Annotated in this window: 51 protein-coding genes and 1 pseudogene (1 of these 52 running past the window's edge); 16 read left to right on the top strand and 36 right to left on the bottom strand. The window is 65.8% G+C overall.

The window, feature by feature from the left end:
* On the top strand, positions 1-362 hold the 3' portion of the coding sequence (locus tag ACTJKF_RS18175) for a PadR family transcriptional regulator (protein ID WP_440624875.1). Its footprint begins 211 nt before the window's first position; only the last 362 of its 573 coding nucleotides appear in the window; its start codon lies off the left edge, out of view; the stop codon is at positions 360-362.
* A gap of 24 nt (positions 363-386) precedes the next feature.
* Here the strand turns inward: ACTJKF_RS18175 and ACTJKF_RS18170 are convergent, their stop codons facing one another.
* The 4 genes from ACTJKF_RS18170 to ACTJKF_RS18155 all read right to left on the bottom strand — a co-directional run bounded on the left by ACTJKF_RS18170 (position 387) and on the right by ACTJKF_RS18155 (position 4,780).
* Positions 387-1,817: an FAD-binding oxidoreductase gene (locus ACTJKF_RS18170; RefSeq protein WP_440624873.1), complete on the bottom strand. Its 1,431-nt coding sequence runs from the start codon at positions 1,815-1,817 to the stop codon at positions 387-389.
* 13 nt (positions 1,818-1,830) lie between these two features.
* Positions 1,831-2,619, bottom strand: coding sequence for an ABC transporter substrate-binding protein (locus tag ACTJKF_RS18165; protein ID WP_440624872.1), 789 nt, complete (start codon positions 2,617-2,619; stop codon positions 1,831-1,833).
* Positions 2,620-2,732: 113 nt separating this feature from the next.
* Entirely contained in the window at positions 2,733-3,887 is a 1,155-nt protein-coding gene (locus ACTJKF_RS18160) for a pyridoxal phosphate-dependent aminotransferase (protein WP_440624870.1), read from the bottom strand.
* Between the two features lie 224 nt (positions 3,888-4,111).
* Complete coding sequence (locus ACTJKF_RS18155; protein WP_440624869.1) at positions 4,112-4,780, bottom strand: TetR/AcrR family transcriptional regulator; 669 nt, start codon at positions 4,778-4,780, stop codon at positions 4,112-4,114.
* A gap of 125 nt (positions 4,781-4,905) precedes the next feature.
* Here ACTJKF_RS18155 and ACTJKF_RS18150 point away from each other — a divergent pair, with 125 nt between their 5' ends.
* The 6 genes and pseudogenes from ACTJKF_RS18150 to ACTJKF_RS18125 all read left to right on the top strand — a co-directional run bounded on the left by ACTJKF_RS18150 (position 4,906) and on the right by ACTJKF_RS18125 (position 9,248).
* Positions 4,906-6,558, top strand: coding sequence for an acyl-CoA dehydrogenase family protein (locus tag ACTJKF_RS18150; protein ID WP_440624903.1), 1,653 nt, complete (start codon positions 4,906-4,908; stop codon positions 6,556-6,558).
* Between the two features lie 42 nt (positions 6,559-6,600).
* Positions 6,601-6,819: pseudogene (locus tag ACTJKF_RS18145) on the top strand (AMP-binding protein); the annotation flags it as partial.
* A 137-nt stretch (positions 6,820-6,956) separates the two neighbouring features.
* A complete protein-coding gene (locus tag ACTJKF_RS18140) occupies positions 6,957-7,616 on the top strand; it encodes a PAAR domain-containing protein (protein ID WP_440624867.1) in 660 nt (219 codons plus the stop codon).
* Positions 7,617-7,626: 10 nt separating this feature from the next.
* Complete coding sequence (locus tag ACTJKF_RS18135; protein WP_440624866.1) at positions 7,627-8,172, top strand: hypothetical protein; 546 nt, start codon at positions 7,627-7,629, stop codon at positions 8,170-8,172.
* A gap of 4 nt (positions 8,173-8,176) precedes the next feature.
* Positions 8,177-8,845, top strand: a complete 669-nt coding sequence (locus ACTJKF_RS18130) for a M35 family metallo-endopeptidase (RefSeq protein ID WP_440624865.1) — start codon at positions 8,177-8,179, stop codon at positions 8,843-8,845.
* Positions 8,838-9,248 (top strand): hypothetical protein, encoded by a 411-nt coding sequence (locus ACTJKF_RS18125; protein ID WP_440624863.1) that lies wholly within the window; start codon positions 8,838-8,840, stop codon positions 9,246-9,248. Before ACTJKF_RS18130 ends, ACTJKF_RS18125 begins: the two co-directional genes overlap by 8 nt.
* Positions 9,249-9,434: 186 nt before the next feature.
* On the opposite strand, the gene ACTJKF_RS18120 is transcribed toward ACTJKF_RS18125, so the two are convergent.
* The 4 genes from ACTJKF_RS18120 to hemE form a co-directional block, all read right to left on the bottom strand.
* Positions 9,435-10,574, bottom strand: coding sequence for a branched-chain amino acid ABC transporter substrate-binding protein (locus ACTJKF_RS18120; RefSeq protein WP_440624861.1), 1,140 nt, complete (start codon positions 10,572-10,574; stop codon positions 9,435-9,437).
* An 84-nt stretch (positions 10,575-10,658) separates the two neighbouring features.
* Positions 10,659-14,591 carry a trifunctional transcriptional regulator/proline dehydrogenase/L-glutamate gamma-semialdehyde dehydrogenase gene (gene putA / locus ACTJKF_RS18115; protein WP_440624859.1) on the bottom strand — a complete coding sequence of 1,311 codons (3,933 nt, stop codon included), beginning with the start codon at positions 14,589-14,591 and terminating at the stop codon, positions 10,659-10,661.
* 398 nt (positions 14,592-14,989) lie between these two features.
* Positions 14,990-17,251, bottom strand: coding sequence for a primosomal protein N' (locus tag ACTJKF_RS18110; RefSeq protein WP_440624857.1), 2,262 nt, complete (start codon positions 17,249-17,251; stop codon positions 14,990-14,992).
* A gap of 448 nt (positions 17,252-17,699) precedes the next feature.
* Positions 17,700-18,794, bottom strand: a complete 1,095-nt coding sequence (gene hemE / locus ACTJKF_RS18105) for a uroporphyrinogen decarboxylase (protein ID WP_440624856.1) — start codon at positions 18,792-18,794, stop codon at positions 17,700-17,702.
* A gap of 150 nt (positions 18,795-18,944) precedes the next feature.
* Between hemE and ACTJKF_RS18100 the strand changes: the two genes are divergently transcribed.
* The gene (locus ACTJKF_RS18100; RefSeq protein WP_440624854.1) at positions 18,945-19,751 is read left to right on the top strand and encodes a transporter substrate-binding domain-containing protein; all 807 of its coding nucleotides are present in this window, start codon (positions 18,945-18,947) and stop codon (positions 19,749-19,751) included.
* 284 nt (positions 19,752-20,035) lie between these two features.
* Complete coding sequence (locus ACTJKF_RS18095; protein ID WP_440624852.1) at positions 20,036-20,191, top strand: hypothetical protein; 156 nt, start codon at positions 20,036-20,038, stop codon at positions 20,189-20,191.
* A gap of 284 nt (positions 20,192-20,475) precedes the next feature.
* Here ACTJKF_RS18095 and ACTJKF_RS18090 read toward each other — a convergent pair whose 3' ends face one another.
* From ACTJKF_RS18090 to ACTJKF_RS18000, 19 genes are all read right to left on the bottom strand, one after another.
* Complete coding sequence (locus tag ACTJKF_RS18090; protein WP_440624850.1) at positions 20,476-22,203, bottom strand: AMP-binding protein; 1,728 nt, start codon at positions 22,201-22,203, stop codon at positions 20,476-20,478.
* A 265-nt stretch (positions 22,204-22,468) separates the two neighbouring features.
* Positions 22,469-22,894, bottom strand: coding sequence for a F0F1 ATP synthase subunit epsilon (locus ACTJKF_RS18085; RefSeq protein WP_006477288.1), 426 nt, complete (start codon positions 22,892-22,894; stop codon positions 22,469-22,471).
* Between the two features lie 152 nt (positions 22,895-23,046).
* Positions 23,047-24,441: a F0F1 ATP synthase subunit beta gene (atpD, locus tag ACTJKF_RS18080; RefSeq protein WP_039322510.1), complete on the bottom strand. Its 1,395-nt coding sequence runs from the start codon at positions 24,439-24,441 to the stop codon at positions 23,047-23,049.
* 66 nt (positions 24,442-24,507) lie between these two features.
* Positions 24,508-25,383 (bottom strand): F0F1 ATP synthase subunit gamma, encoded by an 876-nt coding sequence (atpG, locus tag ACTJKF_RS18075; protein WP_057927954.1) that lies wholly within the window; start codon positions 25,381-25,383, stop codon positions 24,508-24,510.
* 69 nt (positions 25,384-25,452) lie between these two features.
* Entirely contained in the window at positions 25,453-26,994 is a 1,542-nt protein-coding gene (atpA, locus tag ACTJKF_RS18070) for a F0F1 ATP synthase subunit alpha (protein WP_014895499.1), read from the bottom strand.
* Between the two features lie 44 nt (positions 26,995-27,038).
* Positions 27,039-27,578 (bottom strand): F0F1 ATP synthase subunit delta, encoded by a 540-nt coding sequence (locus ACTJKF_RS18065; RefSeq protein ID WP_014895498.1) that lies wholly within the window; start codon positions 27,576-27,578, stop codon positions 27,039-27,041.
* 2 nt (positions 27,579-27,580) lie between these two features.
* Complete coding sequence (locus tag ACTJKF_RS18060) at positions 27,581-28,051, bottom strand: F0F1 ATP synthase subunit B (protein WP_006751767.1); 471 nt, start codon at positions 28,049-28,051, stop codon at positions 27,581-27,583.
* Between the two features lie 129 nt (positions 28,052-28,180).
* Entirely contained in the window at positions 28,181-28,450 is a 270-nt protein-coding gene (gene atpE, locus ACTJKF_RS18055; RefSeq protein ID WP_006482730.1) for a F0F1 ATP synthase subunit C, read from the bottom strand.
* Positions 28,451-28,535: 85 nt separating this feature from the next.
* On the bottom strand, positions 28,536-29,387 hold the full coding sequence (atpB, locus tag ACTJKF_RS18050; RefSeq protein WP_440624849.1) for a F0F1 ATP synthase subunit A: 852 nt from the start codon (positions 29,385-29,387) through the stop codon (positions 28,536-28,538).
* A gap of 109 nt (positions 29,388-29,496) precedes the next feature.
* The gene (locus ACTJKF_RS18045) at positions 29,497-30,021 is read right to left on the bottom strand and encodes an ATP synthase subunit I (RefSeq protein WP_440624848.1); all 525 of its coding nucleotides are present in this window, start codon (positions 30,019-30,021) and stop codon (positions 29,497-29,499) included.
* A 577-nt stretch (positions 30,022-30,598) separates the two neighbouring features.
* Positions 30,599-31,729: an SLC13 family permease gene (locus ACTJKF_RS18040; RefSeq protein WP_440624847.1), complete on the bottom strand. Its 1,131-nt coding sequence runs from the start codon at positions 31,727-31,729 to the stop codon at positions 30,599-30,601.
* Positions 31,730-31,742: 13 nt separating this feature from the next.
* Positions 31,743-32,636, bottom strand: a complete 894-nt coding sequence (locus ACTJKF_RS18035) for a ParB/RepB/Spo0J family partition protein (RefSeq protein ID WP_069747658.1) — start codon at positions 32,634-32,636, stop codon at positions 31,743-31,745.
* Between the two features lie 31 nt (positions 32,637-32,667).
* Positions 32,668-33,447 (bottom strand): ParA family protein, encoded by a 780-nt coding sequence (locus tag ACTJKF_RS18030; RefSeq protein WP_440624846.1) that lies wholly within the window; start codon positions 33,445-33,447, stop codon positions 32,668-32,670.
* Positions 33,448-33,498: 51 nt separating this feature from the next.
* A complete protein-coding gene (gene rsmG, locus ACTJKF_RS18025) occupies positions 33,499-34,185 on the bottom strand; it encodes a 16S rRNA (guanine(527)-N(7))-methyltransferase RsmG (protein WP_440624845.1) in 687 nt (228 codons plus the stop codon).
* Positions 34,182-36,152 carry a tRNA uridine-5-carboxymethylaminomethyl(34) synthesis enzyme MnmG gene (gene mnmG / locus ACTJKF_RS18020; protein ID WP_440624844.1) on the bottom strand — a complete coding sequence of 657 codons (1,971 nt, stop codon included), beginning with the start codon at positions 36,150-36,152 and terminating at the stop codon, positions 34,182-34,184. The genes rsmG and mnmG overlap by 4 nt, the downstream gene beginning before the upstream one ends.
* Positions 36,153-36,669: 517 nt before the next feature.
* A complete protein-coding gene (locus ACTJKF_RS18015) occupies positions 36,670-37,425 on the bottom strand; it encodes an ABC transporter ATP-binding protein (RefSeq protein ID WP_440624843.1) in 756 nt (251 codons plus the stop codon).
* Positions 37,425-39,209: a branched-chain amino acid ABC transporter ATP-binding protein/permease gene (locus ACTJKF_RS18010; RefSeq protein ID WP_440624842.1), complete on the bottom strand. Its 1,785-nt coding sequence runs from the start codon at positions 39,207-39,209 to the stop codon at positions 37,425-37,427. Before ACTJKF_RS18010 ends, ACTJKF_RS18015 begins: the two co-directional genes overlap by 1 nt.
* Positions 39,210-39,213: 4 nt before the next feature.
* Positions 39,214-40,269: a branched-chain amino acid ABC transporter permease gene (locus ACTJKF_RS18005; protein WP_440624841.1), complete on the bottom strand. Its 1,056-nt coding sequence runs from the start codon at positions 40,267-40,269 to the stop codon at positions 39,214-39,216.
* A gap of 201 nt (positions 40,270-40,470) precedes the next feature.
* Positions 40,471-41,628: an ABC transporter substrate-binding protein gene (locus tag ACTJKF_RS18000; protein ID WP_440624840.1), complete on the bottom strand. Its 1,158-nt coding sequence runs from the start codon at positions 41,626-41,628 to the stop codon at positions 40,471-40,473.
* 225 nt (positions 41,629-41,853) lie between these two features.
* Between ACTJKF_RS18000 and ACTJKF_RS17995 the strand changes: the two genes are divergently transcribed.
* Positions 41,854-42,285 carry a hypothetical protein gene (locus tag ACTJKF_RS17995; RefSeq protein WP_440624839.1) on the top strand — a complete coding sequence of 144 codons (432 nt, stop codon included), beginning with the start codon at positions 41,854-41,856 and terminating at the stop codon, positions 42,283-42,285.
* A 480-nt stretch (positions 42,286-42,765) separates the two neighbouring features.
* Here ACTJKF_RS17995 and ACTJKF_RS17990 read toward each other — a convergent pair whose 3' ends face one another.
* The 6 genes from ACTJKF_RS17990 to ACTJKF_RS17965 form a co-directional block, all read right to left on the bottom strand.
* Entirely contained in the window at positions 42,766-43,740 is a 975-nt protein-coding gene (locus ACTJKF_RS17990; RefSeq protein WP_440624838.1) for a branched-chain amino acid ABC transporter permease, read from the bottom strand.
* Positions 43,740-44,624, bottom strand: coding sequence for a branched-chain amino acid ABC transporter permease (locus tag ACTJKF_RS17985; protein ID WP_440624837.1), 885 nt, complete (start codon positions 44,622-44,624; stop codon positions 43,740-43,742). The genes ACTJKF_RS17990 and ACTJKF_RS17985 overlap by 1 nt, the downstream gene beginning before the upstream one ends.
* 114 nt (positions 44,625-44,738) lie before the next feature.
* Entirely contained in the window at positions 44,739-45,938 is a 1,200-nt protein-coding gene (locus ACTJKF_RS17980) for an ABC transporter substrate-binding protein (RefSeq protein ID WP_440624836.1), read from the bottom strand.
* A 77-nt stretch (positions 45,939-46,015) separates the two neighbouring features.
* Positions 46,016-46,771 carry an ABC transporter ATP-binding protein gene (locus tag ACTJKF_RS17975; protein ID WP_440624835.1) on the bottom strand — a complete coding sequence of 252 codons (756 nt, stop codon included), beginning with the start codon at positions 46,769-46,771 and terminating at the stop codon, positions 46,016-46,018.
* A complete protein-coding gene (locus ACTJKF_RS17970; RefSeq protein ID WP_440624834.1) occupies positions 46,768-47,547 on the bottom strand; it encodes an ABC transporter ATP-binding protein in 780 nt (259 codons plus the stop codon). The genes ACTJKF_RS17975 and ACTJKF_RS17970 overlap by 4 nt, the downstream gene beginning before the upstream one ends.
* A gap of 491 nt (positions 47,548-48,038) precedes the next feature.
* The gene (locus ACTJKF_RS17965) at positions 48,039-49,724 is read right to left on the bottom strand and encodes a GMC family oxidoreductase (RefSeq protein ID WP_440624833.1); all 1,686 of its coding nucleotides are present in this window, start codon (positions 49,722-49,724) and stop codon (positions 48,039-48,041) included.
* A gap of 160 nt (positions 49,725-49,884) precedes the next feature.
* Here ACTJKF_RS17965 and ACTJKF_RS17960 point away from each other — a divergent pair, with 160 nt between their 5' ends.
* A complete protein-coding gene (locus ACTJKF_RS17960) occupies positions 49,885-50,784 on the top strand; it encodes a LysR family transcriptional regulator (RefSeq protein ID WP_440624832.1) in 900 nt (299 codons plus the stop codon).
* 241 nt (positions 50,785-51,025) lie between these two features.
* Positions 51,026-51,559 (top strand): class IV adenylate cyclase, encoded by a 534-nt coding sequence (locus ACTJKF_RS17955; RefSeq protein WP_440624831.1) that lies wholly within the window; start codon positions 51,026-51,028, stop codon positions 51,557-51,559.
* 63 nt (positions 51,560-51,622) lie between these two features.
* Here ACTJKF_RS17955 and ACTJKF_RS17950 read toward each other — a convergent pair whose 3' ends face one another.
* Complete coding sequence (locus tag ACTJKF_RS17950; RefSeq protein ID WP_006408082.1) at positions 51,623-52,108, bottom strand: Lrp/AsnC family transcriptional regulator; 486 nt, start codon at positions 52,106-52,108, stop codon at positions 51,623-51,625.
* A 106-nt stretch (positions 52,109-52,214) separates the two neighbouring features.
* Between ACTJKF_RS17950 and phhA the strand changes: the two genes are divergently transcribed.
* Together phhA and ACTJKF_RS17940 are read left to right on the top strand one after the other, a co-directional pair.
* Positions 52,215-53,141 (top strand): phenylalanine 4-monooxygenase, encoded by a 927-nt coding sequence (phhA, locus tag ACTJKF_RS17945; RefSeq protein WP_440624830.1) that lies wholly within the window; start codon positions 52,215-52,217, stop codon positions 53,139-53,141.
* Between the two features lie 131 nt (positions 53,142-53,272).
* Positions 53,273-53,581, top strand: a complete 309-nt coding sequence (locus ACTJKF_RS17940; RefSeq protein WP_440624829.1) for a 4a-hydroxytetrahydrobiopterin dehydratase — start codon at positions 53,273-53,275, stop codon at positions 53,579-53,581.
* A gap of 92 nt (positions 53,582-53,673) precedes the next feature.
* On the opposite strand, the gene ACTJKF_RS17935 is transcribed toward ACTJKF_RS17940, so the two are convergent.
* Positions 53,674-53,904 (bottom strand): DUF3717 domain-containing protein, encoded by a 231-nt coding sequence (locus tag ACTJKF_RS17935; RefSeq protein ID WP_014895474.1) that lies wholly within the window; start codon positions 53,902-53,904, stop codon positions 53,674-53,676.
* Between the two features lie 122 nt (positions 53,905-54,026).
* Between ACTJKF_RS17935 and ACTJKF_RS17930 the strand changes: the two genes are divergently transcribed.
* Together ACTJKF_RS17930 and ACTJKF_RS17925 are read left to right on the top strand one after the other, a co-directional pair.
* A complete protein-coding gene (locus ACTJKF_RS17930; protein ID WP_006401494.1) occupies positions 54,027-54,719 on the top strand; it encodes a response regulator in 693 nt (230 codons plus the stop codon).
* Positions 54,720-54,835: 116 nt separating this feature from the next.
* Positions 54,836-56,320 (top strand): sensor histidine kinase, encoded by a 1,485-nt coding sequence (locus ACTJKF_RS17925; protein ID WP_440624828.1) that lies wholly within the window; start codon positions 54,836-54,838, stop codon positions 56,318-56,320.
* A gap of 93 nt (positions 56,321-56,413) precedes the next feature.
* Here ACTJKF_RS17925 and ACTJKF_RS17920 read toward each other — a convergent pair whose 3' ends face one another.
* On the bottom strand, positions 56,414-56,944 hold the full coding sequence (locus ACTJKF_RS17920) for an SET domain-containing protein (RefSeq protein ID WP_440624827.1): 531 nt from the start codon (positions 56,942-56,944) through the stop codon (positions 56,414-56,416).
* Between the last annotated feature and the right edge of the window lie 12 nt (positions 56,945-56,956).

Below are 56,956 nucleotides of genomic sequence, written 5' to 3'. Positions count from 1 at the left end.
CGTTTCCCGAGCGCACGCTGTACACGCTGACCGAGGCCGGACATACGGCCGGCCAGGCGTGGCTGCATGCGCTGCTCGCCGAGCCCACGCGCGAATTTCCGGCGTTCGGCGCCGGCCTCGCATTTCTGCCGCTGCTCGACGCCGACGATGCGCGCCAACAGCTCGAGCGCCGCATCGCCGCGCTCGAAGCCGAACGCGAACGTCTCGAGTCACTGCGCCACGCCGCGCAGAACGATCAGGTGCCGCGCCTGTTCCTGCTGCAGAACGAGCATGCGCTCGTGCTGCTCAACGCGGAGCTCGACTGGGCGCGCAGCGTAGTCGAACACCTGAAGATCGGCGCGCTGCGCTGGGTCGACGGCTGACACACGTCACCATCGGGGCGCCGCTCAAAGCACCTTGCCGGGATTGAGCAGGCCGGCAGGATCGAGCGCAGCCTTCAGGCGCCGCATCACGCTGATTTCGGCTTCGCTGCGCGTGTGGGCGAGATAGGGGCGTTTGAGCATGCCGATGCCGTGCTCCGCCGACACCGAGCCGCCCATCTCCCGGACCACCGCGTAGACGCAGCGATCGATCGCGTCGGCGTCCGCGTCGCGCATGCCGTCGAGCGATACGCCGATATGCACGTTGCCGTCGCCGACGTGGCCGAAGAACAGGCACACGATGTCGGGCCAGAGCGCGCGCAATGCGGCTTCGCAGCGCTCGGCGAACCGGCCGAGTTCGCCCGTCGGCAGGCTCACGTCGAAGTTCACCAGATGCGGCAGCGCATCGATTGCGAGGCCTTCGCGCAATGTCCACAAGTCGCGCGCCTGGCGCTCGGACGTCGCAAGCGCAGCATCGCCGACGAGCCCCGCGTCGATCGCATCCGCGAGGCCGTTTTCCAGCGCCTCGCGCGCATCGCCACCCGGCGCACTCGTCGCGCACTCGATCAGCACCGCGAAGCCGCCGTCGCCCGCGAACGGCGCGACGACGCCGGACGTATGGCGCGCCACGTAGTCGTAAAAGGCCGGCCACATCGCTTCGAAGCTGACGATCTCGGGCAGTGCGCGCAGGCGGTTCCACACCCCGACGACGGCGTCGTAGCCGTTCACGCGACAGAGCGCAGTGGCCGGTGCGGCCAGCTTCGGATGCAGCCGCAGTACGGCGCGCGTGACGACGCCGAGCGTGCCTTCGCTGCCGATGAACAGCTGCTTCAGGTCATAGCCCGCGTTGTTCTTCAGCATCCGGTTCATCGACGACACGACGGTGCCGTCGGCGAGCACGGCCTCGAGTCCGAGCACCTGCTCGCGCATCATGCCGTAGCGGATCGCGCGCGTGCCGCCCGCGTTGGTCGCGAGCATGCCGCCGATCTGGCACGAACCGCGTGCGCCAAGATCGACACCGAACGTGAAGCCCGCCGCGTCCGCGGCCTCCTGCACCGTCTGCAGCGGCGTCCCGGCGCGCACCGTCATCGTGCCCGCCGCCGCGTCGATCGACTCGACGCCGGCGAAACGCTCCATCGACAGCACGATCTCGCCGCCCAGCGCGACCGCGCCGCGCGCGAGCCCGGTGAGGCCGCCCTGCGGCACGACCGGCTGCCCGAGCCGCGTGCACAGCGCAAGCGTGCGCGACACGTCGTCGACGCTGCGCGGCCGCACCAGCGCGCGTGGCCGTACGCCGGCCGGCTCGTTGTACGCGGTGAAATAGCGCGGATCGATCTCGGCCGCCCGCATGACCAGCGTGTCGCCCAGGGCGGCGACGAGCGCCGCCTCGAGCGCGTCGTCCGCCGGCGCCGCCGCACCGTGGCCGCCGCTCGCGGCGGCCGTATCCAGGCTCTGCATCGTGCGCGCCCGCTTACTTGGTGGAGATGTCGACGTCGCCGAAGTACTTCTGGCCGAGCGACTTCACCGTGCCGTCCGCCTTCAGCTTGTCGATCGCCGCATCGAGCTTCGTCTTCAGTGCGTCGTCACCCTTGCGCAGGCCGAACGCGATCCCGCTGCCGAGAATCCTGTCATCGCGCACCGGCTGACCGACGAACGCGAAACCCTTGCCGTCCGGACGCGACAGGAAGCCGCGCTGGCCGGCCGGCGCGAGCACCAGCGTCGCGTCGAGGCGGCCCGCCACGAGATCCGCATACGCCTGGTTCTGATCCTGATACGCGACGATCGACACGCCCGCCGGCTCCCAGTGCGCCTTGGCGTAGGTTTCCTGGATCGATGCCTGCAGCACGCCGACGCGCTTGCCCTTCAGCGATTCCGGCGTCGGCAGCAGGCCGCTGCCGGTGCGCGCGATCAGTTGCGTCGGCACGCGATAGATGATCGTCGTGAAGTCGATTGCCTGGCGCCGCTGTTCGGTCGCGTTCATCGCCGAATTGATCGCATCGAACTTGCGGCCCTTCAGCGCGGGAATCAGCCCGTCGAACGACGTCTCGACCCACTTGCACGACAGCTTCGCGGTCTGGCAAACGGCATTGCCGACGTCGATATCGAAGCCCTGCAGGTCGCCGTTCGGTGCCTTCGACTCGAACGGCGGGTATTGCGCCTCGAGGCCGAAACGCAGCGTCTGGCCGTCGGCCAATGCCGCGCCCGAGCCGAACGCACACGCGAATGCGAGCGCGAGTTTCAGGGGGTGTGCATGCTTCATTGTGATCTCCTGGCGTGTCGACCGGCGCCGTGCGTCAGCACGTGCGACGGCCCCATTCGTGGCTTTCGACGCGACCAGCGCGTCGTGTGCTTGTGTGCGGGCCGCGCCCGCGCTTACAGCGAACGCAACCGCCGCGCGCCCTCGATCAGCGTCGCGTCGTCCTTCGAAAAACTGAGCCGGATCACGCCGGCATCGGCGCCGTCGGTGTAGAACGCCGACAGCGGAATCGTCGCGACGCGCGCATCGCGGATCAGGCGCAGCACAAAGTCGCTGTCGCGCTCGTCCGAGAAGTGCCGGAAGCGCGCGAGCATGAAGAACGAGCCTTCGCTCGGCAGCAGCTCGAAGCGCGAATCGGCCAGCTCGCGCGCGAGCAGGTCGCGCTTGGCCTGGTAGAACGCCGACAGGCCGAGATAGCTTTCCGGCCGCGCGAGGATCTCCGCGAACGCGACCTGCATCGGCGTATCCGCCGAGAACACCATGAACTGGTGCACCTTGCGGATCTCGGCCATCAGTTCGGCCGGCGCGAGGCAATGGCCGACTCGCCAGCCCGTCACGTGGAACGACTTGCCGAACGACGACACGATCACGCTGCGCTCGGCCAGCGCGCGGTGACGCGCGACGCTCTGGTGCTGCGCGCCGTCGAACACCACGTGCTCGTAGACCTCGTCGGACAACACCACGATGTCGGTGTCGCGCGTGAGTTGCGCGAGCCGGTCGAGATCGTCGGCGGAGAACACGGTCGCGGTCGGGTTGTGCGGCGTGTTGACGATGATCATTCGCGTGCGCGGCGTGAGCGCCGCGGCCACTTCGTCCCAGTTCACGCGGAAATGCTCGGGCGACAGCTTGATCGCGACTGGCGTCGCGCCCTGCATCCGCACGATCGGCGCATAGCTGTCGAACGACGGCTCGAAATAGATCACTTCGTCGCCCGGATGCACGAGCGCGCTGATCGCCGCGTAGAGCCCTTCGCTCGCGCTCGCGATGACCGTGATCTCGGTGCCCGGGTCGTAGCGCGTGCCGTACAGCGTCTCCGTCTTCTCGGCGAGCCGCTCGCGCAGCGACGCGAGGCCGGCCATCGGCGCGTACTGGTTGTGGCCGCCGCGCATCGCGCGCGCGACGCCCTCGACGAGTGCCGGATCGGGCGCGAAATTCGGCGCACCCTGCGACAGGTTTAGTGCATCGTGCTGCGCGGCGAGCTGGCCGATCACCGTGAAGATCGTCGTCCCGACGTCCGGCAGTTTCGAACGGGGCGTGGTGGCACTTCGCATGACTCCTCCTCCTGATGTCCTTCGGGCCGGCCCGCGCGACGCGCGCGGCCCGTCTCATGCCGGATGATTTAGCCTGAACCAATATCGGCGGACAATCGAAAGTTCGTCATGGTGGACATGCATTTTTCTCATGGCTCGCAGCATGCAAGGCTCGGCGGAACGCTGGTATCGCCGGTCATGCATGCGAATCAGGCATTACCCGTAGACGCGCTGTGCGGCCCGCCTCACTCGCCCGCCGTCGCCAGATACGCACCTAGCGCGGCCTGCAATTCACCGCGCAATTCGGCGAAATCGAGCGCGGGCCCGAGCGTCAGCAGCGCCTGCGACACGCCGCCGTAGCAGACCGTGTGCGCCATCCGGGCGATCGCGTCGAGCCGCGCGGCCGGCGGCGGATCGGCGGCCTGCGCGAGCGCGTCGCGCCACAGCGCGACATACGCGTCGTAATGCCGGCGGTACGCGGCGAGCGGCGACACCTGCCGCTCCAGCGCGAAGAACGCGCCCCACACGGCGGCGTCGGCACCGATCGCATCGACCTGCAGATCGACGAGCGCGGCGGCGAGTTCGGCGCGCGGCATGCCGCTCAACGCGTGCGCCGCGTCGCGCAGCCGGTCGGCGAGCGCCAGCACGCGCCGGTGGATGCACAGCGCGGCGAGACTCTGCTTGTCGCCGAAGTATTCGTAGAAGGTGCCGATGCTCACGCCGGCGACGGCCGCGATCTCGCGGATCGTCGCCTTCGCGTAGCCGCGCTCGAGCAAAAGCTGAACGAACGCCTGCTGGAGCGCCTCCGACGTGGCCTGCGCACGCGACTGGCGCGGCCGGCGGCGCAACGCGGGCGCGGGTTGCGCCGCCGGCTGGCCGGGCGGCGCCGGAACCTGAACATGGCGCGGCGGCATATTTGCTACTCTGAAATTCAGCGGAAACACGTTTGACCGGGAGCCGGCACGCGCACGCCGGCAGCGCGGCACCCGACAGGCCGATGGATCGACCGACCGCGACGCACGAGACCGGAGACAACCCGATGACCGAAGCGACCCATGCCGTCACGAACCAGTTCGACGAACTGGTCGACTATAACCTCTTCGCCACCGACGCCGCGCTGCGCGAAGCGCTCGCGCGCGCGGGCGCCGGCTGGGCCGTGCCGCAGCTCGACGCATACGGCGCGCGGCTCGGCAGCGCCGACACCGCACGGCTTGCCGACGAAGCGAACCGCTACACGCCGGAGCTGAACGCATTCGACCGGCGCGGCCGGCGCATCGACCGCGTCGCGTTCCATCCGGCCTGGCACGCGCTGCTCGGGATGTATCGCCACGAAGGCTTCGTGTCGCTCGCGTTCCGCGAGTCGCGCCCCGGCCGCTGGGCGGCGGCCGCGGCCGGCTTCTACCTGCACGGCCAGATCGAGGCCGGCACGCTGTGCCCGGCGACGATGACGCAGGCCGCGATTCCGGTGCTGCAGAAGGAACCGGCGCTGTGGGGCCTGCTGCGCGACAAGCTGTACAGCGACGACTACGATCCGCGCGATGTGCCCGTCGCCGACAAGCGCTCGATCTGGTTCGGCATGGGCATGACCGAGAAACAGGGCGGCTCCGACGTGCGCGCGAACACGACGCTCGCGACCGCGGTCGGCGCGGGCGGGCGCGGCGGCGAATACCGGCTGCGCGGCCACAAGTGGTTCTTCTCCGCGCCGATGTGCGACGCGCACCTGGTCGTCGCGCGCACCGACGCCGGCAGCCCGTCGTGCTTCTACGTGCCGCGCTGGCGGCCGGACGGCACGAAGAATGCGGTCGAAATCCAGCGGCTGAAGAACAAGGTCGGCAACCGCAGCAATTCGAGCAGCGAAATCGAGCTGAACGATGCGTGGGGGATCATGCTCGGCGACGAAGGCCGCGGGATTCCGACCATCATCGAGATGGCCACCCATACGCGGCTGAGCTGCGTGCTCGGCAGTGCGGCGATGCTGCGCCAGGGCGTCGTGCAGGCGATCGCGTACACGCGCCAGCGTCACGCGTTCGGCCGCGCGCTCGCCGAGCAGCCGCTGATGCGCACCGTGCTCGCCGATCTCGCGCTCGAGAGCGAAGCCGCGCTCGTGCTCGCGATGCGCGTGGCCGACGCGTTCGAACGCGACGACTCGCCGCGCGAGCGCGCGTGGAAGCGGATCGTCACGCCCGCCGCGAAATTCTGGGTCTGCAAGCGCGCGGTCGAATTGACCGGCGAGGTGATGGAGGTGTTCGGCGGCAACGGCTACGTCGACGACGGCCCGATCGCGCGGCTGTTCCGCGAAGCGCCGGTCAACTCGATCTGGGAAGGCTCCGGCAACGTGATGTGCATCGACGTGCTGCGCGCCGTGTCGCGCGAGCCCGACGCGGCCGCCGCGCTGTTCGCCGAACTGGCCGACCTCGGTGCGGGCGAACCGCGCATCCGCGCGGCGCTCGACACGCTGCGCGCGATGCTCGCGGCGCCGGCCGACACGCTCGAGGCGTCCGGCCGCGTGTTCGCGCAGCGGCTCGCGCTCGTCGCGCAGGCGTGCCTGCTGCGCCGCGATGCGCCGGCGGCCGTCGCCGATGCGTTCATCGCGACACGACTCGCCGCACCCGATTGGGGCCGCATCGTGGGCGGCTTCGATCCGCACGCGCTCGACATCGGCGCACTGCTGCAGCGCGCGTACCCGGCCTGACGCCGGTCCGCCGCCCCGCCACGTCCGCCACCCGGAGCCGCCATGAACCTCGTCGCCGCCCTCGACCGCGCCGCCCGCGCGACGCCCGACAAGCCGTTCCTGATCCACGGCGACACGCCGATCACCTACGCTCAGGCACGCGATCGCTCGCACCGCGCGGCGGCCGTGTTGAGCGCGCTCGGCGTCGCGGCCGGCGACCGGGTCGCCGCGATGTGCCTGAACACGCCCGCGTTCGTCGACCTGATGTTCGGCGCATGGCGGCGGCCAATGCAGCAAGCAGAACGGAATAAGTAACAGAAGTTAACGGTACTAAATCATATTCGTCCGATTGATCGACGTTTCTTGTCTGGAATAGCGTCTCTAGGCAGCCATTCCATTTATCGAGACAGGGAAGCCGGATGAAAAACGAACTCAAAGTACCGACCCATCTTTTCGCCACCGTTGGCGCGCTCACGGAACGCGGCGGACGTATCACCACCGCAACCAGCGGCCTGACCTTGGCTGGATTGGAAGTCGCCTGCGTCGGCGATGTAGTGACCTATGACGACGGCAGCGAGGCCGCGATTATCGACGGCGCGGGAAACAACCATAGCGGAGGCAAGCCATTCGCATTGGTGGGCAGCCGGTTGAGCAACGGCGACCGCATTACCGAAACGCTGCGCAGTTCATGGGGCATTCACGTGGGGGATGGGCAACGCGTTGCGGGTCTGTTCGATCCGACCTATGTGCCGCCGCTCGCGCCGCCCGCCTACAGACTGGCGGTACGTGGCGCGACAACAGCGCGCGGCGGTGTATTGCGCGAGCCTTCCGGCACGTGGGAAGTAGCGCCGCACTTGGGAAAGGCTGCCACGATGGGCGACCTGATCCACTATCCGGACGGTTCAACCGCGCGCGTGACGAGCGGTCTGGGTTTGGCCGACGGGCCTGACTTCGCGCCGCTCGCATTCGTTGGCAGCGAACTCGATAACGGCGACACGATCACCGATAGCCCCGAGCGACAAGGCGTAGCGTCGTCCGTTGTATTTAGCGTCGTCACCCGCTCGTCCAGGCCCCACTGAGGTAGCGCCCATGATCCGCTACTTTCTTGCCAAAGGCGACTGCGCCGGGGAAGCGGTGATTGTCGAAGGCCTCGACACCGTGACCTGTTCGGATCCGCCGCCGAGGGTTCATATCGCCACGCTCGACATGAAGACCTACTGTACGGCCTGCAAGCGTGAAGGGTACATCGCACCGCAAGGGCCACGCTGGCCCGGTACCGGCCCGAACGGCAAACAGTGGGCATTGAGCGGGGATATCAATGTCTGCGGATGCAACCCGCCGCCGATCTTCTACGCTGAGCGCGGCATGCGGATGATTTTTACTGCAGGAGAGACTGCGGCGCTGAATGGGCGCAAATCTGATGCAGCCGAGCGGTCATTTGCTCGATCGGCTGCCGTACACGACGAGCAATTCACCTTGCTCGATGACTCCCGCCGCCCGCTCGCGAACATCCGCTACCGAATCGTTACCGACACTGGCCAGATTTTCACGGGCACCACGGACACGGCCGGGCAAACACATCGGATCGCCACCGACGTCTCGGCAACTCTGAAAATCTATACGATGGAACATTGAAGCAATGAAAAATTTTGATGTGAATGACGGCGGAGAATGGTTCCTCGTACACTCAGGTGCCGTCACCAACACCAATCCCGGGTCGATGGTAGAAGTAACAATCAATACCGAAAAAATATGCCACAACATGACAAACAAGGAATTCCGTGAAATGGTATTGAGTAAGCGCGACCGAGCCGTTTCTCTCATCGACACAAGAATCGAGGATTTGCAGCGCTGGTCCAACGCTGACAAGGCACGCGTATTACAGTGGTTCGGCAGAACCGATGAAGGCACCCGCATATCGCTATTGACAGGCCTGACTGCAATCGCTCGAGTACTAAAGGCACTCACCGGTTCCAATTTCACGCGATGGGATAGCGAGCGATTCAAACATATTGGATGCGTTCCAAATTCGAACAAATCGGGAGTCGCGGCATCAGTGTGTTCGCCGGATACCGTAACTCATACGATTGCAATACATCCCGATTTTTGTACAATGCGAGACTTCTCATGGGAGAAAGATTCCATGGTTTCCACTCTGATTCATGAGGCGAGTCATTTCGACGACACAATGGGAACCAAGGATCACAGATACTTCATGGAGGAGTGTTTGGCGTTTGGAGCCGAAAATCCGAATCAAGCAATCAACAATGCCGACAGTATTGCCGGATACGTCATCTACAATGCTTAAGTTTATTCTTGGCCTGAGTCTTCTCACCTCCAATCCGGTATTCGCATGCATCGCCAGCGAGAACTTCGACGTCTACTTTTCGAGAGATAGCTCGCACATATCGAATTCGGAGATCGTCCGCATTGCAAAATGGGTAGCCGACCAAAAACTCGATTATGCAAATCATCTAACCAAAGAAACGACGCTGATCAGCGGCCATGCCGAGGAAAGTGAACCGGGAGCACTGGCCCTTGCGCAATCGAGATTGCAAACCGCGTATGCGCTGTTGGAGGAACTAGGTTTTTTACGCGGGACCATCAAGAAGAGCGCTCGCGTCTATTCGCATGGCGACGTGGACAATGGGCGACGTGTGGAAATTTCCTTCCTGCCCGATTGCCCTAACAAGTGCTGCGACGGCAAGTAACGTCATACTGCCGCCGATCACGGCGATGCGGTGGCACATACGCATGCGGCGCCCCCCTGCACTACTGCCGGCTGCGTACCCCCAAAGAAAAAGCCACCGGCCCCGACGGGACTGGTGGCTTTTCCGCACGAGGCGCGAGACGGCAACGTTCTGCCGCCGCCCGCTCCCCACGTCAAGACTGACTGCTTACTTCCCGCCGATGCTCTTCAGCGGCTTCCACTCGCCCTTCTCGACCTTGTACATCGTGATGCCGCCGTTCTTCAGGTCGCCCTTCGCGTCGTACGCGACGTGCGTCGACGTCACGCCGGCCATGTCGGTCTTCGCGAGCACCGGCAGGTACTTCGCCGGATCGGTCGAATCGGCCTTCTTCATCGCGTTCATCATCGCCATCGCGCCGTCGTACGAGTACGGCGAGTAGGTCTGCACGTCTTCGCCGAAGCGCTTCTTGTACTTCTCGGCGTACGTCTTGCCGCCCGGCATTTCGTCGAGCGGGAGGCCTGCCAGCGACGCGATCGTGCCGTCGGCCGCGTTGCCCGCGATCTTCAGGAACGTCGGCGTCTTCACCATTTCGCCGCTCATCAGCGGTGCGGTGATGCCGAGCGTCTTCATCTGCTTGACCATCGGCGCTGCCTGCGAATCCGCGCCGCCGTAGTAGACGAGGTCCGGCTTCGTCGCCTTGATCTTGGTCAGGATCGCCTTGAAGTCGACCGCCTTGTCGTTCGTGAATTCACGGTCGACGATCGTCGCGCCGCCGGCCTTCGCGGCCTTCTCGAACTGGTCGGCGAGACCCTGGCCGTAGGCCGTGCGGTCGTCGACGATCGCGATCTTCTTCATGCCGAGATCCTTCGACGCGAAGGTGCCCGCTACCGAGCCCTGCTGCGTGTCGGACGTCATCATGCGGAAGGTCGTCTTGTAACCCTGCTGCGTGTATTCCGGTGCCGTCGCCATCGCGATTTCCGGAATGCCGGCGTTCGCATAGATGCGCGATGCCGGAATCGTCGTGCCCGAGTTGAAGTGGCCGAGCATGCCCTTGATGCCGTCGTCGACGAGCTTCTGTGCCACCGTCGTGCCGGTGCGCGGGTCAGCCTGGTCGTCCTGCGTCTCGAGCACGAACTTCACCGGCTTGCCGCCAATCTTCGGGTTCGTCGCGTTGAAGTCTTCCAGCGCGAGCACGATCCCGTTCTGCATATCCTTGCCGTAGTGCGCCTGGGCGCCCGTCATCGGCCCTGCGTAACCGATCTTCACGTCGTCCGCATGGGCCGTCCCCGCCAGCGACATGACAGCGACGAACGTCGCGCCTGCCAGCTTTTTCATCGTGTGTTGCATAGCATCTCCTTGGTACCAGGGTAAATGGAGCGGCTTCGGGATCGCCATGCCGCTTCCTTTGTTTGATCCGAACGGCAAGGATGGTCAGCCGATCGTCATCAAATTCGCATTGCCGCCCGCCGCGGCCGTGTTCACGCTGACCGAGCGCTCGGTCAGGAGCCGCTCGAGCGCGTAGTCTTCCGTATCGCCGTTCTCGAACGCGCCCGCCGACACGCCCTGCACCGACACGATCGGGCCCGGCCGCTGCGCGACCTCCTTCACGAGCGTCTGCAATTCGTCGCTGTCGCCTTCGAACAGCACCGCGTCGAACGGCGCGTCGGCCTGCTTGCGCACGGCCGCATGCGTCTTCAACGCAGCCGGCAGCGCGGCCACCAGCGCCTCGCCCGCCGCACCGGCGAACAATGCGCGGTTGCCCGTCGCCAGCACTGCCGCGAACTGCGCGCGCGCACCGCCCGGCGTCGCGGCGACGCACAGCACCGTGCCGCGCGGGCCGAGTGTATACGTGTTTCGCTCGCCCGTCGGGCCGGTCAGTACCGCCGTCGCGCCGGCCGGCACCTGTGCCAGATAGCCGTCGCAACGGGCCGCCAGCGCCGGTTCGCGCTGCTCGATCAGCCAGTCGCGCAGCGCGGTGAGCGCCGCCGCCGGATTGCCGCGCGCGTCGCCTTCGACCGCGCCGTCCGCGATCAGCGTCTGCGCGAGCGAACGCGGCAGGCCCGACGGACGCGTCGCGAGCAGGCGCTGCAGGTACAGCGCGCCGCCGGCCTTCGGGCCCGTGCCCGACAGCCCTTCGCCGCCGAACGGCTGCACGCCGACCACCGCGCCGATCACGTTGCGGTTCACGTAAATGTTGCCGACGTGCGCGTTCGAGATCACGTGCGCGATCGTCTCGTCGATCCGCGTGTGGATGCCGAGCGTCAGGCCGTAACCCGTCGCGCGGATCTGCTCGAGCAGCTTGTCGAGCTGGTTGCGGCGATAGCGCACCACGTGCAGCACCGGGCCGAACACTTCACGCTTGAGCTCGTCGATGCTGCCGATCTCGATCAGCGTCGGCGGCACGAACGTGCCGTGCGCGCAGGCTTCCGGCGACGACAGCTGCGTGACCGTGTGGCCCTTGTCCTTCATCGTCGCGACGTGCGTGTCGATCGTCAGCTTCGCTTCGCCGTCGATCACCGGGCCGACGTCGGTCGACAGCCGGTCCGGGTTGCCGAGCGCCAGCTCGTGCATCGCGCCCTTCAGCATCGTCAGCGTGCGGTCCGCGACATCGTCCTGCAGACACAGAACGCGCAGCGCCGAACACCGTTGACCGGCCGAGTCGAACGACGACTGCATCACGTCCGCGACGACCTGCTCCGCGAGCGCCGACGAGTCGACGATCATCGCGTTCTGGCCGCCGGTTTCGGCGATCAGCGGAATCGGCTTGCCGTCCGGGTCGAGGCGCGCGGACAGCGTCTTGTTGATCAGGCGCGCGACTTCGGTCGAGCCGGTGAACATCACCGCGCGCGTGCGCGCATCGGCGACCAGCGCGGCGCCGACCGTCTCGCCCGTGCCCGGCAGCAGTTGCACCGCGCCGGCCGGCACACCGGCCTCGCGCAGCAGGCGCACGGCTTGCGCGGCGATCAGCGGCGTCTGTTCGGCCGGCTTCGCGAGCACCGTGTTGCCGGCCGCGAGCGCGGCGGCGACCTGCCCCATGAAGATCGCGAGCGGGAAGTTCCACGGGCTGATACAGACCACCGGGCCGAGCGGGCGATGCGTGTCGTTCGAGAACTCGTCGCGGATCTGCGCCGCGTAGTAGCGCAGGAAGTCGACCGCTTCGCGGATTTCGGCGATCGCGTTCGGCAGCGACTTGCCGGCTTCGCGCACGATCAGGCCCATCAGCGTGTGCATCTGTGCTTCGAGCAGGTCGGCCGCGCGCACCAGGCAGTCGGCACGCGCATCGACCGGCGTCGCCTGCCAGATCGGCGCGGCGGCGACCGCGTGCGCGAGCGCCGCGCTCACGTGCTCGGCCGTCGCTTCGCTGACCGTGCCGACGATGTCGCGCTGATCGGCCGGGTTGCGCACGTCGCGTGCCGGTGCGTCGGCGAGCGCATCGTCGGCGAGCATCGGCGCCGCGCGCCACGGATGGTGCGCGCTCGCGAGCAGCGCGGACGACAGCGACGCGAGACGGTGTTCGTTCGACAGGTCGAGGCCCATCGAGTTGGGTCGCTCGTCGCCGTACAGGTTGCGCGGCAGCGGGATCTTCGTGTGCGGCGCGCCGAGCGGCACGACCTTCGACGCCTCGTCGACCGGATCGGCGACCAGTTCCTTCACCGGCACGGTTTTATCGGCGATGCGGTTCACGAACGACGTGTTCGCGCCATTCTCCAGCAGGCGGCGCACGAGATACGCAAGCAGCGTTTCGTGCGTGCCGACCGGTGCGTACACGCGGCACGGCCGGTTCAGCTTGTCGCGGCCCGTGACTTCCTCGTACAGCGGTTCGCCCATCCCGTGCAGGCACTGGAATTCGTACTGGCCCGGGTAGTAGTTCTGGCCGGCCAGGTGATAGATCGCGGCCAGCGTGTACGCGTTGTGCGTCGCGAACTGCGGGTAGACGGCGTCGGGCGCCGCGAGCAGCTTCTTCGCGCACGCGAGATACGACACGTCCGTATAGATCTTGCGCGTGTAGACCGGATAGCCTTCGAGGCCGTCGACCTGCGCACGCTTGATCTCGGTGTCCCAGTACGCGCCCTTGACCAGACGGATCATCAGGCGGTGACGGCTGCGACGCGCGAGGTCGATCAGGTAGTCGATCACGAACGGGCAGCGCTTCTGGTAGCCCTGCACGACGAAACCGATGCCGTTCCAGCCCGCAAGATCCGGATCGAAGCACAGCGCCTCGAGCAGGTCGAGCGACAGTTCGAGACGGTCGGCTTCTTCCGCGTCGATGTTCAGGCCGATGTCGTAGCGGCGTGCGAGCAGCGCGAGCGCGCGCACGCGCGGCAGCAGCTCGCTCATCGTGCGGTCCTGCTGCGAGCGCGAGTAGCGCGCGTGCAGCGCCGACAGCTTGATCGAGATGCCCGGGCCTTCATAGATGCCGCGGCCGCCGGCCGCCTTGCCGATCGCGTGGATCGCCTGCTCGTACGACGCGTAGTAGCGCTGCGCGTCCTCTTCGGTCGTCGCCGCTTCGCCGAGCATGTCGTACGAGTAGCGGAAGCCGCGCGCTTCGTACTTGCGGCTGTTCGCCAGCGCTTCGGAAATCGTCTCGCCGGTGACGAACTGCTCGCCCATCAGGCGCATCGCCATGTCGACGCCCTTGCGGATCAGCGGCTCGCCGCCGCGGCCGATCAGGCGCGTGAGCGCCGACGACAGGCCCGCTTCGCTATTGGTCGTCACGAGCTTGCCGGTGATCATCAGCCCCCAGGTCGCCGCGTTCACGAACAGCGACGGCGCGTGGCCGACGTGCGAACGCCAGTCGCCCTTGCTGATCTTGTCGCGAATCAGCGCATCGCGGGTCGCGCGATCGGGAATGCGCAGCAGCGCCTCGGCCAGGCACATCAGCGCGACGCCTTCCTGGCTCGACAGCGAGAACTCGTGGATCAGCCCTTCGACGCCACCGCCCGAGCTCTTCTCGCGCAGCGCTTCGACGAGCGTCGTCGCGAGCGTCTGCACGTCGGCCTGCAGGGCCGCCGGCACACGCGCCTGGCCCAGCAGGAACGGCACGCATTCCGGCTCGGGGCGGCGATACGCGGCGGTGATCGCCGCGCGCAGCACCGATTGCGGCTGCACGTTCTGCGCGAATTCGAGGAACGGATGCGGCGAGTTGTCGTCGTCGCCGTCCGGCGTCTGGCCGTCGGCAAGCTCCGTCACGCCGCTGTTGCCCGACAGCTCGGGCGGCAACTGGCCGTGCTCGATCCGCTCGAGATACGCGAAGATCGCCTGCTTGATCAGCCAGTGGGGAGTGCGCTCGAGACGCGCCGCCGCGTCTTTCAGGCGCGAGCGGAGAAGGTCATCGACTTTGACGCCGAGAGTCGTGCTTGCCATGGTGGGTTCGTGCGCCGGTGCGAGCCCGGCAATGTGGTGTGAGAGGATGCGCGAAATCCTACGGCACGCAATAAAAAGGTGCAACCAAATTGCGAGATTGGTTGCACCCATAAGTTAGTCAATATAATCAGCCACTTAGATGGTTGCAACCTAGGGGTTGCCCGTGGTCGGCGGATCGGTGTTTTCCCTGATCGGACCGGTTTGACGCGCGCGGGCAACCCGCGACGCGACGCGTGAAAGGGAAAAACGGGTTGCACTGGGCGTGCGGGCGCGTGCCGCAAACCGGTATGGAGCGGGTCCGCGGCGCGATCGCGTCCGGCCCGGTGCTCGGCTACGGTGGCGATGCCGGCTGCATCGGCCACCGGCGCGCCGCGCGGCAACCGCCGTCGTGGCGCGCATCAGATATCCAGCGGATCGACCTCGAGGCTCCAGCGCAGCACGCCCTTCAGCGCGCGCAGCTCCGGCTGCCAGGCGCGCAGCGCATGCTGCAGCGCGGCCCGCGACGCGCTTTCGAGCAGCAGTTGCGCGCGGTGGACGTTCGCGACCTTCACGATCGTCATCGGCACCGCGTCGTAGACGGTCACGCGATCGGCACCCGGCAGCCCCGGCAACACGGCCGCGGCCTGCAGCAGGAACGCGAGCGCGGCGTCGATCGTACGCCCCTCGGCGCGCAGCAGCGCCTGATAGACAAACGGCGGCAGGTGCGCGTCGCGGCGCTCGCCGAGCGTCGAATTCGCGAAGCCGACGTAATCCTGCCGGCCGAGCGCGTGGTACAGCGCGTGACGCGGATAACGCGTCTGCACGAGCACCTCGCCCGGCAGCCCGGCGCGCCCGGCGCGCCCGCTCACCTGCATCAGCTGCGCGAACAGCCGCTCGCTCGCGCGGAAGTCGTGCGAGAACAACGCGGTGTCGGCGTTGAGCACACCGACGAGCGACACGCGCTGGAAGTCGTGCCCCTTCGCGATCATCTGCGTGCCGACCAGGATGTCGACTTCGCCCGCATGCACGTCCGAGAACAGCGCCTGCGCACTCCCTTTGCGCCGCGTGCTGTCCGCGTCGATCCGCAGGATTCGCGCCCCCGGCACGGCCTCGGCGAGCGCCTCCTCGATGCGCTGGGTGCCCCGCCCGAGCGGCGCGATATCGACGTTCCCGCAATCCGGGCATGAGCGCGGAATCCGCGCTTCCCAGCCGCAGTGATGGCAACGCAGCGCATGCTCGGGCTTGTGCAGCACGACATACGCGCTGCAGCGCGGGCAGCCGGCGACCCAGCCGCATGCGTCGCACGCGAGCTGCGGTGCATAGCCGCGCCGGTTCAGGAACACGAGGCTCTGTTCGCCGCGCTCGAGCCGCGCCTTCAGCGCCGCGACGAGCGGCCCCGACAGCCCGCCCATCGACGCGCGCCCGCGCCGCCGCTCTTCTTCGAGATCGATCAGCCGTACGGTCGGCAGCGTCGCGTCGGCCACTGCGCGGCGCGACAGCGTGAGCCGCGTGTAGCGGCCTTGCTCGGCCTGCCACCAGCTCTCGAGCGACGGCGTCGCCGAACCGAGCACGACCGGAATGCCGAGATGCTTCGCACGCCACACCGCGAGGTCGCGCGCCGAATAGCGCAATCCTTCCTGCTGTTTGTACGCGGGCTCGTGTTCCTCGTCGACGACGATCAGCGCAAGCGTCGGCAACGACGCGAGCACCGCGAGCCGCGTGCCGAGCACGATCCGCGCCCGGCCCGTATGTGCGGCGAGCCAGTTGCGCGCCCGCTCGCCCTCGGCCAGCCCGCTGTGCAGCGTGACGATCGCGTCGTCGGCGAGCGTGCCCGCGAAGCGCGCGCGAAAGGCGGCCTCGAACTGCGGCGTCAGGTTGATTTCGGGCACGAGCACGAGCGCCTGCGCGTCGGGCCGCGCATCGAGCAGCGCCGCGAGCGCATGCAGATAGACCTCGGTCTTGCCGCTGCCCGTCACGCCATGCAGCAGGAACGGCGCGAAACCCTGTGCGGCGCGAATCGCGTCGAGCGCCTCGGCCTGCTGGTCGGTGAGCGCCGGCGGCACAGCTCGTCCACCGGTTGTCGACAGGTTATCCACAGCTTTGGGCACAGGCGCATCGGCCCAGCCGATTTCCTCGATGGCGACCCAACCGCGCGCAGCCCAGTCGTCGAGCGTGGCGACGGCCTTCGGATGGCGCGCACGCGCGTCGGGCAAGGTCAGCGAATCGGTGTCGGCGAGCGCCTGCGCGAGCCGCCGCAGCGCGGCCCCGCGCGCGGGCAGGGCATCGGGCAGCGCCGCGCGGCCGGCTTCGCTCAGCCGATAGCGCACCTCGGGCGCGAGCAGCCGTCCCCAGCGTTCTGCGTCGCGCAGCGCCTGCGGCAGCGCCGGCAGCGCGACCTCGCCGCGGCCGCGCTGGTAGTAGTCGGCCGCGAACGACACGAGCGCGAGCCAGTCCGGCGCTAGCGGCGGCAGCTCGGTGCAGATGGCGTCGATCGCCCGCAGCCGGGACGGCGGGACGTCGGTGTGAGTCGTTACTTCACAGACGAGGCCGACCACCTGCCGCTTGCCGAACGGCACCTGGACCAAGGTGCCGGGCTCGGGTGCCGGCTGGACGTTGCAGCGGTAGTCGAACAGGGTGGCGAGCGGATGGTCGAGCGCGACCCGCAGATAGGTGCCGTCCATCACCGCGCTCCCGCGGCGGCACAGGCCGTGCGGACGGCTTGCATCCGCGATCGCATCAAGGTGGCGAACTTAAAGTAAAACTTCAGATTCGGCGCTAAGTTTTGGATTCGCATTAGGAATCGCCGTATACCCTGACCAGCCTGTGGATAACTTTGTTGAGAACTCGCCGTTCAACAGCCGCGAAGCGCGCGGGGCCGTGCTTTCCGCTGATTTTGGCCGCCCTCTGCGGTGCCCCGCGGAGCCTTATTCCATAAGGCTGCTATTCAAATTCCCCAACCATAGCGAGACAATTTGACCGATACAGGGCTCTACCGCGCTGCAACGTGGGAAATGTGTATAAGTCAAGTCTTGACAAGCCATGAATCGGTAACCGGTGCGGGGTTGCGCCCTGTTTAGTGTCGGCAACGAAACGTTGTCATCCCGCAGTGCAGCATGACAGCGCTTGCGCTCAGAGCGCCGCTCCGCTACGGATCTTGCGGCTGTGAGCATGCACTTCGTCGACGAGTTCGGCGACATGGTCGGGCGACGTGAACTGCGAGATGCCGTGACCGAGGTTGAACACGTGGCCCGGATGGTTGCCGTAACTGTCGAGTACCGCGCGTGCCTGCTCGCGCACCGCCGCCGGCGGCGCAAACAGGATCGTCGGGTCGAGGTTGCCCTGCAGCGCGACGCGCCCCGCGACGCGCTCGCGCGCGGCGCCGAGGTTGACCGTCCAGTCGAGCCCGACCGCGTCGACGCCGGTCGCCGCGATTTCCTCGAGCCACAGCCCGCCGCCCTTCGTGAACGTGATCACCGGCACGCGCTCGCCGTCATGCTCGCGCTTGAGCTGCGCGACCACGCGGCGGATGTAGTCGAGCGAGAAGCGCTGGTACGCGCCGTCCGCCAGCGCGCCGCCCCACGTATCGAAGATCATCACGGCCTGCGCACCGGCTTCGATCTGTGCGTTCAGGTACGCGGCCACGGCCTGCGCGTTCACGTCGAGGATCCGGTGCATCAGGTCGGGACGCGAATACGCCATCGACTTCACCGTGCGGAAATCGTCCGATCCGCCGCCTTCGACCATGTAGCACGCGAGCGTCCACGGGCTGCCCGAGAAGCCGATCAGCGGCACGCGCTGACGGCCCTGGCCGTCGGTCAGCGCGCGGCGGATCTCGCGCACGGCGCCCGTCACGTAGCCGAGCGTCTCCTCGATGTCCGGCACCGCGAGCTTCGCGACGTCGGCCTCGGTGCGCACCGGATGCGCGAACTTCGGCCCTTCGCCAACCTGGAAGTCGAGGCCGAGGCCCATCGCGTCGGGAATCGTCAGGATGTCCGAGAACAGGATCGCGGCGTCGAGCGGGAAACGCTCGAGCGGCTGCAGCGTCACCTCGGTCGCGTAGTCGGGATTCTTCGCGAGGCCGAGGAAGCTTCCGGCGCGCGCGCGCGTCGCGTTGTATTCGGGCAGGTAGCGGCCGGCCTGGCGCATCAGCCAGATCGGCGTGTATTCGGTCGGCTCGCGCAGAAGCGCACGCAGGAAGGTGTCGTTGAGCAGGTTATGGGCCACGGTATGAGCGACGATGCGAAGGCAAAGCGGCATTTTACCGGAGCGGGGCCGCACGGCTGCGTATGCCGATGCGATGGCGGCCATATGACGCGCGCGATGGCTCCGTTATGATCGGACGCTGATACCGAAACCGAACGACGGAGGAGACCGATGAAGATATCCGCCACATTGGCCACGCTCACCGCTGCCCTGCTGTTTTGCTGCGCCGCCGCGCACGCACAGGGCACGACCGCACCCGCGACCGCCGCTGCCGCCGGCTCGCGGCTCGACGACGTGCTCGCGCGCGGCACGCTGCGCGTGTGCACGACGGGCGACTACAAGCCGTATTCGTACTACCGGACGGACGGCCGCTTCGAGGGCATCGACATCGACATGGCCGACTCGCTCGCGAAAGCGCTCGGCGTGAAGGCCGACTTCGTGAAGACGAGCTGGTCGAACCTCACCAACGACTTCGTCGCGAAATGCGACATCGCGGTGGGTGGCGTGTCGACGACGCTCGAGCGCCAGAAGCGCGTGTTCTTCACGCAGCCGTACGTGGTCGACGGCAAGACGCCGATCGTGCGCTGCGCGGATGCCGACAAATACCAGACCGTCGCGCAGATCGACCGGCCCGAGACCCGCGTGATCGTGAACCCGGGCGGCACCAACGAGCGCTTCGCGAAGCAGTTCTTCACGCACGCGAAGCTGACCGTCTATCCCGACAACGTGACGATCTTCAAGCAGATCCTCGCGGGCAAGGCCGACGTGATGGTGACGGATGCGTCCGAGACGCAGCTGCAGCAAAAACTGAATCCGGGCCTGTGCTCCGTGCATCCGGACAAGCCGTTCCAGTTCGGCGAAAAGGCCTACATGGTGCCGCGTGGCGACGTCGTGTTCCAGCAGTACGTCGACCAGTGGCTGCACCTCGCGCTGTCGACCGGCGAATATCAGGCCATTTCCGACAAGTGGCTGAAGTAAGCGCCACCGCGTGGGGCGGCGGCCGATAACGGGCATCGCCCCCGCGGCTGCCGCCGGCTACGCCGATACTGGCGACGGTGTCCGGCGGCCGTCCGGCGCGCCGTCGTTACGCATTGGCACTGCGCGCGGAAGCGGCGAAACGGTGAAAACTGGCCGAATGGCCGACTATCGCGCGCGCCGATCACGTTTCAAAATCTTTCCGACGAATGAATCCTCATACGCGATATCTATCGCGCGATGCGCATTCGGGCGCGTAAATGGGCATTTCATCGACGTCGATACGCATGAAAAACGCATCACGCGCATACGATGAAAACTCTGCGGAAAAGATGAGTAAATATGACCTTTCTCAGGATCCCGAAAACAGCAAAAAATCCCGGAAAGCCTTATCCGGCGGGCGTTACAACCTGAAACACTTTGTTACCGCGACGGCTCGTTAATTCGCCCACAATGGCCTCAACGGTTTCAACACGGATGCGGTCTCGTGTGCCAAGTGTGAGCGGACGCGAAGCGCTGCGAGCCAGTCGGTCACGTACCGAAGCCCTTCCGAGGGGCATCCCTGTTGGAGTCGTTTCCGGCTCCGGCCGGATCCGGTTTCATCTTTGGTCTCCTCGCGCTAACCCCGTAGCGTGTGGTTTTTAGCGGGCTAATAAGCCCGCTTTTTTTCGTCCATCGAAAACGCAACGGCCCGCAGGCCATCGCGTTATTTCCGCCGCCGAACCGCTTATGCGGTCTTCTGCACGTCGAGCTTCAGTTCGTCGATCATCCGCTCGCGCATCACGAACTTCTGCACCTTGCCCGTCACCGTCATCGGCAGCTCGTCGACGAAGCGGATATAGCGCGGAATCTTGTAGTGCGCGATCTGGCCGTGGCAGAACGCGCGCACGTCGTCCTCCGACATCTGCTCGTCCGCGCGCAGCACGATCCACGCGCACAGCTCCTCGCCGTATTTCGCATCGGGCACGCCGAACACCTGCGCGCTCTGAATCTTCGGATGCCTGAACAGGAATTCCTCGATCTCGCGCGGATACACGTTCTCGCCGCCGCGGATCACCATGTCCTTCAGCCGGCCGACGATGTTGCAGTAACCGTCCGCGTCGAGCGTCGCGAGGTCGCCCGTATGCATCCAGCCGTCGACCAGCACCTCGCGCGTCTTCGCGTCGTCGTCCCAGTAGCCGAGCATCACCGAATAGCCCTTCGTGCACAGCTCGCCCGTCTCGCCCACCGGCACGATGTCGCCGTTCGGATCGACGATCTTCACCTCCAGATGCGGCTGGATGCGACCGACCGTCGTCGTGCGCTTCTCCAGCGGATCGTCGGTCGAACTCTGGAACGACACGGGGCTCGTCTCCGTCATCCCGTATGCGATCGTGATCTCCGACAGGTGCATCTGCGACACCACGCGCTTCATCGTCTCGATCGGGCACGGCGAGCCGGCCATGATGCCGGTGCGCAGCGTCGACAGGTCGAACTTCGCGAAGTCCGGATGATCGAGCTCCGCGATGAACATCGTCGGCACGCCGTGCAGCGCGGTACAGCGTTCGTCGGCGACGGCCGCGAGCGTCGCGACCGGATCGAACGCCTCGCCGGGGAACACCATCGCCGCCCCCTTCGACACGCATGCGAGCACCGCCAGCACCATCCCGAAGCAGTGGTACAGCGGCACCGGGATGCACAGCGCGTCCTGCTCCGTGAAGCGCATCGCCATCGCGATCGAACGCGCGTTGTTGACGACGTTGCGGTGCGTGAGCGTCGCGCCCTTCGGGCTGCCGGTCGTGCCGCTCGTGAACTGGATGTTGATCGGGTCGGTCGCCGCGAGCGTCGCGCCGATCGCGTCGAGCCGCGCGACATCGAGCGTGTCGCGGCCGCGCGCCATCACGTCCGCGAAGCGGAACATGCCGGCCGGCGCGACCTCGCCCATCGACACCACCGTGCGCAGGCTCGGCACGCGCGCCGCATGCAGGTCGCCCGGCGTCGCGCTCGCGAGCTCCGGCGCGATGCTCTGCAGCATCTCGACGTACGCCGAGCTCTTGAAGCGTTCGGCCGCGATCACGGCCTTGCAGCCGACCTTGTTCAGCGCGTATTCGAGTTCCGCGAGGCGATAGGCCGGATTGATGTTGACGAGGACCGCGCCGAGGCGCGCGGTCGCGAACTGCGTGAGCAGCCATTCGCTCCGGTTGGGCGACCAGATGCCGACGCAATCGCCCTTCTCGATCCCGAGCGCGGCGAGACCGGCCGCGAGCACGTCGACCTCATGCGCGAACGCACGCCAGGTCCAGCGCACCTGCTGCTCGCGAAACACGACGGCCGGACGATCGGGAAAGCGGCCGGCCGTGTCGAGCAGGAACCGGCTGAGCGTCGCGTCGGATAGCGGCACGTGGGTCGCGCCGCGCACGTACGACAGTCCGTTTTCGGGCGCGATCAGCGCCTCCATGCCAAGGTCTGCTGCCATCGATGTCTCCGTCCGTTTTGTCTGATCGGCCTGGCGCGCGGTCAATGCACGCGCCGGCGCGCCTGCTCCGCCGCGATCGCGACGGGTTGCCTCCGAGCGGATGATGCCGCGCTCCGCTGACGACACTCTGACATCAAATCGCGGTGGGTGGATGAAATAGCACGACCGGCCGATACGGTCCGGCCCGCAATCGACAGACGAAAACGATGGGCGAAAAAAAAGCAGCCCGAAGGCTGCTTTCTTTCGCGAGATACGCGCGCGCGGCTTAGTGCCGGCTACGAATCTTCGCCAGACGCTGGATCGCTTCGAGCTGCGCCATCGCGGTCGCGAGCTCGGATTGCGCCTTTGCGAGGTCGAGGTCCGACTTCGCGTTCTGCAGCGTTTCCTCGGCACGCTTGCGCGCTTCCTCGGCTTTCGCCGCATCGAGGTCCTTGCCGCGGATCGCGGTATCGGCGAGCACCGTCACGGCGCCCGGCTGCACTTCGAGAATGCCGCCCGCGACGAACACGAATTCGTCGTTGCCGCCCTCGACTTCGATGCGCACCGCACCCGGACGAATCCGCGTGATCAGCGGCGTGTGACCCGGCAGAATACCCAGCTCACCCGTTTCGCCCGGCAGCGCGACGAATTTCGCCTCGCCCGAGAAGATCTGCTCTTCCGCGCTGACGACGTCTACTTTGATGGTTGCCATATCGACTCCTGTCGATCGGAGTTGGCGCTTCAGCGCCGACTCCGATCCCATGCACGGCGGGTTGAGCGTGTCGCGTGGACGCCGATCCGCGAAAAGATACCATCATGGTATCCATCACGGACGCACGGCGCCCGCTGCGTTACGCCCGCCCCTTACGAGATCTTCTTGGCCTTTTCGAAGGCTTCGTCGATCGTGCCGACCATGTAGAACGCCTGTTCCGGCAGGTGGTCGCACTCGCCGTCGACGATCATCTTGAAGCCACGGATCGTTTCCTTCAGCGGCACGTACTTGCCCGGCGAGCCCGTGAACACTTCAGCGACGTGGAACGGCTGCGACAGGAAACGCTGGATCTTACGCGCACGTGCGACCGACAGCTTGTCTTCCGGCGACAGTTCGTCCATGCCCAGAATCGCGATGATGTCGCGCAGTTCCTTGTAGCGCTGCAGCGTCTGCTGAACGCGACGGGTGATCGAGTAGTGCTCTTCACCGATCACGTTCGGGTCGATCTGGCGCGACGTCGAGTCGAGCGGGTCGACCGCCGGGTAGATACCCAGCGAAGCGATGTCACGCGACAGAACGACGGTTGCGTCCAGGTGGCCGAAGGTCGTCGCCGGTGACGGGTCGGTCAAGTCGTCCGCAGGGACGTACACGGCCTGAACCGACGTAATCGAGCCCTTCTTGGTCGACGTGATGCGCTCTTGCAGCTTGCCCATTTCTTCAGCCAGCGTCGGCTGATAGCCCACTGCCGACGGCATACGGCCGAGCAGTGCCGACACTTCGGTACCGGCCAGCGTGAAACGGTAGATGTTGTCGACGAAGAACAGCACGTCGAGGCCTTCGTCACGGAAGTGCTCGGCCATCGTCAGGCCGGTCAGCGCGACGCGCAGACGGTTGCCCGGCGGCTCGTTCATCTGGCCGTACACCAGCGCGACCTTGTCGAGAACGTTCGAATCCTTCATTTCGTGGTAGAAGTCGTTCCCTTCACGGGTACGCTCACCCACGCCCGCGAACACGGAGTAACCGCCGTGTTCCTTCGCGATGTTGTTGATGAGCTCCATCATGTTGACGGTCTTGCCCACGCCTGCACCACCGAACAGGCCAACCTTGCCGCCCTTTGCGAACGGGCAGATCAGGTCGATGACCTTGATACCCGTTTCGAGCAGTTCGGTCGACGGCGACAGTTCGTCGAACGCCGGAGCCTTCTGGTGGATCGAACGCGTCACGTCGCTCTCGATCGGGCCGGCTTCGTCGATCGGACGGCCGAGCACGTCCATGATACGACCGAGGGTCGGCTTGCCGACCGGCACCGAAATCGGCTTGGCCGTGTTCTTCACGGTCAGGCCGCGGCGCAGGCCGTCGGATGCACCCAGACAAATGGTACGGACCACGCCGTCGCCCAGCTGTTGCTGGACTTCGAGCGTCAGTTCCGAGCCATCGAGAATAAGCGCGTCGTAGATCTTCGGCATGCTGTCGCGCGGGAATTCCACGTCGATAACGGCGCCGATGCACTGTACGATCTTGCCTTCTACCAAAGCAGCAGTACTCATCGCTTTTCCTTTAAATACCTGATTCTTTACTCGCGCAAAGGCGCAGTTGTCGTCCCGGGCGCGCGCTTAAACAGCGGCTGCGCCGCCGACGATCTCCGACAGTTCTTTCGTGATCGCGGCCTGGCGGCTCTTGTTGTACACGAGCTGCAGTTCGCTGATCACCGTCTTCGCGTTGTCGGACGCGGCCTTCATCGCGACCATCCGCGCCGATTGCTCGGACGCCATGTTCTCCGCGACGGCCTGATACACCAGCGCCTCGACGTAACGCACGAGCAGTTCGTCGACGACTGCCTGCGCGTCCGGCTCGTAGATGTAATCCCACGACGTGGCCGGCGTACCGTCATCGGCTTCGAAGTGTTCCGACGACAGCGGCAGCAACTGCTCGATCACGGCTTCCTGCTTCATCGTGTTGACGAAGCGCGTGTAAGCGATATAAACCGCCGACAGCTTGCCTTCCGAGTACAGATCGAGCTGCGTCTTCACGGCGCCGATCAGCTTGTCCAGGTGCGGGGTGTCGCCGAGGTGCACGACCTGCGACATCACCTTCGCGCCGAAGCGGTTCAGGAACCCGAGGCCCTTGCTACCGATCGCGGTGGCTTCGACCTTCTGGCCCTTCTCTTCCAGCTCCTTGAACTTCTGCACCGTCGCACGCAGCACGTTGGTGTTCAGGCCGCCGCACAGACCCTTGTCCGTCGTGACGAGGATGATGCCGGCCGTCTGCGCGCCGTCGTTTGCCACCATGAACGGGTGGCGGTACTCCGGGTTCGCACGGCTCATGTGCGCGGCGATGGCACGGACCTTGTCTGCATACGGACGAGCGGCGCGCATGCGTTCCTGCGCGCGACGCATCTTCGATGCAGCCACCATCTCCATCGCCTTCGTGATCTTGCGCGTGTTCTGCACGCTCTTGATCTTGCCGCGAATTTCCTTCATTCCAGCCATAGCTTGCTCCTTGACCGAAGCGGCGCGGGCGCATCAGCACCCGCGCGGCCTCAGTGTGTCACTCGCGGATCAATAGGCACCGGACTTCTTGAAGGATTCGATCGCCGAGCGCAGTGCGCCTTCGTCGTCCTTCGAGAGATCCTTGGTGTCTTCGATGCGCTTGATGAGGTCAGCGTGGCTGGTCTTCAGGTTGTCGCGCAGGCCCTTCTCGAACGACAGCACTTGCTTGACGTCGAGATCGTCGAGGTAACCGTTGTTCGCGGCGTACAGCGACACGGCCAGTTCCCAGACCTGCAGCGGCTGGTACTGCGGCTGCTTCAGCAGTTCCGTCACGCGGCGGCCGCGCTCGAGCTGCTTGCGGGTCGCTTCGTCGAGGTCCGATGCGAACTGAGCGAATGCGGCCAGTTCACGGTACTGCGCGAGGTCGGTACGAATACCGCCCGACAGCTTCTTCACGACCTTCGTCTGCGCGGCGCCACCGACGCGCGACACCGACACGCCGGCGTTGATTGCCGGGCGGATGCCTGCGTTGAACAGGTCGGTTTCCAGGAAGATCTGGCCGTCGGTAATCGAGATCACGTTCGTCGGAACGAACGCGGTCACGTCGCCAGCCTGCGTTTCGATGACCGGCAGTGCCGTCAGCGAGCCGCTCTTGCCCTTCACTTCGCCGTTCGTGAACTTCTCGACGTACTCTTCCGACACGCGAGCAGCACGCTCGAGCAGACGCGAGTGCAGATAGAACACGTCGCCCGGGTACGCTTCACGGCCCGGCGGGCGGCGCAGCAGCAGCGAGATCTGACGGTATGCCCACGCTTGCTTGGTCAAGTCGTCATAGATGATCAGCGCGTCCTGGCCGCGGTCGCGGAAGTATTCGCCCATCGTGCAGCCGGCGTACGGTGCCAGGTACTGCATCGCGGCGGAATCCGATGCCGAAGCGGCGACGACGATCGTGTATTCCATCGCGCCCGTTTCTTCGAGCTTGCGAACCACGTTCATGATCGACGAAGCCTTCTGGCCGATCGCGACGTAGATACAGATCAGGTCCTTGCCCTTCTGGTTGATGATCGCGTCGAGCGCCACCGCGGTCTTGCCGCACTGACGGTCGCCGATGATCAGCTCACGCTGGCCACGGCCGATCGGCACCATCGCGTCGATCGACTTGATGCCCGTCTGCACCGGCTGCGACACCGACTTACGCCAGATCACGCCCGGGGCGATCTTTTCGATCGCGTCGGTCAGCTTGGCGTTGACCGGGCCCTTGCCGTCGATCGGGTTGCCGAGCGCATCGACCACGCGGCCGACGAGTTCCGGACCCACCGGGACTTCGAGAATGCGGCCCGTCGTCTTGACGATGTCGCCTTCCGAGATGTGTTCGTATTCGCCGAGAATCACCGCGCCGACCGAGTCGCGCTCGAGGTTCAGCGCGAGGCCGAACGTGTTGCCCGGGAACTCGAGCATTTCGCCCTGCATCACGTCCGACAGGCCGTGGATACGCACGATACCGTCGGTCACGGAGATCACGGTGCCCTGATTGCGAACGTCTGCGCTCGCTTCAAGGCCCTGGATCCGGCTCTTGATCAGCTCGCTGATCTCAGAGGGATTGAGTTGCATTATTCGCTCCTGATAGTCAATTCTGTTGCGTGCCGGCGTGGCGCTCAGGCGGTCAAGGCAGCCTGCATCGATGCGAGGCGCGCGCGAACCGAGGTGTCGAGCACTTCGTCGCCGACCGTCACGCGCACGCCGCCGATCAGCGACGAATCGACTTCGACCGTCGGCTTCAGCTTGCGCTTGAACTTGCGTTCGAGGCCAGAGACGAGGCTTTCGAGATCCGCGCCGTTCAGCGGGAACGCGCTCACGATCTCGGCGTCGGCTGCACCTTCACGTTCGTTCTTGAGCGCCTCGAACTGCTCGGCAATTTCCGGCAGCAGCGCGATGCGATGATTGTCGACCAGCATCTGCACGAAGTTCTTCGCTTCGGCGCCGGCCGCGACCGGCGACTTCACCGCAGCAAGCAGCAACTCGGCTACTTGCGTGCGCGTCACCTTCGGGCTCGACGCGACCGACAGCACTTCCGGCAGACGCGCAACCTGGGCCAGCTCTTGCACGAGCGTGGACCAGGCGGCGATGTCACCTCCCTCGGCCACGCGGAACAGCGCTTCTGCGTAAGGGCGGGCGATGGTTGCAAGTTCGGCCATGATCAGAGCTCGGCTTTCAGTTGATTCAGCAGTTGGGCGTGGGCCGTTTGATCGACTTCGCGCTTCAGGATCTGCTCGGCGCCCTTCACGGCCAGCGAGGCGACTTCGCCACGCAGCGCTTCGCGCGCCTTCACGATTTGCTGTTCTGCTTCCGCTTTCGCCTGAGCGACGATGCGGGCGGCTTCAGCCTGGGCGTTGGCCTTGATTTCCTCGGCGACCGCCTGGGCACGCTTTTCAGCGTCGGCGATGCGCTGCTGGCCGTCGTTGCGGGCCTGCGCGAGTTCCTGGTCCACGCGCTTGTGCGCTGCGTCGAGTTCCGCCTTGCCCTTCTCCGCGGCGGCGAGGCCGTCGGCGATCTTCTTCGAACGTTCGTCGAGGGCGTTGATCAACGGCGGCCACACGAATTTCATCGTGAACCACGCGAGGACCAGGAACACGACCATTTGCGCAAACAGAGTTGCGTTGAGATTCACGGTGTTTCCTTATCTGCTATTCCGGAAAAATGAAACGGTAAGGCGCTCATCGAGTTGCATTCGATCAGCGCCCCAAGTCTCCGTTCCGCCCTGCGCCGGCTCACGCCGGACGCAAATTTCCGTGGAACCTTAGCCTGCGAGCTTCGACAGGAGCGGGTTCGCGAACGCGAACAGCATTGCGACACCAACGCCGATCAGGAATGCAGCGTCGATCAGGCCGGCCAGCAGGAACATCTTCGTTTGCAGCGGGTTGATGAGTTCCGGCTGACGCGCGCAGGCTTCGATGTACTTGCCACCCATCAGCGCGATACCGATACAGGCGCCGATAGCACCCAGGCCGATGATGATGCCGATACCGATGGCGGTCAGACCCTGGATGTTGGCGATGTAAGCTTGCATGATCACTCCTTTGTGAAAAGACTTGGAACTGAGAATTAAAAAACTAAAACGGAAACTCTTTTTTGCACGCCGCGCTTGATGCCGCTTAGTGCTTGTCGTGCGCCTGGCCGAGATACACCAGCGTCAGCATCATGAAAATGAATGCCTGCAACAGAACAATCAGGATGTGGAAGATTGCCCAGACGCTACCCGCGATCACATGACCAACGAAGCCGAGGAACGTTGCGTCGCCACCGAAGCTCCACATGCTGCCGAGCAGGGCGATCAACAGGAACAACAGCTCACCCGCGTACATGTTGCCGAACAACCGCATGCCGAGCGAGACGGTCTTCGCGAGGTATTCGACGATGTTCAGCGCGAGGTTCGGGATCCACAGCAGCGGGTGGGCACCGAACGGCGCCGACAGCAGCTCATGTACGAAACCGCCCGCGCCCTTGATCTTGATGCTGTAGTAGATCATCAGGACGAACACGCCGAGCGCGATGCCGAGCGTGCCGTTCAGGTCGGCCGTCGGAACGATGCGATGGTGGGAAATCACGTCCGACAGACCGAGCAGGCCGATCACGCGGCCCGGCAGGTCGACCGGGAGGAAGTCGAGGGAGTTCATCAGCGCGACCCACACGAACACCGTGAGGGCGAGCGGAGCGATGAAGGTGCGGTTGCCGTGGACGATGGCCTTCGACTGGTCCTCGACCATTTCGACCAGCATCTCGATCGCGCACTGGAAGCGGCCCGGCACGCCCGAGGTCGCCTTGCGGGCGGCCAGGCGCAGCAGGACGAACGTCACGATGCCGCAGACGATCGACCAGAACAGCGTGTCGAGGTTCCAGACATGAATGTCGAAAATCGACGTCTGATGCGCGGTGGAAAAGTTCTGCAAGTGGTGCGCAATGTACTCGGACGGATCCGGACCGCGCGTGCCTTCGCTAGCTGCCATATCGTTAATGCCACCCAAATTGTCGAAAATCGTTTTGCCCCGTTCCGCAACACGCTATTGCGGGAACGGGCCGTGCGGTTCGTTGTCGAAACCGCACGCTGCTTGTTTCTTATCGCCAGGCCAGCGCGATCCAGTACGTCTTCAGCACGACGAGGTAGGTGACGAGGAGTGCCGGCCAATGCACGCCGGCATAGCCGTACGCCACTGCAGCGAACATCCCGATCGTCACGCCGAGCTTCAGGGCCTCGCCCATCACCCAGCTGATCACGGTGGCCGAGCCACCTGCCTTCAGTCGTGCCACGAACAACGCGCTTGGCACCCAGCCGATCGCCCCGCCCAGAAACGCGGACTGCGCAGCGGCGCCCGGCGACTTTGAAAACAGCCACCACGCCAGCGTTGCAACCAGGGACAAGACCACCTGCGCGACAACCACCTTGCGGGGGGTTACGCGCGACGGCTTGCTCACGTTCGGACCGAACAGCCTCTCGGCGTCCGTCCGCGTGAGCGGAACGATGTTGTTATCTTGCTGCTCGGCATCCCAGTCATCATCGGACTCGCGCCACTCGCCGGCTGCTGAAGCGGTGCGTTGCGCTCGGGGACCATCGTGCCTGTCGTTCGGCGCCTGACCCGCCATCGCAATCTTCCGCAAAATCCTTGAATCCGGCCCCAAGCTTTCCGAAAGCTTTCAGGGGTGCCTAGCTAACAAATCCGGGCGATTGTAAGCGATAGTTGCAAGTGATTCAAGGCTTTAGACGCGACAAAAACCTGCGTAAAACGACGCCTCATCATGTGAAAAACGCGCGAATCGACGACGTACGATGACAGTTGTAAGGTCGGGTTTTCGTACCGGTATTTCTTGCACGGAAAAGTGCGGTGACAACGAATCGGTGTGACATGGACGCCTGGGGCGAACGTCGTCGGCGCGACGCGATCGCAGCAGGAATTCTGCCGTGACACAGCCACGGAAAATGACCGGGCGCGACGACGCAGGAGAGACGAAATACCTGTGGCCACGCCGCCGGGCGCGGCGCGCGAAATGCGATCGGCGCGAACGCGCCGATGCGTGAAATCAGTTGCTGCGGCACCACAGAAGATCGACTGTGGTGCCGCAGGGCCTATCAACAGCCCCGGCCTCACAATGATCGCGAATGCTGTGCGCCTTACAGGACGATCACGAAATGCGCCTGTGCGGCACGCCCTCCCCCGCTCGCTCAACCGTGAACGAGCAGCCACGCGCCCAGTGCCGCGCTCACCAGCGCGAACGGGATCGACACCGCGTGAAACGGCAGCCACATCCGCGGCTCCTTCGCGAGACGCACCGCGATCAGGTTCGCGAGCGAGCCGATCGCGAATCCGAAGCCGCCGACCGAAACGCCGAACGCGAGTGCCCGCCAGTCTTGCGTGAATTCCGACAACAGAATCGCCGCCGGCACGTTGCTGATTCCCTGCGACAGCACCGCGCCTGCCGCGAACACGCGCAGCGGCGAGTCGAGGCGGGCCCGCGCGATCGCGTCATGGACGACAGGCAGCGCGGCCGCGCTGCGCAGCACGACGAACATCAGCACAAAGATCAGCAGCAGCAGCCAGTCGATCTTCAGGACTGCGTCACGTTTTGCAATCAGCAGCGCGATCACGACCGCGATCAGGCCCGGTACCGGATGATGTGCGTCGGCGAGCAGCACGAATGCGCCGAACAGCACCGCCGCGAGCAGCGCGTGCATGCGCTGCACGGCGACCTTCTCGACATCTCCCGACAGGTCGAGCGGCTTCGCGCGAAACGCGCATGCGGTCAGTACGAGCAGCAGCGCCATCAGCGCCAACGCGAGCGGCCCGAGCGTGACGACGAAGCGGCCGAACGACACGCCGCTCAATTGCCACAGGAACAGATTCTGAGGATTGCCAAGCGGCGTCGCGACGGACCCCGCATTGACGGCCAGCGCGACGGCGATCACGAGGCGCCGGAACGGCAGCGGTGTCAGCGCGCGCAGCGACACCATCAGCGGCACGACGACGAACAGCGCGACGTCGTTGGTGAGCCACATCGCGAGTACCGCCGCGAACACCACGAGCAGCATCGCGAGCCCGCGCTCGGAATGCACGTGATGCACGATGCGATGCGCGAACCACATCAGGAATCCGGACAGCTCGAGCGCCTTGGTCAGCATCAGCAAGCCCGCGAGCGTCACGACGGTCTGCCAGTCGACCAGACCAGCCAGCGCGGCGATTGGTTGCGGACGCAACCATTGAAGAGCAATCAGCGCAAGCGCCAGCGTGGTGAGCACCGGCTCCTGCATCAACCATCCAACCCACCGGCGCGGCGTGGCCGCGCTCATGTTCTTCATCAATCGCGCCTCGTTATTCTTCGGTCGCGACGTTGCCGCGCAGACGCACGAGAATGCCCTCGAGCGCGTCGAGGTTGCCGAAGTCGATCATCACCTGCCCTCGCCCGCGGCGGCCCAGCTTGATCTTCACGGTCGACGCAAGCAGGTCGGACAACTCTTCTTCGAGACGGCGCGTGTCGCGGCCGCCATCGTCTTTCGCGCGCGCCTTCACCGCCGGCACTTCCTTCGTCGTGTGCGCGACCAGCTTCTCGGTCTCGCGCACCGACATCCGCTTGTTGACGACCTGGTGCGCGAGCGTGATCTGCGTCGCCGCGTCGACCGCAAGCAGCGCACGCGCGTGGCCCATGTCGAGATCGCCGGCCAGCAGCATCGTCTGCACCGGCGACGCAAGGTTCAGCAGGCGCAGCAGGTTCGACACCGCGCTGCGCGAACGGCCGACCGATTCGGCCGCCTGCTCGTGCGTGAAACCGAATTCGTCGAGCAGGCGCTGGATACCGTGCGCCTCTTCCAGCGGGTTCAGATCTTCGCGCTGGATGTTCTCGATCAGCGCCATCGCCGCGGCAGCCTGATCGGACACGTCCTTCACCAGCACCGGCACTTCGTCGAGGCCGGCCAGGCGCGCCGCGCGGAAACGCCGCTCGCCCGCGATGATCTCGTATTTATCAGACGAAATCGGCCGCACCAGGATCGGCTGCATCACGCCTTGCGCGCGAATGCTGGCCGCCAGCTCCTGCAGGCTCCCCTCGTCCATCCGCGTGCGCGGCTGGTACTTGCCGGCCTGCAGCTTGCCGAGCGCGAGCGTGTTCGGTGCGCCTTCGATCTTCACCGCTTCGGTGATGTCCGCACTGCCGCCGAGCAGCGCTTCGAGGCCACGTCCCAAGCCCTTCTTCTTTGGTACCGCGTTCATGTCTTTCTTCCTCGCTTCGCTCATGTCCGGATCACGACACCTCGAACGCGCGCACGCGGTCGATCATCTCGGCACCGAACTGGAGATACGCCTGCGCACCGCGCGAGTTGCGGTCGAACACGACGCCCGGCAACCCGTAACTCGGCGCTTCCGCCAGGCGCACGTTGCGCGGAATCACCGCGTCGAACACCTTGTCGCCGAAGTGCGCTTTCAGTTGATCGGAGACTTGCTGCTGCAGCGTGATGCGCGGATCGAACATCACGCGCAGCAAGCCGATGATCTTCAGGTCGCGGTTCATGTTCGCGTGAACCTGCTTGATCGTGTTGACGAGATCCGACAGACCTTCCAGCGCGAAGTACTCGCACTGCATCGGGATCACGACGCCATGCGCCGCGCACAGGCCGTTCAGTGTCAGCAGCGACAGCGTCGGCGGGCAGTCGATCAACACGAAGTCGTATTCGTCGCCCACGCGCTCGAGCGCAGCCTTCAGCCGGCGCTCGCGGTTGTCGATGCTGATCAGTTCGATCTCGGCACCGGACAGCTCGCGGTTGGCCGGCAGCACGTCGTACGTGACGCCTTCCGGACGCACACGCGCGTCGGTCACCGATACGCCGTCGACCAGGACTTCGTACACGGTCGACTCGCAGGAGGCCTTGTCGATCCCGCTGCCCATCGTCGCGTTGCCCTGCGGGTCGAGATCGATCAGCAGGACTCGTTGCTCCTGCGCTGCAAGGCTTGCGGCGAGATTGACCGATGTCGTCGTCTTGCCGACGCCCCCCTTCTGGTTCGCAACGCAGAAGATCTTTGCCATCGTTGGTGTGTTCCCTTTACCTTCAAACAAACGGCGCGCAACCGCGCGCCTTCAATTCGCCTCGTCGACGGTGACCTCGATCAGATGCCGTTCGGCATTGAGCATCGGTACCGCCAGCCGCATCGTCTGCTTTACGCGACTGCCTTCCGGCAGCCGTGCAATTTCGTCGTTCGGGTGGACACCCTTCATTGCCCAGATCGATCCGCCGGGCGCGACGAGATGTCGAGCAAGTTTAACGAAGTCGGATAGATCCGCGAAAGCGCGGGATACGATCATGTCGAATTTTTCCGGCACTTCGATGCCCGGCTGCAGCGATTCGACCCGCCCGGTGACGACCGACAGATTCGCGAGCTTCAGTTCCGCGCGCATCTGCGTCTGGAATGCAGACTTCTTCTGCACGATATCGTTCAGCGTCACATGCCAGTCCGGCTGGACGATCGCCAGCACGATACCGGGCAATCCGCCGCCCGAACCCACGTCGAGCACGCGCGCCGATACGCCGCCGCGCAGGTGCGGAACGATGGAGAGCGAATCGAGAATGTGCTGGATCATCATCTGCTTCGGGTCGCGGATCGCGGTCAGGTTGTAGACCGCGTTCCACTTGCCGAGCAGCGCGACATACTCGAGCAGCTGGTTGCGCTGGGCTTCCGTCAATGCGATGTCGAGCGCGGCCGTGCCGTCGACAAGCATCTGTTCAAGAACGTCCCGATTAACCGCCGGCGCGCGACGCGCCGTCATTGTTGCGTCGGGACGGTGCCGTCCCCCTGCTCCGTCGCCTCTGCGGCGGCGCCGGTACGACGGCCGAGGCCACGGCGCTTCAGGTGCACCATCAGCAGCGAGATCGCAGCCGGCGTCACGCCGGAGATGCGCGAGGCCTGGCCGATCGTTTCCGGCCGGAACTCGTTGAGCTTCTGGCTCACTTCGAACGACAGGCCACGCACCTCGCGGTAATCGATACCGTCCGGCAGGCGCGTGTTCTCGTTCGCATCGTTGCGCTCGATCTCGCTGGCCTGACGCTCGATATAGCCCTGATATTTAATGCCGATCTCGACCTGCTCCTTGATCTGTTCGAGCAGTACCGGATCGTCGGCCAGCGGCTCCGCCGGCGCGCATTCCCCGCCCTTCAGGCCGCACACGCCGTCATAGCTGATGCCCGGGCGGCGCAGCAGTTCGGCGAGGCTGTACTCATGGTCGATCGCCTTGCCAAGCAATGCGGTCGCCTCTTCCGGCGGTAGCGTCTTCGGCGTGACCCACGTCGACTTCAGTCGTTCGGTTTCACGTGAAACAGCGTCGCGCTTCCGGCTGAATGCATCCCAGCGGGCATCGTCGACCAGACCCAGCTCGCGGCCAATCTCGGTCAGGCGCATATCCGCATTGTCTTCACGCAGGCTCAGGCGGTACTCGGCACGGCTGGTGAACATCCGGTACGGTTCGGCCACGCCACGCGTGACGAGGTCGTCGACCAGCACGCCAAGATAGGCCTGATCGCGACGCGGGCACCATGCGTCCTTTTCCTGCACGTAACGGCCAGCATTCAGGCCGGCCAGCAGGCCTTGTGCGGCCGCTTCCTCGTAGCCAGTCGTGCCATTGATCTGGCCCGCAAAGAACAGCCCGTTGATTGCCTTCGTCTCGAGCGACGCCTTCAGCGCACGCGGATCGAAGTAGTCGTACTCGATCGCGTAGCCAGGACGCAGGATGTGCGCGTTCTCGAGGCCGCGCATCGAATGCACGAGTTCGAGCTGCACGTCGAACGGCAAACTCGTCGAAATCCCGTTCGGATAGAACTCGTTGGTCGTCAGCCCTTCCGGCTCGAGGAAGATCTGATGCGACTCCTTCGACGCGAACCGGTGGATCTTGTCCTCGATCGACGGGCAGTAACGCGGACCGACGCCTTCGATCACGCCTGTATACATAGGCGAGCGGTCGAGGCCGCCGCGGATGATGTCGTGGGTGCGCTCGTTCGTATGCGTGACCCAGCACGGCAGCTGCTGCGGATGCTGCTCGGCACGGCCCAGGAACGAGAACACCGGGATCGGATCGAGGTCGCCCGGCTGCTCATCCAGCTTCGAGAAGTCGATCGAACGGCCATCGATACGCGGCGGCGTACCGGTCTTCAGGCGGCCCTGCGGCAGCCTCAGCTCCTTCAGGCGCGCCGACAGCGACACGGCCGCCGGATCGCCCGCGCGACCGCCCGTGTAGTTGTTCAGGCCAACGTGAATCTTGCCGTCGAGGAACGTGCCGGCCGTCAGCACCACCGCGCGGGCGCTGAAGCGGATGCCGATCTGCGTGACGGCGCCGATCACCCGGTCGCCTTCGACCATCAGGTCGTCGACGGCCTGCTGGAACAGCCACAGGTTCGGCTGATTCTCGAGCCGGTGGCGGATCGCCGCCTTGTACAGGATGCGGTCGGCCTGCGCGCGCGTTGCACGCACGGCCGGGCCCTTCGACGAATTGAGGATCCGGAACTGGATACCGCTCTCGTCCGTCGCGGCGGCCATCGCGCCGCCGAGCGCATCGACTTCCTTGACCAGATGGCCTTTGCCAATACCGCCGATCGACGGATTGCAGCTCATCTGCCCGAGTGTTTCGATGTTGTGGGTCAGCAGCAGCGTCTTCGCACCCATACGCGCGGATGCCAGCGCGGCTTCCGTGCCGGCGTGCCCGCCACCGACGACGATGACGTCAAATTCTGTGGGAAAAAGCATGGTGGATTCCGTACACAGGACTGCGCACGAACCTATCAGAGAAATGTATGGGCCGAATTATAGCGGGTTCGCTTTTCACCCGAAGACCGTCCGAATGGTAGGGCCGGTTCATTTGGCCACTTTTTTCGGCCGAATAGCCAGACTGTGCCATCTAGCCAGCTTTGGCGGCGCTATCGCGACCTCAGCGCACATCGTCAAGCTGTGCAAAACCACGGATCGCGCAAGGGGTCGCGAGACCCGACATCGCTGTGGCCACACAGTATTTCCGGTCGATCGCCCGGCACTTATCCCCTGTGTTGCTCACCACCTGTCGCCGAAGTATTGCCGCCCACCCAACGCTCATTACGCTGTGGAGCCCAGCCAAACGTGCGCCCTACTTTCGTCACAGGGCTTCCACTTGTTGCGCCGGCACTTATCCCCACACCCAATCCAGCGCCGCGTCGCCCTGCTCCCGAAAACAAAAACGGCGTGTTTCACGTGAAACACGCCGCCCGTTTCCCGCCAGCCGGCCCATCCATCAAGCCGTTTTCTTCGCCAGCCCGAGGTAGGTTTCGATCACGCGCGGATTCTGCGCCAGCTCGGCCGCCGGCCCTTCCAGCGCAAATTCACCCGTCTCCAGCACATAGCCGTAATCCGAGATCTGCAGCGCGGCCCGCGCGTTCTGCTCGATCAGCAACGTCGCGACGCCTGTGCCCCGCAACGCGCTGATGATATGAAAAATCTCCTTCACGATCAGCGGTGCCAGCCCGAGGCTCGGTTCGTCGAGCATCAACAGGTCCGGCTTGCCCATCAGCGCACGACCCACGGCAAGCATCTGCCGCTCGCCGCCCGATAGCGTGCCGGCAGCCTGCTTACGCCGCTCCTTCAGCCGAGGAAACAGCGCAAATACGTGATCGAGCTGGTCGAGAAAGTTCGACTCCCCCGCGAGCTTGCGTCGATACGCACCCAGCACGAGGTTGTCCTCGACCGTCATCGTGCTGAACAGCTCGCGCTTTTCCGGCACGAGGCACATCCCGCGCGCGACGCGTTGCTCGACCGGCAACGCCGCGACATCATTGCCACGGTACACAACCGCGCCCGACGCATGTCCGGTCACCGGCAGCGCGCCCATGATCGCGTTCAGCAGCGTCGACTTGCCGGCGCCGTTCGGGCCGATCACGCTGACGATCCGCCCTGCGCCGACCTTGATCGCCGCGCCGTGCAGCGCCTCGACCTTCCCGTAACGCACCGCCAGCCCGCGCACCTCGAGAATCGGCATCGTCGTGTTTGTCATCACTCCACCCCGCCCAGATACGCTTCGAGCACCGCCGGATCCTGCTGCACGTCCTGCGGCAGCCCCTCCGCGATCCGCGTGCCGAACTCCATCACCACCAGCCGGTCGGTGAGGTTCATCACGAAATCCATGTCATGTTCCACGAGCAACACGCTCATCCCTTCGGCCTTCAGGCGCCGCAACAGATCGGCGAGCTGCTGCTTCTCCTGGTAACGCAGCCCGGCGGCCGGCTCGTCGAGCAGCAGCAGCGTCGGATCGCAGCACAGCGCGCGGGCGATTTCGAGAATCCGCTGCTGGCCAAGCGCGAGGCTGCCCGCTTCGTCGTACATGTGCTTTTCCAGCCCGACGCGGCGAATCTGCCGCGCCGCTTCGGCCAGCAACTGCGCTTCCTCGTGCGCATTGAGCCGCGCGATGCTGCGCCACACGCCCGTATGGCCGCGCAGGTGCGCGCCGATCGCGACGTTCTCGAGCACCGTCATTGTCGGCAGCAGCTTCACGTGCTGGAACGTCCGGCCAATCCCGCGCCGGACGATCTGGCGCGACGTGAGCCCGTCGATCCGCTCGCTGCGGAACGTAATCGTGCCGCCGGTCGGCTGCAGCACGCCGGTCACGAGGTTGAACGTGGTGGACTTGCCCGCGCCGTTCGGGCCGATCAGCCCGATGATCTGCCCCGCTTTCACGTCGAAGCTGACGTCGTTGACGGCCACCAGCCCGCCGAACTGCTTGCGCGCGTTGTCGACGACGAGCAGCGGCTCGCCCGCCACCGGCTTCGCACGCTGCGGCAGCGGATCGGCGTGGTCGGGCACGTGCGCACGCGGCCCGCGCGGAAACAGCTTCGCGACGAACGGCCATACGCCCTGGCGCGCGTACTGCAGCAGCAGCACCATCAGCACGCCAAACACGATGATCTCGAAGTTGCCTTCGGAGCCGAGCAGCTTCGGCAGCAGCGTCTGCAGGTAGTCCTGCAGCACGGTGAGGATCGCCGCGCCGAGCACCGCGCCCCACACGTGCGACACGCCGCCGACCACGGCCATGAACAGGAATTCGATCCCGTGGTTCAGGCCGAACGGCGTCGGGTTCACCGCGCGCTGCAGGTGCGCGTACAGGAAGCCCGACACCGCCGCGAGCACGGCCGCGTAGACGAAGATCACGACGCGCATCCACGCGGTGTTCACGCCCATCGCCTCGGCCATCACACCGCCGCCGCGCAGCGCGCGAATCGCGCGGCCGGGCCGGCTGTTGAGCAGGTTCTGCACCGACACGATCGCGACCAGCACGACGGCCCAGATCAGGAAGTACAGGCTGCGGCCGCTTTCGAGCACGATGCCGAACAGGTTCAGCGCCGGAATCCCGTTGATCCCGTCGTACTTGCCGAGCATCTCGAGGTTGCCGAACAGATAGAACAGCGCGAGGCCCCACGCGATCGTGCCGAGCGGCAGGAAGTGCCCCGACAGTCTCATCGTGACCGCGCCGAGCACGAGCGCGACGAGCGCCGTCAGCACGACGCCGACGATCAGCGCGAGCCACGGCGACACGCCGTATTGCGTCGTCAGGAACGCGGTCGCATACGCGCCGATGCCGACGAACGCGGCCTGCCCGAAGCTCGTCATCCCGCCGACGCCCGTCAGCAGCACGAGCCCGATCGCGACGATCGCGTAGAGGCCGATGTAGTTCAGCAGCGTGATCCAGTACTCGGGCACCTGCAGCGCGCCGGGCAGCACCGGCAACGCGAACAGCACCACGAGAAACACCCAGAAGGTCTTGTTGCGCACCATCGTCTTCATCGCGTCACTCCTCTTCCTCTTCCGCGTGCGGCGTCGCGAAACTGCGCCACAGCAGCACCGGGATGATCAGCGTGAACACGATCACTTCCTTGTACGCGCTCGCCCAGAACGATGAATACGATTCGAGCACGCCGACGAGCAGCGAACCGGCTGCCGCGAGCGGATAGCTGACCAGCCCGCCGATGATCGCGCCGACGAAACCCTTCAGGCCGATCAGGAAGCCGGAGTCGTAATAGATCGTCGTCAGCGGACCGACGAGGATGCCGGACAGCACACCGAGCCCCGCCGCCAGCGTGAACGCGAGCCGCCCTGCTTCGGTCGTGCCGATACCGACGAGCCGCGCGCCGAGCCGGTTCACGGACGTCGCGCGCAGCGCCTTGCCGGCGATCGTCCGGCCGAAGTACACGTAGAGCGCACCGATCAGCACCAGCGCGGTCACGACCACGAGGATGCTCTGCACCGATACCGTCATGCTGCCGATCGACAGCGACGCATCCGCGAAGCCGTTGGTGCGCGAACCTTCCGCGCCGAACATCACGAGCCCGAGGCCGACCATCGCGAAATGGACGGCGACCGACACGATCAGCAGCAGCAGCGTCGTGCCTTCGGCGATCGGCTGATACACGAGCCGGTAGACGAACGGCCCCATCGGCACGACGATCGCGAGCGTCAGCGCGATCTGCGCGAGCATCGGCAACGGCTGCGCGGCAAAGCCGCGCGTCACCGCGAACACCGCGAGCGGCAGCAGCACGTAGCGGCTCGCGAGCGTCGCCAGCGTGCGTCCGAGCTGATGGCGGCGTTCGCGATGGCGGATCAGGCCGCCGACTTCCAGCAGGAAGCACGCGATGCCCATCACGAACAGCAGCCAGCAGGTGGCGGGAAATTTCTGCGCCTGCAACGCCGCAAGCGTGAGCGCACCGTAGGCGACGAATTCGCCCTGGGGAATGAAGATCACCCGCGTGACGGAAAACACCAGCACGAGCGCCAGCGACAGCAATGCATAAATGGCGCCGGTCGTGATGCCGTCTTGCGCGAGGATCGCCGCAATCGAGAGATCCATACGTTTCGTGTATCGAGAATGCTGCGGAGAAACGGCGACGGGAACGGCCCGCGCGCGCGGACGGCAAGACCGGGGTGTCAGGCGTCGTGCGGCGGCTTCCCGGAGATTCCATGCGGCGCGGACACGGGCCGCGAGGCCCGCCGCGCTGCCGACGGCGGGCACGGCACCGTTCGCGCCGCACCCGCCGGTTTCACGTGATGCTTACTCGGCCTGCAGCTTCCACTTGCCGTCGACGATCTGCACCATCACGCGCGCACGCGTGTCGAAGCCGTTGTGATCGGTCGGCGTCATGTTGATCACGCCGTGCGACACGGGCAGGTCCTTCACGCTCTCGAGCGATGCGCGCAGCGCCTCGCGGAACGCCTCGGTGCCCGGCTGGCCCTTCTTCAGCGCATCGGGAATCGCACGCTGCAGCAGCAGCCCCGCATCCCACGCATGCCCGCCGAAGGTCGACAGCGAACCCGCACCGTACGCCTTCTCGTACGCGGCCTTGTAGCCGAGCGCCGGCTTCTTCACCGGATTCGAATCGGGCAGCTGGTCGGTCACGAGCACCGGGCCGGCCGGCAGGATCTCGCCTTCGCAATCCTTGCCGCATACGCGCAGGAAGTCGTTGTTCGCGACGCCGTGCGTCTGGTACACCTTGCCCTTGTAGCCGCGCTCCTTCAGCGTCTTGGCCGGCAGCGCGGCCGGCGTGCCGGAACCGGCGATCAGCATCGCGTCGGGATTCGAACCCATCAGCTTCAGCACCTGCCCCATCACCGATGCGTCGGTGCGGTTGTAGCGCTCGTTCGACACGACCTTCAACCCGTTCTTCGCGGCGGCCGCGTCGAACGTCTTGTACCAGCTATCGCCGTACGCGTCCGCGAAGCCGATGAAGCCGACCGTCTTCACGCCATGCTTCGCCATGTAGCCGGCGATCGCGTCGGCCATCAACTGGTCGTTCTGCGGCACCTTGAACATCCACGCGCGCTTCGCGTCCATCGGCGCGATGATCTGCGCGCTCGCCGCGAGCGAGATCGTCGGCGTCTTGCCCTGCGACACCGGATCGAGCATCGCGAGCGAGTTCGGCGTGACGGACGAACCGATGATCGCGTCGACGTGATCCTCGTCGATCAGCTTGCGCACGTTCTGCACCGCGCGGCTCGTGTCGGACGCATCGTCGAGCACGATGTACTGCACGCTCTTGCCCGCGATTTCCTTCGGCAGCAGTGCAATCGTGTTCTTTTCAGGAATCCCGAGCGAGGCGGCCGGCCCGGTGGCCGACAACGTCACGCCGATCTTCACCTGGGCCGACGCCGTGGCCGCCGCACACACGAGGCCCGCTGCAACCAGAACCTCCATCCATCGATTCATCTTCATTTAGGTTGTCTCCAAACGCTGCTCGAAAAATCCGCGGGTCGCTCGGGCGGCTCCCGGCCCTCAAACAAGTTAATAAGTTAATTATCTCTCCGCACCGCGTCTACGCTCGTTTTCCCGTGAAACGCCGGCGCCGCGATCGCGCCCCGGCGACACCGTGCGCTCGCGCGCCAGCGCACGCACGGAAGCAGTCGCTCGACCACGATGCGTGGCGGCAATGTCGTCAGGATGAAGGAAGCGGAGAAATGCGGCATTGCGCGCGCGGCGATCGATGCGGAGGCAACCATCGCCGGAAAATCGACTGGCCGGGCCGGGTTCAGCCCTTCGCGCGGGCGGCGCAAGATCGGAAAACCGGTAGTTCATGCGAACGGGAAGGCAAAGCCGAATTCGAATCCGGACGGCGCATCCGATGCGGACGCAACGACCGCCGAAGCCGCCGTGCCGGCATATCGCGCCGGAGCGCGCATGCGGGCCGCAGGACGGCTCGCGACAACCGGTGCATACCGATGCGTGTCCGACCCCGAACGAGCGGCGCCAGCCGCCCTTCGTGCCCCGATCCGTCGCTCTGCGCTTCTCATCCAACCGTACTCCCTCTTCTGCATTGTGCTTGTAGGAGAACTGCCGACCGATTTTCCCGACCGCGCGGTCGGCGAAAGCTGAGTGTAACGGACGCGTTTTGCGCACGCCAACCGGGTAAGCCCGAACGGCATGCACGCCGCTGCGCGCCCGCGGCGATCGACTGGCAGGAATGGACGAAAACGAGGGGACGAGACGCAGGTGATGCGATGCAGAAGCGGGCGCGAAGCATGCGGCGCCGGTCACCTGCACCATCAATGAAAATTCGCGCACACAAATGAAAAAGCGCTGTTGGATTCCGTCCAACAGCGCTTTGGGGCCGGGCACTTTGTGCCTCGATTGTCTCCTCGTTCTCCACCTGCAAATTCGTTTCGCGGTGCATCAGAACTGAGACGAAGATTAAAGGACCTTTCACCCTGCGACAACTTAGCATTTACCCCTATGGTGCATCGCCGCACGAAAATGGGGCACCAGACCTGCCTCGCGGCGCCTGCCGGAGCCCGCCGCGACGGCCTTCCGGGCCCCGCCGGATGGTGCTTCGCATCAACGCGCCGCAACGCCCTGTCACGACGGCCTGAGCGTCTTGACCCGCGCGACCATCTCGCCGACGATCCCGCGCCGGAACGCAAGCACGCATGCGATGAAGATCAGCCCCGTGACGATCGTCGCCGATTCGCCGAGCGAGTGGAACCAGCCGATCCCGGTGGTCGACGCGAGCCATTCGCCGATGTCGCCGAGACGGTCCTCCAGCGCGACGATCAGTGCCGCGCCGAGCAGCGGCCCGAACAGCGTGCCCATTCCGCCGACGAGCGTCATCAGCACGACGAGGCCCGACATCGTCCAATACGCGTCCGACAGCGTCTCGAAGCCGAGCACCAGCACCTTCAGCGAGCCGGCCAGCCCCGCGAGCCCGGCCGACAGGACGAACGCGAGCAGCTTGAAGCGGTCGGTGTCGTAGCCGAGCGAGATCGCGCGCGCCTCATTCTCCTTGATCGCGACGAGCACCTGGCCGAACGGCGAGTGCACGATCCGCACGATGAACGCGCACGCGGCGACGATCACCGCGAGCATGACGTAGTACAGCGCGACGTCGTTCGACAGGTCGACGAGCCCGAACAGGTGCCCGCGCGGCACGCCTTGCAGCCCGTCCTCGCCATGCGTGAATGGCGCCTGCAGGTAGATGAAGTAGACCATCTGCGCGAACGCGAGCGTGATCATCGCGAAATAGATGCCCTGCCGGCGAATCGCGAACAGGCCGACGACCAGCCCGAGCAGCGTCGCCGCGACGGTGCCGGCAAGCACGCCGAGCTCCGGCGTGACGCCGAGCGTCTGGATCGCATAGCCGGTTGCATAGCCGGCGGTCGCGAGGAACATCGCATGGCCGAACGACAGCAGCCCCGTATAGCCGATCAGCAGGTTGAACGCGGCCGCGAACAGCGCGAACGTGAGCACCTTCATCACGAACACCGGATAGGCGCCGATGAAGGGTGCGACGAGCAGTGCGGCGAGCAGCACGCCGTAGAGCACTTTTCTCTGCATCATTTTTCCTTGCCGAACAGGCCCGCCGGGCGGATCAGCAGCACGATCGCCATGATCACGAACACGACCGTGGCCGACGCTTCCGGATAGAACACGCGCGTGAAGCCCTCGATCACGCCGAGCAGCAGCCCGGTGATGATCGAGCCGAGAATCGAGCCCATCCCGCCGATCACGACCACCGCGAACACGGTGATGATCATCGGCTGGCCCATCAGCGGCGACACCTGGATCACCGGCGCGGCGAGCACGCCCGCGAAGGCCGCGAGCGCGACGCCGAAGCCGTAGGTGAGCGTGATCATCATCGGCACGTTCACGCCGAACGCCTCGACGAGCTTCGGATTCTCGGTACCCGCGCGCAGATACGCGCCCAGGCGCGTCTTCTCGATCACGAACCAGGTCACGAGACACACCGCGAGCGACGCGACGACCACCCACGCGCGGTAGTTCGGCAGGTACATGAAGCCGAGATTGGTCGCGCCGGACAGTTGCGACGGTACGTCGTACGGCTGGCCGGACGATCCGTAGATCGACCGGAACACGCCTTCGACGACGAGCGTGAGCCCGAACGTGAGCAGCAGCCCGTACAGGTGATCGAGCTTGTACAGCCAGCGCAGCATCGAGCGCTCGATCACGATCCCGAACGCGCCGACGATCAGCGGCGCGAGCACGAGCATCGCCCAGTACGGCAACCCGAAGTACGACAGCCCCATCCATGCGAGCATCGCGCCCAGCATGAACAGCGCGCCGTGCGCGAAGTTGATCACGTTGAGCAGCCCGAAGATCACCGCGAGCCCGAGGCTCAGGATCGCGTAGAACGAGCCGTTGACGAGCCCGAGCAGCAACTGGCTCAGCATCGCCGGCAACGGAATGCCAAAGATTTCCATCGACTTAGCCGTCAGGTTGAGTTTCGTTGCGTGCGCAACGTCAGAGCCGTCACGCACGCGGGCGGCGCAGCGGGCGCATCGCTGCAGCCGCCGCCACGCGCTACCGCGCCGCGCTTACTTCCACAGCGCGCAGCGCGATTCCTGCTTGGTGCCGAACGCCTGGTCGCCCGGAATCGTCGCGAGCACCTTGTAGTAGTCCCACGGCTCTTTCGATTCCGACGGCTTCTTCACTTCCATCAGGTACATGTCGTGGATCATGCTGCCGTCCGCGCGGATATAGCCCTTCGCGTAGAAGTCGTTGATCTTGATCTTCTTCAGCTCGGCCATCACCTTGTCGGAGTCGGTCGTGCCGGCGGCCTGCACGGCCTTCAGGTAGGTCGTCACCGACGAGTAGTCGGCCGCCTGCAGGCTCGACGGCATCTTCTTCATCTTGCCGAAGTAGCGCTGCGCCCACTGGCGCGATGCCGCATCGCGGTTCCAGTACCAGCTGTCGGTCAGCACGAGGCCCTGGGTCGTTTCGAGGCCGAGGCTGTGCACGTCGTCGATGAACATCAGCAGCGCGGCGATCTTCATCGTCTTCGTGATGCCGAATTCCTTCGCGGCCTTGATCGCGTTGATCGTGTCGCCGCCGGCGTTCGCGAGGCCGAGGATCTGCGCCTTCGATGCCTGCGCCTGCAGCAGGAACGACGAGAAGTCCGACGCCGACAGCGGGTGACGCACCGCGCCGAGCACCTGGCCGCCGTTCGCCTTGACGACGTCCGACGTGTTCTTTTCCAGTGCCTTGCCGAACGCATAGTCGGCGGTCAGGAAGAACCAGGTCTTGCCGCCCTGCTTCACCACGGCCGAACCGGTGCCCTTCGCGAGCGCCATCGTGTCGTATGCGTAGTGGACCGTGTACGGCGTGCACTGCTCGTTGGTCAGCGTGTCGGCGCCCGCACCGATGTTGATGTAGACCTTCTTCTTCTCGGCCGCGACCTGGTTCATCGACAGCGCGGTCGCGGAGTTCGTGCCGCCGACCAGCAGGTCGAGCCCGCCGCGGTCCATCCATTCGCGCGCCTTCGACGCGGCGATGTCCGCCTTGTTCTGGTGGTCGGCATAGACGACCTCGATCGGCTTGCCGAGCACCTTGCCGCCGAAGTCGGCGACCGCCATCCGGATCGCCTCGAGGCCGCCCTGCCCGTCGATGTCCGCGTAAAGCCCCGACATGTCGGTGATGAAACCGATCTTCACGCTATCCGCGGCGTGTGCGGCACCGGCGGTGAACGCTGCGGCCGCGACCGCGAGACATGCGTGTGCGAGGGTCTTCATTTTCATTGACGTCTCCTGTTGTTCTGATGCGTTGTGGTTGTTCGAGGGCCGCCACGGCTAGCGGCAAGGGAAACGGTGCGGCGTCACACCCCGAGCAGGTCGTGAAGGATCGGCATCTTGCCTTCCAGTTCGGATGAGCGGAAATGCTCGACGATGCGGCCATGCTCCATCACGTAGAAGCGGTCGGCGAGCGGCGCGGCGAAACGGAAATTCTGTTCGACCATCACCACCGTGTAACCGCGCGCCTTCAGCGCGACGATCATCCGCGCGAGCGTCTGCACGATCACCGGTGCGAGCCCTTCGGAAATTTCGTCGAGCAGCAGCAGGTTCGCGCCGGTGCGCAGGATCCGCGCGACCGCGAGCATCTGCTGCTCGCCGCCGGACAGCCGCGTGCCCTGGCTCTGCCGGCGCGACGCGAGGTTCGGGAACATCGCGTAGATCTCGTCGAGCGACATCGCGTGCTCGCGCGGCCCGATCGGCGGCGGCAGCATCAGGTTCTCCTCGCACGACAGGCTCGAGAAGATCCCGCGTTCTTCCGGGCAATAGCCGACGCCGAAATGCGCGACACGGTGCGTCGCGAGACCGATCGTCTCGTTGCCGGCAACCTTGATCGAGCCGCTGCGGCGGCCGGTGAGGCCCATGATCGCGCGCAGCGTCGTGGTGCGGCCCGCGCCGTTGCGGCCGAGCAGCGTGACGACCTCGCCGCGATGAACGCTCAGGTCGACACCGTGCAATATGTGGGATTCCCCGTACCAGGCCTCGAGGCCCGTGATCTCCAGCGCGGGCGTGCCGCTTTCGACGCCGCTCAATTCGCGTTCCTCCCGTTCGCTGTGCTTCATGCGTGCGCCCCCGCGAGTGCCGCGTCGGTGCTGCCCATGTACGCTTCGATCACCAGCGGATTCTTCGACACTTCCGCATACGAGCCTTCGGCCAGCACCTCGCCGCGCTGCAGGACGGTGATCGTGTCGGAGATGCCCGCGATCACGTTCATGTTGTGCTCGACCATCAGGATCGTGCGGCCGGCCGCGACCTTCTTGATCAGTGCGGTCACGCGGTCGACGTCCTCGTGGCCCATCCCTTGCGTGGGCTCGTCGAGCAGCATCAGTTCGGGTTCCATCGCGAGCGTCGTCGCGATCTCGAGCGCGCGCTTGCGGCCGTACGCGAGCTCGACGGTCGGCACGTGCGCGAAATCGGTGAGGCCGACCTGCGTGAGCAGGTCCATCGCGCGATCGTCGAGCCGCCGCAACGTGCGCTCGCTGCGCCAGAAATGGAATTCGGTGCCGAGCGCGCGCTGCAGGCCGAGGCGCACGTTCTGCAGTGCGCTCAGGTGCGGGAATACCGCGGAGATCTGGAATGAACGGATGATGCCGCGCCGCGCGACCTGCGCGGGCCGCTCGTCGGTGATGTCGATGCCGTTGAAGACGATCTGGCCGGCCGTCGGTGTCAGGAACTTGGTCAGCAGGTTGAAGCAGGTGGTCTTGCCCGCGCCGTTCGGTCCGATCAACGCGTGGATCGCACCGCGACGCACGCGCAGGTTGACACCGTTCACGGCGGTGAAGCCCCTGAATTCCTTCGTCAGTCCGCGTGTTTCCAGAATCGTGTCGCCGAGAATCATGTTCCCTTCCGTACGAAGTCAGGCGAAGCACCGGGAAGATTCGCGAGAAGCGACCGCGAACAGGACCGCGGATCAGCGGGCTGCCCCCCGGGCGCCGTGTTACGCCTCGAGGGTGGTCTCCCGCGCCGACGCGTATGCACACTGCTGAACATTGTCGCCCCGTTGGTGCAGTGCAATCATCGGGATTTGCACTTATAGGGCTGGCCGCCATATCAGACGCGGCTGAACGCGAATTTTCGCCGCGGCTTTTTTTGACACGCGCATCATCGGCGGTCGCGCTCGCACGGCGCGTGCCTGCTTGAGCGCACGCGCATTACGCCGCGCGTTACGCCGCCGCGTGACAAAAAAGCCGCGTGACATGCGCGGCCGGCGGTGCGATTACCCTCTTTCATGTCGCTGATGCGCGGCAATCCGCATGCATCGGCTTGCTTCGCACGTCGAACCAGCGCGCGCCCGGATGACCGTTCGCTGTCGAGCGTGTCAGCGCATCGTCACGCCGCCGTCACCGCCGCGTTCGTTCGCACCTGCGTCGCGTCGTGCGCCGCACGGCGATCGGCGCGGATCATGTCACTCGCGCGCTCGGCGATCATCAGCGTCGGCGAATTCGTGTTGCCCGACGTGATGAACGGCATCACCGATGCATCGACGATCCGCAGCCCCGCGACGCCACGCACGCGCAGCCGGCTGTCGACGACCGCACGTTCGTCGTCCGCACGCCCCATCCGGCACGTACCGACCGGATGGAAGATCGTCGTGCCGACCGCGCCCGCCGCTTCGATCAGTTCGGCTTCGGTCCGGTACCGCGAGCCGGGCAGGATCTCCTCGGGACGGTAGCGCGCGAGCGCCGGCGCGGACGCGATCCGGCGCGTGAGGCGCAGCGCGTTCGCGGCGACGTGGCGATCGTGGTCGGTCGACAGGTAGTTCGGTGCGATCGACGGCGCCACGCTCGCATCGGGGCTCGCGATATGCACGCTGCCGCGCGAGCTCGGCCGCAGATGGCAGACGGATGCCGTAAACGCGTTGAAGCCGTGCAGCGGCTCGCCGAATCGCTCGAGCGACAACGGCTGCACGTGGTATTCGAGATCGGGACGCGTGAGCGCCGGATCGTTGGAATCGGACTTCGCGAACGCGCCGAGCTGCGATGGCGCCATCGACATCGGCCCGCGCTGCAGCAGCGCATATTCGGCGCCGATCATCAGCTTGCCCCACCAGTGCGCGGACAACGTGTTGAGCGTGCGCACGCCTTCGACGCGAAACGCCATCCGCAACTGCAGGTGATCCTGCAGGTTCTCGCCGACGCCCGGCAGATCCTGCACGACGTCGATGCCGAGCGCCTGCAGCCGCGCGCCCGCGCCGATGCCCGACAGTTCGAGCAGCTGCGGCGAATTCACCGCGCCGGAGGTCAGCAGCACTTCGGCGCGGGCACGCGCGACGTAGTCGGTGCCGCCGCCGCGATACTCGACGCCGACCGCGCGCCGCCCGTCGAAGATCACGCGCTGCGCGTGCGCACCGGTGATCACGGTCAGGTTCGGGCGCGTCATCGCGGGCCGCAGGAACGCCTTCGACGTATTCCAGCGCACGCCGCGCTTCTGGTTCACCTCGAAATAGCCGACCCCGGAATTGTCGCCGCGGTTGAAATCGTCGGTGGCCGGAATGCCCATCTGCTGCGCGGCCTGCGCGAACGACTCGAGGATCTCCCAGCGCAGCCGCTGCTTCTCGACGCGCCAGTAGCCGCCCGCGCCGTGCGCATCGCTCGCGCCCGCGTGGTGGTCCTCACTGCGCTTGAAGATCGGCAGCACGCTGTTCCACGACCAGCCGGCGTCGCCGGTTTCCTGCGCCCAGCTGTCGTAATCCTCGCGCTGGCCGCGCATGTAGATCATCCCGTTGATCGACGAGCAGCCGCCGAGCACGCGGCCGCGCGGATACGACAGCGCACGGCCGTTGAGCGCCGCCTCGGGCTGCGTCTTGTACAGCCAGTCGGTGCGCGGATTGCCGATGCAATACAGATAGCCGACCGGGATGTGGATCCAGTGATAGTCGTCCTTGCCGCCCGCTTCGAGCAGCAGCACGTGGATGTCGGGATCCTCGGTCAGGCGGTTCGCGAGCACGCAGCCCGCGGTGCCCGCGCCGACGATCACGTAATCGAATTCGCCCTCGAGCGTGCGTTGAGTGCTCACGACGTGTCTCCTTCCTTATCCGCCGCGCGTGTAATTCCGCGCGTCATTTTCAGCATAGTGCGTCGCGGCCGACGCGACCGATGAAGCGTACTCCGCCCGCCGGCCGCCGATCCAATGAGTTATGCTGAACTGCGTTATAAGCTGCGCTCATATCACGACGATGGATCTCACCCTGCTCCGCGCGTTCGTGACGGTCGCCCGCGAAGGCAACCTGACGCGCGCCGCCGCGCAACTGCACCTGACGCAGCCGGCCGTCAGCCTGCAGATCAAGCATCTGCAGGAAACGCTCGGCGTCGCGCTGTTTACGCGCACATCACGCGGGCTCGCGCTCACGCGCGATGGCCAGACGCTGCTGCCGCACGCGGAGCGCGCGCTGGCCGCGGCCGCCGACGTGCAGCGCGCCGCTGCTGCGCTGCGGCACGAAGTGCGCGGCCGGTTGCGGATCGGCACGATCCTCGACCCCGGCTTCCTGCGGCTCGGCGGGTTCCTGCGCGCGCTGGTCGAAACCCATCCGCAGATCGAGACCGCGCTGCGGCACGGGATGTCGGGCTGGGTGCTCGACCAGGTGCGCGGGCAGGCGCTCGACGTCGGCTACTACATCGGCCGGCCCGATGAGGACGAACCGCGCGACGACGCGCTGTTCCACACCGTCACACTGACGCGTTTCCAGTACCGCGTGCTCGCGCCGGCCGGCTGGAAGGAGCGCGTGCAGCGCGCGCACGACTGGCGCGCGCTCGCCGCGCTGCCGTGGATCTGGACGCCGCCGGCATCCGCCCATCACCGGCTGCTGTCGCGGCTGTTCGCGGCGGCCGGCGCGCAGCCGGTCAAGGTCGCCGAGGTCGACCAGGAGCAGTCGATGCTCGATCTCGTCAAATCGGGGATCGGGTTGACGCTCGCACGCGATTCGACCGCGCTGGCCGAAGCGCACGCGCATGCGCTGACGATCGTCGAGCGCGTGACGGTGCCGACCGAACTGACGTTCGTGACGCTCGCCGAGCGGCGCGACGAACCGGCGATCGCGGCCGCGCTGCGGCTGATCGAGGCGCAGTGGGCGATATGAGCGCTGGTGATGTCGGTATGGCAGGTCGCGCGCCGGGTTTGCGCACCTGAAGCGGGCCGACGCCGCCTGCGGAGCTTGCGGCTCGCCACCCCGCGCATGAGAGGAGAAATCGCGCGCGGGCCCGCATCGCCTGCCCCGCGTCGCGTCGCCGCGTGCCGGTCGCGCGTCACGCCACCATCACGGGCTTTTTGCTAGATTGTGCGTTCGCACACCGCGAGACCCCTGATTGAAGGAGACCCGCATGGCCCGCAACATCGAGATCAAAGCCCGCGCCCGTGAATTCGACCGGCTGCGCGAACAGGCGGCTAGGCTCGCGACCGACGCGCCGCTTTTCTACCGCCAGCAGGATTTCTTCTACGACGTGCCGCGCGGCCGGCTGAAGCTGCGCCGCTTCGAGGACGGCACGCCGGCCGAGCTGATCTTCTACCAGCGCGACGACCGCGACGGCCCGAAGGCGTCGTACTACACGCGCAGCCCGGTGACGAACCCGGACGCGATGCATTCGCTGCTCGCGACCGCGCTCACCACGCGCGGGATCGTGACGAAGGAACGGCACGTGTACCTCGTCGGCCGCACGCGGATCCACCTCGACCGGGTCGACGGCCTCGGCGACTTCATCGAGCTGGAAGTGGTGCTCGGCCCCGACGACGACGAAGCCGGCGGTGAAGCCGAAGCACACGACGTGTTTGCGAAGCTCGGCGTCGCGCAGGACGATCTCGTCGCGGTCGCGTACGTCGACCTGCTGAACGCCGACGCACGGACCGAAGCGGCCTGAGGCGCCTGCTCCGGCCCTATCCGCGGCGGCGTATCGCGCCCCGCCGCCGGCCCGGCCGCCGCGTCACGCGGCGCCGGGCGCCAGGTGCGCGAGCGGCAGCGCGCCGTTACGCTTGAAGGTCGTCAGCACGATGTTCGAGCGCACGCTGTCGACGCCCGGCACGCGCATCAGCTTCTTCATCACGAACTGCGACAGCGCGTTGAGGTCCGGCGCGACGATCCGCAGCAGATAGTCGGCATCGCCGACCACCGCATGACATTCGAGCACCTCGGGCAGCACGTCGATCTGCTGCTGGAACTGCTCGATGATCGAATCGCCGTGGTGCTTGAGCTTCAGGCTCGTGAACGCAGTGACGCCGAGCCCGAGCTTTTCGGGGCGCAGCATCACGCGGTAACCCTCGATCACGCCGGCCGCCTCGAGCCGCTGCAGCCGCCGGCCGATCTGCGACGGCGACAGCGGCACCTCCTCGCCAAGCTGCTGGTGCGTCGCGCGGCCGAAGCGCTGCAGCACGTCGAGAAGCGCGAGATCGAAGTGATCGAGTTCCAGCATGAGCAATCTCCGCATTGATTTCTTTTTTGATGCGAGATTATCGCATCAACAGGCGAATTCACGCCATCTTTGCGCCCATTCCGCACGTCACCCGCTCTACACTTGCATGGTTCCCAACCACCGCGTGCAGAGTCTCACCATGTCCACCGTCGTCACCGCGAAACTGCAGGAGCAGTTCGACGCGGGTCTCGAAACCCGCGCCGATTTCACCATCGACCAGCCGCTCGAACGCTACGGCCGGGTCGACCACGCGGTGTGGCAGCAGCTCTATGCGCGCCAGTCGGCACTGCTGCGCGGACGCGCGTGCGGCGCGTTCATCGCCGGGCTCGGGAAGATCGACCTGCCGGCCGACCGCGTGCCGTCGTTCGCCGACGTGAACCGCCAGCTGAAGCCGGCGACCGGCTGGGACATCGTCGCGGTGCCGGGCCTCGTGCCCGATCGCGTGTTCTTCGAGCACCTCGCGAACCGGCGGTTTCCGGTGACCTGGTGGATGCGCCGCCCGGATCAGCTCGACTACCTGCAGGAGCCCGACTGCTTCCACGACCTGTTCGGCCACGTGCCGCTCCTGATCGAGCCGGTGTTCGCCGACTACATGCAGGCATACGGCCGCACCGCGCTTGCGGTCGCCGACGACGAAGCGGCGCTCGCGCGGCTCGCGCGACTCTACTGGTACACGGTGGAGTTCGGGCTGATGCGCGACCCGGACGGCACGAACGGGCTGTCGATCTACGGCGCCGGGATCGTGTCCAGCAAGGGCGAAAGCCTCTACAGCCTTGAAAGCGCGGCACCGAACCGGCTCGGGTTCGACCTGGAACGCGTGATGCGCACGAGGTACCGGATCGACACGTTCCAGAAGACCTACTTCGTGATCGACGATTTCGCGCAGCTGTTCGCGCTCGCCGACGTCGACGGCCGCGCACTGGCCGACCGGCTGGCCGCGCTGCCGGAATTCCCGGCCGGCGCGGTGATCGACAGCGATCTCGTGCTGCAGCGCGGCACGGGCGAAGGCTGGCCGGACGACGCCGACGCGTAATGCGAGTCATGCGAGAGCGGGCGCCCGCCTGGCGGATGCCCGTCGCTCAACTATGAAACAATGACCGGTACCGGCTTTGCCGCGCGGCGGCTGCGCGTGCGCGAGCGCCGTTACCGAACGAGAGGTGCAAGATGATCCACAAGCTCACATCAGAAGAACGCAAGACCCGCCTCGAAGGCCTGCCGCACTGGACAGCCGTGCCGGGCCGCGACGCGATCCAGCGCAGCCTGCGCTTCGCCGATTTCAACGAGGCCTTCGGCTTCATGGCCCGCGTCGCGATCAAGGCGCAGGAAATGAACCACCATCCGGAATGGTTCAACGTGTACAACCGTGTCGACGTGACACTGTCGACCCACGATGCGGACGGCCTGACCGAGCGCGACATCGAACTCGCGCAGTTCATCGACCAGGTCTGTGCGCACCTCCAGCCTGCTGCCTGAGTACTGTCTCTACCGCCGCGCATCTTTCGACGCGCGGCGCGTCAACTTTTCATTTCGATGAACGTTTTCTACGATGTATTCAGCGAAAGCCTTCAGCTTTCCAAGCCATCTTTAAGGCGCGCGTAAGTCTCGTACGCTTTCCGCGCCTTGGGGTCCAAACCTTCCAGTTGCAGCGCGCTTCCGCGCTGTACAATCAGCAGCGCATACGGCTTGGAGAGCGCGCTGGCCTCTTCGCAGAGTTTGAGTTCGTCGCCGCTCGATGGCGAGCGGGCGCGCCAGAAATTGATCGCGGCTTCGAGGTCGTGGATCGAAATATCGGACATGATTGGATTTAATCGTTCGCTGGCCGCCATGCTTGATGTCAGGCGATGCGGCGCCCCTGTGGAAACGGCGTCGTGCTGTCCGCGTGCCTGAACCGCCAACCCATTGTACTTGAGCGAACTTCATGCGACTCCTTCTGATCGAAGACGACCGCCCCATCGCACGCGGTATCCAGAGCAGCCTCGAGCAGGCTGGCTTCACCGTCGACATGGTGCACGACGGCATTTTTGCCGAACAGGCGCTGGCCCAGAACCGCCACGAACTCGTGATCCTCGACCTCGGCCTGCCGGGCATCGACGGGATGACGCTGCTCACGCGTTTCCGCCAGACCAATCGCCACACGCCCGTCATCGTGCTGACCGCGCGCGACGAACTGAACGACCGGATCCAGGGCCTGAACTCCGGCGCCGACGACTACATGCTCAAGCCGTTCGAACCGGCCGAGCTCGAAGCGCGCATCCGCGCGGTGATGCGCCGCAGCGGCCCGCACAGCGACATGCCGCGTCCGGAAGTGTCGCTCGGCGGCGTCCGCCTGTCGGGCGTCGATCGCCGCATCTTCAACGACGACAAGCCGCTCGAGCTGTCGCCGCGCGAATTCGCGGTGCTCGAAATGCTGCTGCTGCGCCACGGCCGCGTCGTCAGCAAGGCCCAGCTGCAGGATCACCTCACGCACTTCGGCGGCGATCTCGGCGACACCGCGATCGAAGTCTACGTGCACCGGGTGCGCAAGAAACTCGAGCAGTGCCGTGTCGAAATCGTCACGGTGCGCGGCTTCGGCTACCTGCTGCAGGAAATCCGCCAGACCGCGAGCGTCTGAGCGGCGCCGCACGCCGGCCGGCCGCATGCCGCCGGCGCGCTGCCCTGCCCGCGTCGCCGTCCGGCGCACGACCACGCCGCTCCCCGTGAGCGGCGCTTATCCATTTGCCCGTCGAAATGTCTCCTGATCCGGCTGTGACTACCAGCCTGCGCCGCTCGCTGCTCAGGCGTCTCGCGGCACCGCTGTCGATGCTCGCGCTGATGAGCGGCCTGATTGCCTACTGGCTCGCGTGGCAATACACGCAACACGTGATCGACCGCTCGCTCGCCGATCTCGCGACCGCCATCTCCAAACAGATCCAGATCGCCGGCCCCGACGCGCCGTTCACGGTGCCGCCGCTCGCGCAGGCGATGTTCTCCGATCCGGCCGAGGCGCTGATCTACCGGATCAGCGACGGTGAACAGGAGCTCGCGGGCGACCCGAAGCTGCCGCTGCAGGGCATCAACGTGCGCCGCATGCATCACGCGTACGTGTTCGAAGCCGAGTACGACAACCGCGCGGTGCGGGTCGCGCAGGTGCGCGTCGACGACGTCGATGGCGGCCGGCCGATGGTGGTCGAGGTCGCGCAGCCGGTGCGGCACCGCTACCGGATCGCGGCCGAATTCCTCGTCGCGATCATGATGCCGCTGCTGCTGCTGCTGCTCGCGGGCTGGGGCATCGTGTGGCGCGTCGTGAACCAGCAGCTCGGCCCGCTCACGCATCTCGCCGATTCGCTGAACCGGCAGACCCACACGTCGCTGGAGCCGGTCGATGAAACCGACGTGCCGCTCGAGATCCGGCCGCTGACGAGCGCGATGAACGCGCTGCTCGGCCGCCTGAAGACCGCGCTCGACGCGCAGCGCAAGTTCATCGCCGATGCCGCGCACCAGTTGCGCACGCCGCTCACGGCCGTGAAGCTGCATGCCGAGCAGGCGGCCGTCGCGCGCGATCCGCAGCAGACCTACGCCGCGGTGCGCGAGCTGCGTGCGGCCGCCGACCGTGCGGTGCGACTGTCGAACCAGTTGCTGTCGCTCGCCCGCGCGGAGCCAGGCGAGCAAGCCGCGCGTTTCGTCGATGTCGATCTGGCGACGATGGCGTTCGAGACGGGTGCCGAGTGGGTGCCGCGCGCACTCGCGTCGCATGTGGACCTCGGCTTCCAGCGCAGCGACGAACCCGGCGACGACGAAACGCTGAACGTGCGCGGCAACCCCGTGCTGCTGCGCGAGGTGATCGCGAACCTGCTCGACAACGCGCTGAAATACGTGCCGCTGGCCCGGCCGGACGGCGCACGGATCACCGTGAACGTCGCACGCGGCGCGCTCGAGGACGGCCAGCCGGCCGCCGAGATCGTCGTCGAGGACAACGGCCCGGGTGTGCCGGCCAATCAGCAGGCCGACCTGTTCAAGCGCTTCTTCCGCGGCGATGCGCAAAGCGGCAACGGCGTCGAGACGGGTGCCGGGCTGGGCCTCGCGATCGTGCACGACATCATCGCGATGCACGGCGGCACGGTATCGTACGAGGATGCAGCGGAAGGCGGCTCGCGCTTCGTGGTGCGAGTGCCGCTTGCCGAGCGCACCGCGAAGCCGGCCAGCGAGACACCGGCCGCCGCACCGACGCACTGAGTCGCGCACGGCGCGCGCACCGGCAGGGAGAGAGGAACGGCCGCTCGGCGGCCGTCCATTGAAGCCGCCGCGCACGATGCGCGGCCGCCCCGGCTACTTCTTCTTTTTCTTGTCCTTCGTGCCGGACCCGGACTTGCCGTCCTGCTTGTCCTTCTTCTTTTTCTTCTTGCCGTCGTCGTCCGGTGTCGCGAGCAGCGTGCCGCGGCACGCGGTCGCGCCGCAATGGCACGCGTATTCGCGCTTGAGCTTCTTCGTCAGCTTCTCGTCGATCACGAGGCCATAGTCGTAGAACAGCTCCTCTTCCGGCCCGATGTCGCGCAGCGCATGGATGAACACGCGGCCCTTGACCTCCTCGGCCTCGCAATTCGGCGCACACGAATGGTTGATCCAGCGCGCGCTGTTGCCGTCGATCTTGCCGTCGATCACCCCGCCCTCTTCCAGTGCGAAGTAGAACGTATGGTTCGGCTCGCTCGGGTCGTGCGGATGGCGGCGCAGCGCCTCCTTCCACGAGATTCGCTCGCCCTTGTATTCCACCACGCGCTCGCCGGCCATGATCGGTTCCACCGCGAACACGCCCTTGCCGTGTACTCCCGAGCGGCGCACCGCGATCCTGCGTGAACTCATCGAACGAATCCT

This window comes from Burkholderia sp. 22313, from assembly GCF_052045245.1.
In the GTDB taxonomy this organism is placed as follows: domain Bacteria; phylum Pseudomonadota; class Gammaproteobacteria; order Burkholderiales; family Burkholderiaceae; genus Burkholderia.
Note: the sequence above shows the minus strand (reverse complement) of the source record. Positions and strands in the feature narration are given on the sequence as shown.

Bases quoted from the DNA above. Each gene is read 5' to 3' on its own strand.
- ACTJKF_RS17995 (WP_440624839.1), top strand. From the start codon at position 41,854: ATGAAGGAAGCGGAGAAATGCGGCATTGCGCGCGCGGCGATCGATGCG.
- ACTJKF_RS18090 (WP_440624850.1), bottom strand. From the start codon at position 22,203: ATGGCAGCAGACCTTGGCATGGAGGCGCTGATCGCGCCCGAAAACGGA.
- ACTJKF_RS18125 (WP_440624863.1), top strand. From the start codon at position 8,838: ATGCTTAAGTTTATTCTTGGCCTGAGTCTTCTCACCTCCAATCCGGTA.
- ACTJKF_RS17950 (WP_006408082.1), bottom strand. From the start codon at position 52,108: ATGCTGGAACTCGATCACTTCGATCTCGCGCTTCTCGACGTGCTGCAG.
- ACTJKF_RS18165 (WP_440624872.1), bottom strand. From the start codon at position 2,619: ATGAAGCATGCACACCCCCTGAAACTCGCGCTCGCATTCGCGTGTGCG.
- ACTJKF_RS18140 (WP_440624867.1), top strand. From the start codon at position 6,957: ATGAAAAACGAACTCAAAGTACCGACCCATCTTTTCGCCACCGTTGGC.
- ACTJKF_RS17930 (WP_006401494.1), top strand. From the start codon at position 54,027: ATGCGACTCCTTCTGATCGAAGACGACCGCCCCATCGCACGCGGTATC.
- ACTJKF_RS17970 (WP_440624834.1), bottom strand. From the start codon at position 47,547: ATGATTCTCGGCGACACGATTCTGGAAACACGCGGACTGACGAAGGAA.
- ACTJKF_RS18170 (WP_440624873.1), bottom strand. From the start codon at position 1,817: ATGCAGAGCCTGGATACGGCCGCCGCGAGCGGCGGCCACGGTGCGGCG.
- ACTJKF_RS17935 (WP_014895474.1), bottom strand. From the start codon at position 53,904: ATGTCCGATATTTCGATCCACGACCTCGAAGCCGCGATCAATTTCTGG.
- ACTJKF_RS18030 (WP_440624846.1), bottom strand. From the start codon at position 33,447: ATGGCAAAGATCTTCTGCGTTGCGAACCAGAAGGGGGGCGTCGGCAAG.
- ACTJKF_RS18110 (WP_440624857.1), bottom strand. From the start codon at position 17,251: ATGGACGGCACCTATCTGCGGGTCGCGCTCGACCATCCGCTCGCCACC.
- ACTJKF_RS17985 (WP_440624837.1), bottom strand. From the start codon at position 44,624: ATGGAAATCTTTGGCATTCCGTTGCCGGCGATGCTGAGCCAGTTGCTG.
- ACTJKF_RS17990 (WP_440624838.1), bottom strand. From the start codon at position 43,740: ATGCAGAGAAAAGTGCTCTACGGCGTGCTGCTCGCCGCACTGCTCGTC.
- putA (WP_440624859.1), bottom strand. From the start codon at position 14,591: ATGGCAAGCACGACTCTCGGCGTCAAAGTCGATGACCTTCTCCGCTCG.
- atpB (WP_440624849.1), bottom strand. From the start codon at position 29,387: ATGGCAGCTAGCGAAGGCACGCGCGGTCCGGATCCGTCCGAGTACATT.
- ACTJKF_RS18135 (WP_440624866.1), top strand. From the start codon at position 7,627: ATGATCCGCTACTTTCTTGCCAAAGGCGACTGCGCCGGGGAAGCGGTG.
- atpA (WP_014895499.1), bottom strand. From the start codon at position 26,994: ATGCAACTCAATCCCTCTGAGATCAGCGAGCTGATCAAGAGCCGGATC.
- ACTJKF_RS17920 (WP_440624827.1), bottom strand. From the start codon at position 56,944: ATGAGTTCACGCAGGATCGCGGTGCGCCGCTCGGGAGTACACGGCAAG.
- ACTJKF_RS18015 (WP_440624843.1), bottom strand. From the start codon at position 37,425: ATGACAAACACGACGATGCCGATTCTCGAGGTGCGCGGGCTGGCGGTG.
- mnmG (WP_440624844.1), bottom strand. From the start codon at position 36,152: ATGCTTTTTCCCACAGAATTTGACGTCATCGTCGTCGGTGGCGGGCAC.
- ACTJKF_RS18000 (WP_440624840.1), bottom strand. From the start codon at position 41,628: ATGAAGATGAATCGATGGATGGAGGTTCTGGTTGCAGCGGGCCTCGTG.
- atpG (WP_057927954.1), bottom strand. From the start codon at position 25,383: ATGGCTGGAATGAAGGAAATTCGCGGCAAGATCAAGAGCGTGCAGAAC.
- atpE (WP_006482730.1), bottom strand. From the start codon at position 28,450: ATGCAAGCTTACATCGCCAACATCCAGGGTCTGACCGCCATCGGTATC.
- ACTJKF_RS18045 (WP_440624848.1), bottom strand. From the start codon at position 30,021: ATGGCGGGTCAGGCGCCGAACGACAGGCACGATGGTCCCCGAGCGCAA.
- ACTJKF_RS18160 (WP_440624870.1), bottom strand. From the start codon at position 3,887: ATGCGAAGTGCCACCACGCCCCGTTCGAAACTGCCGGACGTCGGGACG.
- ACTJKF_RS18100 (WP_440624854.1), top strand. From the start codon at position 18,945: ATGAAGATATCCGCCACATTGGCCACGCTCACCGCTGCCCTGCTGTTT.
- ACTJKF_RS18010 (WP_440624842.1), bottom strand. From the start codon at position 39,209: ATGAAGACGATGGTGCGCAACAAGACCTTCTGGGTGTTTCTCGTGGTG.
- ACTJKF_RS18150 (WP_440624903.1), top strand. From the start codon at position 4,906: ATGACCGAAGCGACCCATGCCGTCACGAACCAGTTCGACGAACTGGTC.
- ACTJKF_RS18040 (WP_440624847.1), bottom strand. From the start codon at position 31,729: ATGAAGAACATGAGCGCGGCCACGCCGCGCCGGTGGGTTGGATGGTTG.
- ACTJKF_RS17960 (WP_440624832.1), top strand. From the start codon at position 49,885: ATGGATCTCACCCTGCTCCGCGCGTTCGTGACGGTCGCCCGCGAAGGC.
- ACTJKF_RS18095 (WP_440624852.1), top strand. From the start codon at position 20,036: ATGAAAAACGCATCACGCGCATACGATGAAAACTCTGCGGAAAAGATG.
- phhA (WP_440624830.1), top strand. From the start codon at position 52,215: ATGGTTCCCAACCACCGCGTGCAGAGTCTCACCATGTCCACCGTCGTC.
- ACTJKF_RS18035 (WP_069747658.1), bottom strand. From the start codon at position 32,636: ATGAACGCGGTACCAAAGAAGAAGGGCTTGGGACGTGGCCTCGAAGCG.
- rsmG (WP_440624845.1), bottom strand. From the start codon at position 34,185: ATGACGGCGCGTCGCGCGCCGGCGGTTAATCGGGACGTTCTTGAACAG.
- ACTJKF_RS18155 (WP_440624869.1), bottom strand. From the start codon at position 4,780: ATGCCGCCGCGCCATGTTCAGGTTCCGGCGCCGCCCGGCCAGCCGGCG.
- ACTJKF_RS17955 (WP_440624831.1), top strand. From the start codon at position 51,026: ATGGCCCGCAACATCGAGATCAAAGCCCGCGCCCGTGAATTCGACCGG.
- ACTJKF_RS18130 (WP_440624865.1), top strand. From the start codon at position 8,177: ATGAAAAATTTTGATGTGAATGACGGCGGAGAATGGTTCCTCGTACAC.
- ACTJKF_RS18085 (WP_006477288.1), bottom strand. From the start codon at position 22,894: ATGGCAACCATCAAAGTAGACGTCGTCAGCGCGGAAGAGCAGATCTTC.
- atpD (WP_039322510.1), bottom strand. From the start codon at position 24,441: ATGAGTACTGCTGCTTTGGTAGAAGGCAAGATCGTACAGTGCATCGGC.
- ACTJKF_RS17925 (WP_440624828.1), top strand. From the start codon at position 54,836: ATGTCTCCTGATCCGGCTGTGACTACCAGCCTGCGCCGCTCGCTGCTC.
- ACTJKF_RS18065 (WP_014895498.1), bottom strand. From the start codon at position 27,578: ATGGCCGAACTTGCAACCATCGCCCGCCCTTACGCAGAAGCGCTGTTC.
- ACTJKF_RS18005 (WP_440624841.1), bottom strand. From the start codon at position 40,269: ATGGATCTCTCGATTGCGGCGATCCTCGCGCAAGACGGCATCACGACC.
- ACTJKF_RS17940 (WP_440624829.1), top strand. From the start codon at position 53,273: ATGATCCACAAGCTCACATCAGAAGAACGCAAGACCCGCCTCGAAGGC.
- ACTJKF_RS18120 (WP_440624861.1), bottom strand. From the start codon at position 10,574: ATGCAACACACGATGAAAAAGCTGGCAGGCGCGACGTTCGTCGCTGTC.
- ACTJKF_RS17980 (WP_440624836.1), bottom strand. From the start codon at position 45,938: ATGAAAATGAAGACCCTCGCACACGCATGTCTCGCGGTCGCGGCCGCA.
- ACTJKF_RS17975 (WP_440624835.1), bottom strand. From the start codon at position 46,771: ATGAAGCACAGCGAACGGGAGGAACGCGAATTGAGCGGCGTCGAAAGC.